The 57,010-nt window shown below is 68.6% G+C and carries 54 protein-coding genes and 2 riboswitches (1 of these 56 cut by a window edge); of the genes, 34 read left to right on the forward strand and 20 right to left on the reverse strand.

The window, feature by feature from the left end; genetic code table 11:
- Positions 1-384: 384 nt before the first annotated feature.
- Positions 385-585, forward strand: a complete 201-nt coding sequence (locus F8566_RS50125) for a hypothetical protein (RefSeq protein WP_192809853.1) — start codon at positions 385-387, stop codon at positions 583-585.
- 76 nt (positions 586-661) lie between these two features.
- The gene (locus F8566_RS25400) at positions 662-2,308 is read left to right on the forward strand and encodes a tetratricopeptide repeat protein (protein WP_192809854.1); all 1,647 of its coding nucleotides are present in this window, start codon (positions 662-664) and stop codon (positions 2,306-2,308) included.
- A 26-nt stretch (positions 2,309-2,334) separates the two neighbouring features.
- Here the strand turns inward: F8566_RS25400 and F8566_RS25405 are convergent, their stop codons facing one another.
- From F8566_RS25405 to F8566_RS25440, 8 genes are all read right to left on the reverse strand, one after another.
- On the reverse strand, positions 2,335-3,708 hold the full coding sequence (locus tag F8566_RS25405) for an L-serine ammonia-lyase (RefSeq protein WP_151564148.1): 1,374 nt from the start codon (positions 3,706-3,708) through the stop codon (positions 2,335-2,337).
- A 58-nt stretch (positions 3,709-3,766) separates the two neighbouring features.
- Positions 3,767-5,020 carry a serine hydroxymethyltransferase gene (locus tag F8566_RS25410; RefSeq protein WP_151564150.1) on the reverse strand — a complete coding sequence of 418 codons (1,254 nt, stop codon included), beginning with the start codon at positions 5,018-5,020 and terminating at the stop codon, positions 3,767-3,769.
- A gap of 2 nt (positions 5,021-5,022) precedes the next feature.
- Positions 5,023-5,412 carry a glycine cleavage system protein GcvH gene (gene gcvH / locus F8566_RS25415; RefSeq protein WP_151564152.1) on the reverse strand — a complete coding sequence of 130 codons (390 nt, stop codon included), beginning with the start codon at positions 5,410-5,412 and terminating at the stop codon, positions 5,023-5,025.
- Between the two features lie 37 nt (positions 5,413-5,449).
- On the reverse strand, positions 5,450-6,538 hold the full coding sequence (gene gcvT, locus F8566_RS25420; protein WP_151564154.1) for a glycine cleavage system aminomethyltransferase GcvT: 1,089 nt from the start codon (positions 6,536-6,538) through the stop codon (positions 5,450-5,452).
- Positions 6,539-6,608: 70 nt separating this feature from the next.
- Positions 6,609-6,700, reverse strand: a riboswitch (glycine riboswitch).
- Position 6,701: 1 nt separating this feature from the next.
- Positions 6,702-6,798, reverse strand: a riboswitch (glycine riboswitch).
- A gap of 47 nt (positions 6,799-6,845) precedes the next feature.
- Positions 6,846-7,610, reverse strand: coding sequence for a 3-oxoacyl-ACP reductase (locus F8566_RS25425; RefSeq protein WP_225993507.1), 765 nt, complete (start codon positions 7,608-7,610; stop codon positions 6,846-6,848).
- 70 nt (positions 7,611-7,680) lie between these two features.
- Complete coding sequence (locus F8566_RS25430; RefSeq protein WP_151564159.1) at positions 7,681-9,042, reverse strand: aldehyde dehydrogenase family protein; 1,362 nt, start codon at positions 9,040-9,042, stop codon at positions 7,681-7,683.
- Between the two features lie 55 nt (positions 9,043-9,097).
- The gene (locus F8566_RS25435; RefSeq protein WP_225993508.1) at positions 9,098-10,453 is read right to left on the reverse strand and encodes a glutamine synthetase family protein; all 1,356 of its coding nucleotides are present in this window, start codon (positions 10,451-10,453) and stop codon (positions 9,098-9,100) included.
- A 32-nt stretch (positions 10,454-10,485) separates the two neighbouring features.
- Entirely contained in the window at positions 10,486-12,024 is a 1,539-nt protein-coding gene (locus F8566_RS25440; RefSeq protein ID WP_225993509.1) for an amino acid permease, read from the reverse strand.
- A 190-nt stretch (positions 12,025-12,214) separates the two neighbouring features.
- On the opposite strand from F8566_RS25440, the gene F8566_RS25445 reads away from it, so the two are divergent.
- Together F8566_RS25445 and F8566_RS25450 are read left to right on the forward strand one after the other, a co-directional pair.
- The gene (locus tag F8566_RS25445; protein WP_151564161.1) at positions 12,215-12,979 is read left to right on the forward strand and encodes a FadR/GntR family transcriptional regulator; all 765 of its coding nucleotides are present in this window, start codon (positions 12,215-12,217) and stop codon (positions 12,977-12,979) included.
- 174 nt (positions 12,980-13,153) lie between these two features.
- Positions 13,154-14,467, forward strand: coding sequence for a M50 family metallopeptidase (locus F8566_RS25450; RefSeq protein ID WP_192809855.1), 1,314 nt, complete (start codon positions 13,154-13,156; stop codon positions 14,465-14,467).
- Here the strand turns inward: F8566_RS25450 and F8566_RS25455 are convergent.
- A complete protein-coding gene (locus F8566_RS25455) occupies positions 14,464-15,576 on the reverse strand; it encodes an L-cysteine desulfhydrase Cds1 (RefSeq protein ID WP_192809856.1) in 1,113 nt (370 codons plus the stop codon). The two genes, F8566_RS25450 and F8566_RS25455, sit on opposite strands and share 4 nt — an antisense overlap.
- 99 nt (positions 15,577-15,675) lie before the next feature.
- Between F8566_RS25455 and F8566_RS25460 the strand changes: the two genes are divergently transcribed.
- Complete coding sequence (locus F8566_RS25460) at positions 15,676-16,527, forward strand: hypothetical protein (RefSeq protein WP_225993510.1); 852 nt, start codon at positions 15,676-15,678, stop codon at positions 16,525-16,527.
- 22 nt (positions 16,528-16,549) lie between these two features.
- Here F8566_RS25460 and F8566_RS25465 read toward each other — a convergent pair whose 3' ends face one another.
- On the reverse strand, positions 16,550-18,121 hold the full coding sequence (locus tag F8566_RS25465; protein WP_151564163.1) for an ATP-dependent DNA ligase: 1,572 nt from the start codon (positions 18,119-18,121) through the stop codon (positions 16,550-16,552).
- A gap of 168 nt (positions 18,122-18,289) precedes the next feature.
- Positions 18,290-18,670: a hypothetical protein gene (locus F8566_RS25470; protein ID WP_151564165.1), complete on the reverse strand. Its 381-nt coding sequence runs from the start codon at positions 18,668-18,670 to the stop codon at positions 18,290-18,292.
- 37 nt (positions 18,671-18,707) lie between these two features.
- Here F8566_RS25470 and F8566_RS25475 point away from each other — a divergent pair, with 37 nt between their 5' ends.
- Positions 18,708-19,049 carry a hypothetical protein gene (locus tag F8566_RS25475; protein WP_151564167.1) on the forward strand — a complete coding sequence of 114 codons (342 nt, stop codon included), beginning with the start codon at positions 18,708-18,710 and terminating at the stop codon, positions 19,047-19,049.
- A gap of 441 nt (positions 19,050-19,490) precedes the next feature.
- Complete coding sequence (locus tag F8566_RS25480; RefSeq protein ID WP_225993511.1) at positions 19,491-20,183, forward strand: 4'-phosphopantetheinyl transferase family protein; 693 nt, start codon at positions 19,491-19,493, stop codon at positions 20,181-20,183.
- On the opposite strand, the gene F8566_RS25485 is transcribed toward F8566_RS25480, so the two are convergent.
- Together F8566_RS25485 and F8566_RS25490 are read right to left on the reverse strand one after the other, a co-directional pair.
- The gene (locus F8566_RS25485; protein WP_151564171.1) at positions 20,180-21,043 is read right to left on the reverse strand and encodes an SDR family NAD(P)-dependent oxidoreductase; all 864 of its coding nucleotides are present in this window, start codon (positions 21,041-21,043) and stop codon (positions 20,180-20,182) included. The two genes, F8566_RS25480 and F8566_RS25485, sit on opposite strands and share 4 nt — an antisense overlap.
- Before the next feature lie 54 nt (positions 21,044-21,097).
- Positions 21,098-22,204: a ferritin-like domain-containing protein gene (locus F8566_RS25490; RefSeq protein WP_151564173.1), complete on the reverse strand. Its 1,107-nt coding sequence runs from the start codon at positions 22,202-22,204 to the stop codon at positions 21,098-21,100.
- Positions 22,205-22,313: 109 nt separating this feature from the next.
- Here F8566_RS25490 and F8566_RS25495 point away from each other — a divergent pair, with 109 nt between their 5' ends.
- Positions 22,314-23,030, forward strand: coding sequence for a TetR/AcrR family transcriptional regulator (locus F8566_RS25495; protein WP_151564176.1), 717 nt, complete (start codon positions 22,314-22,316; stop codon positions 23,028-23,030).
- Here the strand turns inward: F8566_RS25495 and F8566_RS25500 are convergent.
- Positions 23,011-23,619 (reverse strand): TetR/AcrR family transcriptional regulator, encoded by a 609-nt coding sequence (locus F8566_RS25500; RefSeq protein ID WP_225993512.1) that lies wholly within the window; start codon positions 23,617-23,619, stop codon positions 23,011-23,013. The two genes, F8566_RS25495 and F8566_RS25500, sit on opposite strands and share 20 nt — an antisense overlap.
- 84 nt (positions 23,620-23,703) lie before the next feature.
- Between F8566_RS25500 and F8566_RS25505 the strand changes: the two genes are divergently transcribed.
- The gene (locus F8566_RS25505; protein WP_151564178.1) at positions 23,704-25,164 is read left to right on the forward strand and encodes a flavin-containing monooxygenase; all 1,461 of its coding nucleotides are present in this window, start codon (positions 23,704-23,706) and stop codon (positions 25,162-25,164) included.
- Positions 25,165-25,210: 46 nt separating this feature from the next.
- Here F8566_RS25505 and F8566_RS50130 read toward each other — a convergent pair whose 3' ends face one another.
- From F8566_RS50130 to F8566_RS25520, 3 genes are all read right to left on the reverse strand, one after another.
- Complete coding sequence (locus tag F8566_RS50130) at positions 25,211-26,038, reverse strand: hypothetical protein (RefSeq protein WP_192809857.1); 828 nt, start codon at positions 26,036-26,038, stop codon at positions 25,211-25,213.
- 616 nt (positions 26,039-26,654) lie between these two features.
- A complete protein-coding gene (locus tag F8566_RS25515; protein ID WP_151564180.1) occupies positions 26,655-27,902 on the reverse strand; it encodes a helix-turn-helix domain-containing protein in 1,248 nt (415 codons plus the stop codon).
- A 347-nt stretch (positions 27,903-28,249) separates the two neighbouring features.
- Positions 28,250-29,491 carry a PucR family transcriptional regulator gene (locus tag F8566_RS25520; protein WP_151564182.1) on the reverse strand — a complete coding sequence of 414 codons (1,242 nt, stop codon included), beginning with the start codon at positions 29,489-29,491 and terminating at the stop codon, positions 28,250-28,252.
- 451 nt (positions 29,492-29,942) lie between these two features.
- On the opposite strand from F8566_RS25520, the gene F8566_RS25525 reads away from it, so the two are divergent.
- From F8566_RS25525 to F8566_RS25610, 18 genes are all read left to right on the forward strand, one after another.
- Positions 29,943-30,896, forward strand: a complete 954-nt coding sequence (locus tag F8566_RS25525; RefSeq protein WP_151564185.1) for a hypothetical protein — start codon at positions 29,943-29,945, stop codon at positions 30,894-30,896.
- 468 nt (positions 30,897-31,364) lie between these two features.
- A complete protein-coding gene (locus F8566_RS25530; RefSeq protein WP_151564187.1) occupies positions 31,365-32,042 on the forward strand; it encodes a hypothetical protein in 678 nt (225 codons plus the stop codon).
- 92 nt (positions 32,043-32,134) lie between these two features.
- Entirely contained in the window at positions 32,135-34,108 is a 1,974-nt protein-coding gene (locus tag F8566_RS25535; RefSeq protein WP_151564189.1) for a hypothetical protein, read from the forward strand.
- A 78-nt stretch (positions 34,109-34,186) separates the two neighbouring features.
- A complete protein-coding gene (locus F8566_RS25540) occupies positions 34,187-34,816 on the forward strand; it encodes a hypothetical protein (RefSeq protein ID WP_151564191.1) in 630 nt (209 codons plus the stop codon).
- Between the two features lie 14 nt (positions 34,817-34,830).
- Positions 34,831-35,838 carry an ABC transporter ATP-binding protein gene (locus tag F8566_RS25545; RefSeq protein WP_151564193.1) on the forward strand — a complete coding sequence of 336 codons (1,008 nt, stop codon included), beginning with the start codon at positions 34,831-34,833 and terminating at the stop codon, positions 35,836-35,838.
- A 75-nt stretch (positions 35,839-35,913) separates the two neighbouring features.
- Positions 35,914-36,777, forward strand: a complete 864-nt coding sequence (locus tag F8566_RS25550) for an MlaE family ABC transporter permease (protein WP_449692454.1) — start codon at positions 35,914-35,916, stop codon at positions 36,775-36,777.
- Positions 36,778-36,780: 3 nt separating this feature from the next.
- Complete coding sequence (locus tag F8566_RS25555) at positions 36,781-37,623, forward strand: MlaE family ABC transporter permease (RefSeq protein ID WP_225993513.1); 843 nt, start codon at positions 36,781-36,783, stop codon at positions 37,621-37,623.
- Positions 37,623-38,939, forward strand: a complete 1,317-nt coding sequence (locus F8566_RS25560) for an MCE family protein (RefSeq protein ID WP_151564195.1) — start codon at positions 37,623-37,625, stop codon at positions 38,937-38,939. The genes F8566_RS25555 and F8566_RS25560 overlap by 1 nt, the downstream gene beginning before the upstream one ends.
- Entirely contained in the window at positions 38,936-39,997 is a 1,062-nt protein-coding gene (locus F8566_RS25565; protein WP_225993514.1) for an MCE family protein, read from the forward strand. The genes F8566_RS25560 and F8566_RS25565 overlap by 4 nt, the downstream gene beginning before the upstream one ends.
- Before the next feature lie 3 nt (positions 39,998-40,000).
- On the forward strand, positions 40,001-41,104 hold the full coding sequence (locus F8566_RS25570) for an MCE family protein (RefSeq protein ID WP_151564197.1): 1,104 nt from the start codon (positions 40,001-40,003) through the stop codon (positions 41,102-41,104).
- Positions 41,104-42,321 carry an MCE family protein gene (locus F8566_RS25575; protein ID WP_151564199.1) on the forward strand — a complete coding sequence of 406 codons (1,218 nt, stop codon included), beginning with the start codon at positions 41,104-41,106 and terminating at the stop codon, positions 42,319-42,321. The genes F8566_RS25570 and F8566_RS25575 overlap by 1 nt, the downstream gene beginning before the upstream one ends.
- Positions 42,322-42,362: 41 nt before the next feature.
- Positions 42,363-43,586, forward strand: coding sequence for an MCE family protein (locus tag F8566_RS25580; RefSeq protein WP_192809858.1), 1,224 nt, complete (start codon positions 42,363-42,365; stop codon positions 43,584-43,586).
- Between the two features lie 3 nt (positions 43,587-43,589).
- A complete protein-coding gene (locus F8566_RS25585) occupies positions 43,590-44,873 on the forward strand; it encodes an MCE family protein (RefSeq protein WP_151564202.1) in 1,284 nt (427 codons plus the stop codon).
- On the forward strand, positions 44,870-45,886 hold the full coding sequence (locus F8566_RS25590) for a hypothetical protein (protein ID WP_151564204.1): 1,017 nt from the start codon (positions 44,870-44,872) through the stop codon (positions 45,884-45,886). The genes F8566_RS25585 and F8566_RS25590 overlap by 4 nt, the downstream gene beginning before the upstream one ends.
- A 35-nt stretch (positions 45,887-45,921) precedes the next feature.
- A complete protein-coding gene (locus tag F8566_RS51510; RefSeq protein ID WP_225993515.1) occupies positions 45,922-46,761 on the forward strand; it encodes a hypothetical protein in 840 nt (279 codons plus the stop codon).
- Between the two features lie 128 nt (positions 46,762-46,889).
- Positions 46,890-47,423 carry a hypothetical protein gene (locus F8566_RS25600; RefSeq protein WP_151564206.1) on the forward strand — a complete coding sequence of 178 codons (534 nt, stop codon included), beginning with the start codon at positions 46,890-46,892 and terminating at the stop codon, positions 47,421-47,423.
- 172 nt (positions 47,424-47,595) lie between these two features.
- Positions 47,596-48,396, forward strand: coding sequence for a hypothetical protein (locus tag F8566_RS25605; RefSeq protein ID WP_151564208.1), 801 nt, complete (start codon positions 47,596-47,598; stop codon positions 48,394-48,396).
- 380 nt (positions 48,397-48,776) lie between these two features.
- Entirely contained in the window at positions 48,777-49,169 is a 393-nt protein-coding gene (locus tag F8566_RS25610; RefSeq protein ID WP_192809859.1) for an SSI family serine proteinase inhibitor, read from the forward strand.
- A 96-nt stretch (positions 49,170-49,265) separates the two neighbouring features.
- Here F8566_RS25610 and F8566_RS25615 read toward each other — a convergent pair whose 3' ends face one another.
- Positions 49,266-49,715, reverse strand: coding sequence for a nuclear transport factor 2 family protein (locus F8566_RS25615; RefSeq protein WP_151564212.1), 450 nt, complete (start codon positions 49,713-49,715; stop codon positions 49,266-49,268).
- An 89-nt stretch (positions 49,716-49,804) separates the two neighbouring features.
- Between F8566_RS25615 and F8566_RS25620 the strand changes: the two genes are divergently transcribed.
- From F8566_RS25620 to F8566_RS25630, 3 genes are read left to right on the forward strand one after another with little or no spacing between them, the layout of a single operon-like run.
- Positions 49,805-50,290, forward strand: a complete 486-nt coding sequence (locus F8566_RS25620; RefSeq protein WP_151564215.1) for a MarR family winged helix-turn-helix transcriptional regulator — start codon at positions 49,805-49,807, stop codon at positions 50,288-50,290.
- 9 nt (positions 50,291-50,299) lie between these two features.
- Complete coding sequence (locus F8566_RS25625) at positions 50,300-50,980, forward strand: Clp protease N-terminal domain-containing protein (protein WP_151564217.1); 681 nt, start codon at positions 50,300-50,302, stop codon at positions 50,978-50,980.
- Complete coding sequence (locus F8566_RS25630) at positions 50,977-51,441, forward strand: phosphatase domain-containing protein (RefSeq protein ID WP_151564219.1); 465 nt, start codon at positions 50,977-50,979, stop codon at positions 51,439-51,441. The genes F8566_RS25625 and F8566_RS25630 overlap by 4 nt, the downstream gene beginning before the upstream one ends.
- Here the strand turns inward: F8566_RS25630 and F8566_RS25635 are convergent.
- The gene (locus F8566_RS25635; protein ID WP_151564221.1) at positions 51,438-51,893 is read right to left on the reverse strand and encodes an SRPBCC family protein; all 456 of its coding nucleotides are present in this window, start codon (positions 51,891-51,893) and stop codon (positions 51,438-51,440) included. The two genes, F8566_RS25630 and F8566_RS25635, sit on opposite strands and share 4 nt — an antisense overlap.
- Before the next feature lie 47 nt (positions 51,894-51,940).
- On the reverse strand, positions 51,941-53,086 hold the full coding sequence (locus tag F8566_RS25640) for an epoxide hydrolase family protein (RefSeq protein ID WP_151564223.1): 1,146 nt from the start codon (positions 53,084-53,086) through the stop codon (positions 51,941-51,943).
- A gap of 61 nt (positions 53,087-53,147) precedes the next feature.
- Between F8566_RS25640 and F8566_RS25645 the strand changes: the two genes are divergently transcribed.
- From F8566_RS25645 to F8566_RS25660, 4 genes are all read left to right on the forward strand, one after another.
- Positions 53,148-54,170: a helix-turn-helix transcriptional regulator gene (locus F8566_RS25645; RefSeq protein ID WP_151564225.1), complete on the forward strand. Its 1,023-nt coding sequence runs from the start codon at positions 53,148-53,150 to the stop codon at positions 54,168-54,170.
- A 50-nt stretch (positions 54,171-54,220) separates the two neighbouring features.
- On the forward strand, positions 54,221-54,835 hold the full coding sequence (locus tag F8566_RS25650; protein ID WP_151564227.1) for an RNA polymerase sigma factor: 615 nt from the start codon (positions 54,221-54,223) through the stop codon (positions 54,833-54,835).
- Positions 54,832-55,845 (forward strand): CU044_5270 family protein, encoded by a 1,014-nt coding sequence (locus F8566_RS25655; RefSeq protein ID WP_151564230.1) that lies wholly within the window; start codon positions 54,832-54,834, stop codon positions 55,843-55,845. The genes F8566_RS25650 and F8566_RS25655 overlap by 4 nt, the downstream gene beginning before the upstream one ends.
- Positions 55,846-56,021: 176 nt before the next feature.
- A protein-coding gene (locus F8566_RS25660) for a hypothetical protein (protein ID WP_151564232.1) crosses the window boundary here: on the forward strand, positions 56,022-57,010 show its 5' portion. Its footprint extends 376 nt past the window's final position; 989 of the gene's 1,365 nt are visible here — the first part of the coding sequence; its start codon is at positions 56,022-56,024; its stop codon lies beyond the right edge, outside the window.

The raw sequence follows: 57,010 nt of genomic DNA on the forward strand, positions 1-57,010 counted from the left end.
CTTGTCGCTGCCGCTTTTGGTCTTTGCCCCCGCCCTGCCGGCTGCCGGGCGGGATGCTGAGCCAATGGGGTGACCGTTGCCGCAACCGCGAAGTGGCACCGCGGCAAGTTACAAATGCACAAACTCACAGGCAGGTACGAACCCAAATCCCGAACGCGCCTAGGAGAAGCAGTGAAAACAATCGCATAGTGGCCGGGTGGGCTGCCGTCCCCCGGTTAGGGTGAGGGCGGGCCATCGCCTGGGGTTGCGCCACATCCTGTGCTCTGCGCGGCACAGGTCCAACATCAGCCACCAGCAAACTGGCGTGTGTTCGTTGTCGTTGAGGGCCGGTCCCAGGCTGAGGCCGCTACCTGACCGTGCACGGCCTGGTCACTCCGCAGCACAATGAACGGCCCCGCGCCTCCCACATCCGCTTCCGAGCCGAGCTGCCCGGCAGGCGACTCCACCAACGGTGGCACTGACACCGAGATGCTCACCTGGCTGGACGACCAGTCCCGCTATGGCGTCGCCGCGCACGCCCGCGTCACCGGCCAGATCGTCTGTGAGGCCGCCAGTTCGTGCTGCGGTGAGCACACAGCGATGTGAGTGGGAACCGGTGATCGTCCTTTGGCGTCGGTCTCTACGATCGATCGGCCGACGTGACACGACGAGGAGTGCTCCCATGAGCGATGCCGGACAGCCGGATGAGGCAACCGTCCTGCATGAACAGGGGCTCCGGGCACGGCGCGAGGGCGACCAGGCGGAGGCGGAACGGTGCCTCCGGGAGGCGTTCGAGAAGGGGCGACCGGCCGCCGCCCACGATCTGGCCGGGCTGCTGCTGAAGCGGGGCGACAAGGCCGAGGCCGTGGAGTGGTATCGGCGCGCGGCGGAACAAGGCGTGCCAGAGAGCGCCTTCGAGGTCGGCTATGCGGAGGAAGGGCGCGGCGACCTGGAGGAGGCCGAGCGCTGGTACCGGCAGGCCGCCGAGGGGGGCTACGCGGGCAGCTACGTCAACCTTGGAGTGATCCTGCGGGATCGAGGGGCCGTGGAGGAGGCGAAACAGTGCTACCTGCGTGCCTGGGAACTGGAATCCGACCCCAAGGCGGCCTCCAACCTCGCGGCGATCTACGACGATGACGGGAAGGGCGATCTCGTCGCCGCCGCCGAATGGTACGGCCGGGCGGCCGACCTCGGTAACGCCATCGCCGCGTACAACCTGGGGTTCGTCTGGCAGGACCGGGGCGAACCCGGCAAGCGCTTGGAGGCATGGCGACGCGCCGCGGACCTCAAGCACCCCAACGCCGCTTTCGCGATCGCAGACGTTCACCTATCGCAGCAGAACGTGGACGAGGGCGTCACCTGGTTGCGCAGGGCGGTCCTAGAGGTCGGCAACGCCAAGGCCGCGCGCAGGCTCAGGGACATCTACGCGAACGCGGGACGGCACCGGATGGCCCGGTTCTGGGGCGAGTTCCTGGAGGGGCCGACGTTCTACAGCCCGGAGTTCCAGGCGTTCGCGAGTGAGATCGCCGCCGTCAGGATCCACCAGCAGGACGTGTTCAACAACGCCTTCACACAGGACTACATCGAATGGGACCCGGAGGAGGCGACCGTGACACTGGACGGCCGCACCCTGCGGGGGCTCACCGTCCTGGGCAGCTTCTCCAACCTTTCCCAGACCTGGCTGTGGGCGTGGGACAACCCCACCTGGGACCAAGACCTGCCCGCCTTGGCAGGGCTGCGCACCCTTCGGGAATTCGGCGAACGCCACCAGATCCCCGAACTGCTCAAGGGCCACCTCGACTTCTCCCGGTTCAACCATCCTGCCGAGGGCGCGTTCACGATGGCCCTTGCGGCCGCCCCGATCATCGGCGCCAAGGGTGTCAGCTTCGTCACCGTCAACGAAGGGAAGGGCCGCCTTGTCCTGGCCATCGACGATCCGAGCGTGCCCGCGGCGCAGTTCGATCGCCTGGCCGTGCCCCGCCTCCTCACGCATGCCGCCGAGGTCTGGCCGTACGAGCAGCGCCGTGTGGTCCGCGGCTTCATGGAAAGCCACGGGTTCGAGATCAGCGAATCACCAGCCGTCATCGTCGTCGAATCCGCCGACGGACACCGCGTCACCGTCCAATGTCCTCTTGAGAAGGCCAAGGAACACCCCGAGGTCAAGGCCATCCTCGGCCGCGACAACGCCATGATCGTGGAGAACACGCCCGCCCGCATCCAGGGTCAGCGCCCAGGCGGCGAAAGTCCCTACCGCCTGGTCGTGCTCTTCGACCTGGACGACCGCATCACCACCATCAGCAGCGGAGCGGAAGCCGCGTCCGGTGAGTGAGATCCGGCACCCCGGCCATGCGGCGTTCAGCACTCGATGACGTTTACGGCTAGGCCGCCTCTTGAAGTTTCTTTGTATTTGTCGAGCATGTCGCGGCCGGTGTCGCGCATGGTCTTGATGGCCTTGTCCAGGGAGACGAAGTGGCGGCCGTCGCCGCGGAGGGCTATGCGGGTGGCGCTGATGGCCTTGGTGGCGCCCACCGCGTTGCGTTCGATGCAGGGGATCTGGACCAGACCGCCGATGGGGTCGCAGGTCAGGCCCAGGTTGTGCTCGATGCCGATCTCGGCGGCGTTCTCCACCTGGGCGGGGGTGCCGCCCATGACCTCGGTCAGGCCGGCGGCGGCCATGGAGCAGGCGGAGCCTACTTCGCCTTGGCAGCCGACTTCGGCGCCGGAGATGCTGGCGTTCTGTTTGAAGAGGACGCCGATGGCGCCGGCTGTCAGGAGGAAGCGGACGGCGCCTTCGTCGGACGCGCCGGGGACGAATTTCGCGTAGTAGTGCAGGACCGCGGGGATGATCCCGGCGGCGCCGTTGGTGGGAGCCGTGACGATGCGGCCGCCGGCGGCGTTCTCCTCGTTCACGGCCAGGGCGAAGAGGGTGACCCAGTCCATGGCGTGCAGGGGGTCAGAAGGGGTCTCGGAGGTCAGCTGGCGGTGCAGTTGGGGCGCGCGGCGGCGGACCTTGAGGCCGCCGGGCAGGAGGCCCTCCTGGGCGCAGCCACGGGTGACGCACTGCTGCATGACGCGCCAGAGGGTGATGAGGTCTTGTTTGATCTCCTGCTCGGTGCGGCCGAAGGCCTTCTCGTTCTCCATCATCAGGGCGGAGATGGAGAGGCCTGTTTCGTTGCAGCGGTCCAGGAGCTCGGCGGCGGTGTCGAACGGGTGGGGGAGGACCGTGTCGTCGGGCTTGATGCGGTCGGCGCCGGTGGCGTTCTCGTCCACGATGAAGCCGCCGCCGACCGAGTAGAAGACCTTGCTGCGGAGCTCGTGGCCGTCCTGGGAGTACGCGGTGAAGCGCATGCCGTTGGGGTGGCCGGGGAGCGATTCCCTGCGTTCGAAGATCAGGTGCTCGTTGACCACGAAGGGGATCTCGTGGTGCCCGAACAGGGTCAGGGTGCCGCTTTCGCGGATCACCTTCAGGCGGGCGTCCACCGAGTCGACGTCCACGAGTTCGGGTTTGTCGCCCTCCAGGCCGAGGATGACGGCCTTGTCGCTGCCGTGGCCCTTGCCGGTGAGGCCCAGCGAGCCGTAGAGGGTGACGTGGACGGTCGCCGTCTTCTCCAGGATGCCGTCGCGGTCCAGGCCGCGGGCGAAGCGGTGGGCGGCGGCCATCGGGCCGCCGGTGTGCGAGGAGGACGGGCCGATCCCGATTTTGAAGAGGTCGAAAACGCTGATCGCCATGGGTGCTACCTCGTCGTAGCCGCTCCCCGCCGGGGGATCCCGGCGGGGAGTTCGTGCACTACAGGTTGGGATACAGAGGGTGCTTGCCGGCCAGTGCCTTGACGCGGGCGCTCAGGGCCTCGGAGTCGAAGGACGGCCGGAGCGCCAGGGCGATGACGTCCGCCACCTCGCGGAAGTCGTCGTCCTGGAAGCCTCGGGTGGCCAGCGCAGGGGTGCCGATGCGGAGGCCGGAGGTCACCATCGGCGGGCGCGGGTCGTTCGGCACCGCGTTGCGGTTGACGGTGATGCCGATGGAGTGCAGCCGGTCCTCGGCGTCGCGGCCGGTCAGCTCGGAGTCCACCAGGTCGACCAGGACCAGGTGCACGTCGGTGCCGCCGGTGAGGACCTTCACCCCGGACTCGGCCTCGGCGAGGAGGCGGTCGGCCAGGATCTTGGCGCCGTCGATGGTCTGCTGCTGACGGGCCTTGAACTCCGGCGACGCGGCGATCTTGAGGGCCACGGCCTTGGCGGCGATCACATGTTCCAGCGGGCCGCCCTGCATGCCGGGGAAGACCGCGGAGTTGACCTTCTTGCCGTACTCCTCGCGAGCGAGGATCAGGCCGCCGCGCGGGCCACCGAGGGTCTTGTGCGTGGTGGTCGTCACGACGTCGGCGTACGGGACGGGCGACGGGTGCAGCCCGGCGGCGACGAGGCCGGCGAAGTGCGCCATGTCGACCATCAGCAGGGCGCCCACGGAGTCGGCGACCTTCCGGAACGCCGGGAAGTCGAGCTGGCGGGGGTAGGCCGACCAGCCTGCGACGATCATCTTGGGGCGGTGCTCGGCCGCGAGGGACGCGACCTCGGCCATGTCGACCAGGCCGTCCTCGGAACGCACGTGGTAGGGCACCACGTTCAGGGTCTTGCCCGAGTAGTTGAGCCGCATGCCGTGGGTGAGGTGGCCGCCGTGGGCGAGGTCCAGGCCCAGGATCGTGTCGCCGTGCTGCAACAGCGCGAAGTAGACCGCGGTGTTGGCCTGCGCCCCGCTGTGCGGCTGGACGTTGGCGTGCTCGGCGCCGAACAGCTCCTTGGCCCGGTCGATGGCCAGCTGCTCGGTGACGTCGACGTACTCGCAACCGCCGTAGTAGCGCTTGCCGGGGTATCCCTCGGCGTACTTGTTGGTGAGAACGGAACCCTGGGCCTCAAGGACGGAGACCGGGGCGAAGTTCTCCGAGGCGATCATCTCGAGCGTCGACTGCTGCCGGTTCAGCTCCTGGGCGACCGCCGCGGCGACCTCAGGGTCGACCGCTGCCAGCGGATCGTTCAGGATCGTCATGCTCAGCTCTCCTCGATCAGCTTGGTGTAGGCCGCGGCGTCGAGCAGGTCGCCCGGCTCGTCGCTCACGCGGACCTTGAAGATCCAGCCCTCACCGTACGGGTCGTCGTTGATGACCTTGGGCTCGTCGATCACGGCGGAGTTGATCGCGGTGATCTCGCCGCTGACGGGGGAGTACAGGTCGCTGACCGACTTGGTCGACTCGACCTCGCCGCAGGCCTCGCCTGCCTCCACGGTGTCGCCCTCGCCGGAGCTCAGCTCCAGGTAGACGATCTCGCCGAGGGCGTCGGCGGCGTGCTGGGTGATGCCGACCGTGACGATGCCGCCCTCACTCTCAAGGCCGGACACCCACTCGTGCTCTTCGCTGTAACGGAGCTGCTCCGGAACGCTCACGATTGTTCTCTCTCCCAGGTTCAGATTTCTGCAGGTGTCAGGAACGCTTGTAGAACGGCAGGTCGACCACGTCGACAGGTTCCTGCCGGCCGCGGACGTCCACCGCGAGTTCGGTCTCCGTGACGCCGCTGTCGACGTACGCCATGGCGATCGGCTTGCCCAGTGTCGGCGACGGAGCCCCGCTGGTCACGACCCCGCACGGCGTGCCGTCGGACGTGACGACCTGGTAGCCCTTCCTGGGGGCCCGCCGGCCGCGCGCGACCAGTCCTACCAGCGTACGACCCGGAGGTGTCTGGGCCTGCGCCGCCAGGGCCGCCTTGCCGACGAAGTCGCCCGGCTTGTCCAGCTTGACGACGCGGCCGAGGCCCGCTTCGTACGGCGAGGTCTCGGTGGTCAGCTCGTTGCCGTACAGCGGCATGCCCGCCTCGAGCCGCAGCGTGTCACGTGAGGAGAGCCCGCAGGGAACGACCCCTTCGACCTCGGCCAGCGCCTGCCAGAGCGCGACGGCGTCCCCGGCGTCGACGAACAGCTCGAAGCCGTCCTCGCCCGTGTAGCCCGTCCGCGCGAGCAGCGCGTCGATCCCCGCCACCTTGGCCGCGAAGATCGCGTAGTACCTGAGCTCCGGCAGCGGCGCGTCGGTGAACCCGGCGAGGATCTCCTGCGCCCTGGGTCCCTGGAGGGCGATGAGGGCGTACGCGTCGGAACGGTCGTCGACCCGCGTCTCGAAGCCGGCCGCACGTTCGACCAGCGCGTCCCGCACCACCGCGACGTTGGCCGCGTTGGCCACGACCATCCAGGTCTCGTCCGCCAGCCGGTAGACGATCAGGTCGTCGAGCACGCCGCCGTCCGGCGCGCAGATCATCGTGTAGCGCGCCTTGCCCACCGCCATCGGCGACAGGTTGCCGACGAGCGCGTGGTCGAGGGCGGCCCCGGCCTGGGGCCCGCTGAGGAAGATCTCGCCCATGTGGGAGAGGTCGAAGAGCCCGGCGCCGGTGCGCACCGCGGCGTGCTCGGACGTCTCGCTCGCGTACCGCAGCGGCATCAGGTAGCCGGCGAAGTCGACGAGGTTCGCCCCGAGGCCGGAATGGACGTCGTAGAGCGGCGTCTTCTTGGGGTTGGCGGACATGGGTCGGCTCCTTGTTCGACGCGGGCGCGCGTGATCTCCATGGTCCCACTCGCGCACCGGGCTCGGCGGTGCCTCCCCCTCTGTCATCGGCGCCTGAGAGCTTCACCCCGAGGGGCTTTCACCTTCGGCGGGGGACGCGTGGTCCCCGCTTTCCAGAGGTCGCCTCGTCCGTGCGGTCCGTGGGCCTGAGAGGTTCCGGGGAGGATTTGCTCCTTCGGCGTCCCTGGCCGGCTGCCAGGGCACTCTCCCGCACGGGATCATCGGCTGCGCCCCAGGCTAGCAGCGCCTCCACCCCCCGGACCAGCGGTCAGACGGGGGTCACATAGGCGCCCGAGATGCCGCCGTCCACCAGGAACTCGGAGGCGGTGATGAACGAGGCGTCGTCGGAGGCCAGGAAGGCCACGGCGGCGGCGATCTCGGTGGCTTCGGCGAAGCGTCCGGTGGGGATGTGGACCAGGCGGCGCGCGGCGCGTTCGGGGTCCTTGGCGAAGAGCTCCTGGAGGAGGGGAGTGTTGACCGGCCCCGGGCAGAGGGCGTTCACGCGGATGCCCTCGCGGGCGAACTGGACGCCCAGCTCGCGGGACATGGCCAGCACACCGCCCTTGGAGGCGGTGTAGGAGATCTGCGACGTGGCCGCGCCCATGACCGCCACGAACGAGGCGGTGTTGATGATGGAGCCCTTGCCCTGCTCGCGCATGTACGGGATCACGTGCTTGCAGCACAGGTAGACGCTCGTGAGGTTGACGTCCTGGACGCGCTTCCAGGCGTCCAGGCCGGTCTCCAGGATCGAGTCGTCGTCGGGCGGGGAGATGCCCGCGTTGTTGAACGCGACGTCGATGCGCCCGAAGGCGTCGTGGGCCGCCTTGTAGAGGGCCTCGACCTCCGCCTCGGACGTGACGTCCACCTTGACGAAGAGGCCGTCGATCTCGGTCGCGGCGGCCTTCCCCGCGGCCTCGTCGAGGTCGGCGATCACGACCTTGGCGCCCTCCTCGGCGAAGCGCCGGGCGGTCGCCAGGCCGATGCCGCTGGCCCCGCCGGTCACGACGGCCACGCGGCCCTGCAAGCGCTGCATCTCTCTCCTCAGTCTGTGGCGGTTCGGTCTGTGGGTGGTTTGGTCTGTGGCGATTCAGTGGGCTGGCGATTCAGTCGGTGGCGATGAAGACGTTCTTGGTCTCGGTGAAGGCGTCCAGGGCGTCCGGGCCGAGCTCGCGGCCGAGGCCGGACTGCTTGAACCCGCCGAACGGGGTCCAGTAGCGGACGGACGAGTGGGAGTTGACCGAGAGGTTCCCGGCCTCGACGCCGCGGGCCATGCGGATGCCGCGGCCCAGGTCGCGCGTCCAGATCGAGCCGGCCAGGCCGTACGGGGTGTCGTTGGCGATCCGGACGGCGTCGGCCTCGTCGTCGAACGGGACGACCGTCACGACCGGGCCGAAGACCTCGTCGTGCCAGGCCGGGAGGGTGTCGTAGGCGGGCGTGGCCAGGACGGTGGGCGGGTACCAGAAGCCGGGGCCGTCGGGCGCCGTCCCCCGGAAGGCCACGGCGTCCTCGGGGACGTACGAGGCGACCTTGGTGCGGTGGGCGGCGCTGATGAGCGGGCCGACCTCGGTCTCCGGGTCGCCCGGGTCGCCGACGACGACGTTCTGGACGGCTGGTTCGAGGAGTTCCATGAACCGGTCGTAGGCGGTGCGTTCGACGAGGATGCGGGAACGCGCGCAGCAGTCCTGCCCCGCGTTGTCGAAGACGGCGTAGGGCGCCGTGGCCGCGGCCTTCTCGAGGTCGGCGTCGGCGAAGACGATGTTGGCGTTCTTGCCGCCGAGCTCCAGCGTCACCCGCTTCACCTGGCGGCCGGCGGCCGCCATGATCTGCGTGCCGACGCGGGTGGAGCCGGTGAAGACGATCTTCTGGACGTCCGGGTGCTCGACCAGCCGCGCCCCGGCGACCGGACCGGCGCCGGGCAGGACCTGGAGCACGCCCTCGGGGATGCCCGCCTCCAGGGCCAGCTCGCCGATCCGCCGGGCGGTCAGCGGGGTCAGCTCGGCGGGCTTGACGATGACGGCGTTGCCCGCCGCGAGGGCGGGGGCCATGCCCCAGGCGAGGATCGGCATCGGGAAGTTCCACGGCACGATCACGCCGACGACGCCGAGCGGCTCGGCGAACGTCACGTCCAGGCCGCCCGGCACCGGGATCTGCCGCCCGAACTGCCGTTCCGGCGCCGCCGCGTAGTACGTGAGGACGTCGCGGACGTTGCCTGCCTCCCATCGGGCCTGGCCGATCGGATGTCCCGCGTTGGCGACCTCCAGCGCGGCGAGCTCGTCCACATGGGCGTCCACGGTGGCGGCGAAGGCGCGAAGGAGCCGGGCCCGGTCGTCCGGCGCCACGGACCGCCATACCTGGAATGCCCGTTTGGCGCGTTCCACGGCCGCGTCGGTCTCCGCGGCCGACGCCAGGCGGACGGTCTCGACGACCTTCTCGGTCGCCGGGTTGATCACATCGAAGTCGGTCATGGTCCCTCGGTCGCTCTTCCGATCGGTTGCTCTCGGGATCGGCTGCTCTTCCCGGTCACAGGCGTTCGAAGCCGCGGTGCAGCTCCCAGTCGGTGATCGCCCGGTCGTAGGCGTCCAGCTCGACCCGGGCGTAGTTGGCGTAGTGGTCGACGACCTCCTTGCCGAAGGCCTCCTGGGCCAGGGTGCTGCGATTCCAGTCGTCGGCCGCGTGGCGCAGCGTCCCGACGACGGTCTCCGCCTCGCTGGCGTAGGCGTTTCCGGTGTACGCCTCCTCAAGCGGCAGCTCGTTGTCGATGCCGTGCAACCCGGCGGCGATCAGCCCCGCGACCGCGAGGTAGGGGTTGACGTCGCCGCCGGGGACACGGTTCTCGACGCGGAGGGACGGGCCGTGGCCGACGAGCCGGAGCGCGCAGGTGCGGTTGTCCACCCCCCACTTGATCGCCGTAGGCGCGAAGGAACCCGGCTGGTAGCGCTTGTAGGAGTTGATGTTCGGCGCGTACAGCAGGGTGAAGTCGCGCATGGCCGCCTGCTGGCCGGCGATGAAGTGCTCGCCGATCTTGGACAGCCCGTACGGACCGTCGCCCGCCATCACCAGCGACCCGTCCCGGCCCCTGATCGAGATGTGGATGTGGCAGGAGTTGCCCTCACGCTCGTCAGGCTTGGCCATGAACGTGATCGACATCCCCTCCTGGGCGGCGATCTCCTTCGCACCGGTCTTGTAGAGCACATGGTTGTCGCACGTGGCCAGTGCGTCTGTGAAGCGGAAGGCGATCTCGTGCTGCCCGAGGTTGCATTCGCCTTTGGCCGACTCCACGTACATCCCGGCGCCCGCCATGCCGTTACGGATCCGGCGTAGCAGAGGCTCGACCCGCGCGCCGCCGAGCAGCGAGTAGTCGACGTTGTACTGGTTGGCCGGAGTGAGGCCCTTGTACGACTTGTTCCAGGCCTCCTCGTAGGAGTCCTGGTAGACGATGAACTCCAGCTCCGTGCCGACGTACGCGCCCCATCCCCGTTCGGCCAGCCGGTCGAGCTGGCGCCGCAGGATCTGCCTCGGCGAGGCGAGCACCGGGGCGCCGTCCTCCCAGACCAGGTCGGCGAAGACCAGCGCCGCGCCCTCCTGCCAGGGGATGCGGCGCAACGTGCTCATGTCGGGCCGCATGACGAAGTCGCCGTAACCCCGGTCCCAGGACGACATGTCGTAGCCGTCCACGGTGTTCATGTCGACGTCCACGGCCAGCAGGTAGTTGCACCCCTCCGAACCGTGCCCGGCGACCTCCTCCAGGAAATAGCGCGCCGACAGGCGCTTGCCCTGGAGCCGGCCCTGCATGTCGGTGATCGCGATGATGACGGTGTCGATCTGGCCTGCTTCGGCCTCGACCCACAGTTGTTCCAGGCTGAGCGATGGGTGCACGGAGCCACCTTCCGGTTGGCCGGCCGGCCGACTTAGCCGACGGACTTCAAGTCTTCCTCGATGGCGGCCAGTTCCGCCGCACTGCCCTGCACCTTCGGTCCCGTGAACCAGCGGCGCGCCGACACCAGCCACCACAGGCCTGCCCCGCCCAGCACCACCAGGACGGCGACCGGCGCGTAGTTGAAGGTGTCCTTGGTGATCGGGTTGACGGGCGGCAGCATGAACAACACCGAGATGAACACCACCCAGACCACCGCCACGATCCCTACTGGCCGTCCCCACTTGCCGAGGTGCCAGGGACCGCGCTGGAACCGGTCGCCTTGCCGCAGCCGCAGGAACGTCGGGATCACGTAGGCGATGTACAGGCCGATCACCGCCACGGACGTGACGGCCAGGTAGGCGGTCTTGTTCCAGATGGCCGGCAGTGCCAGCACCCACGCGCCGCCCGCCGCCAGCCAGATCGCGTTGGTGGGGGTACGGGTGCGCTTGTTGATGGCGTGCCAGATCCTCGAGAACGGCAGCGCGCCGTCCCGCGAGAACGCGTAGATCATCCGGGAGTTGGCGGTGACCGAGGCCATGCCGCAGAAGAACTGCGCCACGAACGAGATGAGGATCAGCAGCTTGCCGGTGGTCTCCCCGGCCGCCGCGACGAAGATCTCCGCCGGGCCGCCGGTCAGCGACTTGTCGTAGTCCTGGATCGCGAACGTCACGCCGAGCAGCAGGATCCAGCCGGCGATCACCGACACCAGCACCGAGTTGACGATGCCCTTGGGGCCGCTGCGCGCGGCGTCCCGGGTCTCCTCGGTCATGTGCGCGGACGCGTCGTATCCGGTCATCGTGTACTGGGCGAGCAGGAGGCCGATCAACGCCGCGTACCCGCCGTACTGCCAGCCGGTGCCGTTGACGAACTCGGTGAACACGAACTCCGCCGACTGGTGCTTCGCCGGTTTGACCACCAGCACCCCGACGACGACCGCGACCCCGACGACGTGCCACCACACGCTGACGGTGCCGAGCAGCGCCACCAGCTTCACGCCGAACTGGTTGACCAGCGCGTGCGCCGCCAGGATCACCGTGAACAGGATGAACGTGTGCCCGAGCGACACCGAGTACCCGAACTGCAGGTCGAGCAGCGGGTTCAGGAACGCCGCCGAGCCATAGACGATCGCCGCCGTCACCGCGACCTGGCCGATGAAGTTGAACCAGCCGGTGAACCACGACCACGCCGCGCTGTTGGACGGCGCCAGCTTGGCCGCCCAGTAATAGAGGCCGCCCGCCGTGGGATAGCTGGAGCACACCTCGGCCATGGCGAGCGCCACCAGGAGCGTCATGGCGCCGACGAACAGCCAGCCCCAGGTGATCACCACCGGTCCGCCGCCGGACAGGCCGATCGTGTAGGAGGTCAGGCAGCCGCTGAGCACCGAGATGATGGTGAACGAGACCGCGAAGTTGGAGAAGCCGGACATCGAACGGCTGAGCTCCTGGGCGTAGCCCAGCTCGTGCAGCCGCTTTTCGTCGTCGGATAGGGAATCGGGCGAGGGCGAGGACGCCTTGTGCTCGTCGATGCTCACGAGCGCCTCCTAGCAGTCCGTACGGGTCCGTACGAGTCCGTACCGGGGTTGGACCTGCGGGATTAGCACGTCATAAACGGGCTAATGTCAGACCATTAGTGGTGACGAGCACGTTCGCGTCAAGACCCGTGGCCACGCGAAACAGACATGTAACGTGGCTCCCGACGTTGGGGGGCGGTGAAAGGCGGCGATGCTGGGCGACACCGGGGAGTCCTCACCCCCACCGGGCGCCGAACCGGGCACCGCGGGGATCAGCGCCGTGTTCCGTCCCGTCCGGGCCGGGAACGCCTTCGAGGAAACCGTCGAGCGGCTGCTCCAGGTCATCAAGCTGGGTGTCGTCGGCCACGGCGAGCGGCTGCCCCCTGAACGCGAGCTCGCGCCGCGGCTCGGCGTGAGCCGGGTGACGTTGCGGGAGGCGATCCGGGCACTCCAGCAGGAGGGGTACGTGGAGTCCCGGCGCGGCCGCGCCGGCGGCACGTTCGTGACCTACCGGCCGCCCCGCCCCCGCCGCGGTGATCTCGCCAGGGTCGCGGCCGGGCACGGAGAGCAGCTCACCGACGCGCTCACGTTCCGGATGGCGGTCGAGACCGGGGCCGCCATACATCTGGCCTCCACCGGCCTGGAGCCGGCCCAGGCGGCCCGCCTGCGCGCCGCCCTGGAGGCCGTCAACACGGCGAACGAGGCGGACTACCGGCGGCTGGACACGATCTTCCACCTCACGGTCGCCGAGCTGACCGGCTCGGAGCTGCTGTCGGCCGCCTGCACCGACGCGCGGATGCGGGTCACCGACCTCCTCAACGCCATCCCGGTCCTGCAGCGCAACATCGAGCACGCCGCCGTCCAGCACGCCGCGATCGTCGACGCCGTCCTGGCCGGCGATCCCGAAGCCGCACGCCGTGCCGTTGCCGAACATCTGGAGGGCACCGCGGCCTTGCTGCGCGGCTTCCTCGCCTAGCCCAGCGCGTGTCGTGCCGCTGCTCCGACGGGGGGTGCGCTCCGCGGCTTCTTGCCCAAGTTTGTGGGCCGTGAAGTGAACTCGTACGCGGTTGCCGTGCGTTTCCCATAACGTACGCTGAACGGGTCGTTGGAGATCACGAGTCGCCGGTATTCACGAGGGGGACGCGCACGCATGGAGTTGCTGCTCTGGGTGGCAGGTGTGCTCGGGTTCTTCCTGTGCCTCATGGGTTCCATCGCGCTGCACGAGCTGGGGCACTTCTCGTTCGCCAAGAAGTTCGGCGTGCGAACCACCCAGTTCATGGTCGGTTTCGGGCCGACGATGTGGTCCCGGACCAAGGGCGAGACCGAGTACGGGATCAAGTGGATCCCGCTGGGCGGCTACATCCGCATGATCGGGATGCTCCCGCCGCGCAAGGGCGACGCCCCCGGCCAGGTGCGCCAGGTCAGCACCGGGCCGTGGCAGGGGCTGATCGAGTCCGCCCGCGGCGCGGCGCTGGAGGAGGTCCGTCCCGGCGACGAGAACCGGGTCTTCTACGCCAAGAAGTGGTGGCAGAAGCTCACCATCATGTTCGGCGGCCCGGCCATGAACCTGCTGCTCGCGGTGCTCTTCTTCGCGATCCTGATCATGGGCATCGGCCAGGAGAACCGCGTCGCCCGGCCGGTCGTCAGCGCGGTCAGCGAGTGCGTCGTCCCGGCCGCCCAGGCGACCGCGAAGTGCCCGGCGGGCGCCACGCCCACCCCGGCCGCCAAGGTCGGCATCAAGCCCAATGACCGCTTCGTCTCGTTCGCGGGCCAGAAGATCGAGAACTACCCGCAGCTGCAGACCCTGATCCGCGACTCGGCCGGCAAGACCGTGCCGGTGGTGGTCGACCGCGGCGGGCAGCAGGTCTCCCTGCAGGTCCCGATCATCAAGAACCAGATGCCCGACCTCAAGGACGAGACCAAGACCGTCACGGTCGGGTTCCTCGGCATCACGCCGCTGCAGGAGTACACCTACGAGCGGCAGGGGCCGGTCGCGGTGGCCGAGCAGTTCGGCTCGATGACGGCGCACACGGCCGGGGCGCTGGTGCGCATGCCGCAGAAGATGGTCGGCGTCTGGCACGCCGCGTTCGGCGACGAGAAGCGCGACCCCAACGGGCCGGTCGGCGTCGTCGGGGTCAGCAGGCTGGGCGGCGAGGTCGTCGCCGCCGAATGGCCCACCAAGCGCAAGATCGCGATCTTCATCGGCCTGCTCGGCTCGATCAACCTCGCGATCGGGATGTTCAACCTGGTGCCGCTGCTGCCGCTGGACGGCGGCCACATGGCCGGGGCGCTGCTGGAGGGGTTGAAGAAGTTCTTCGCCAGGCTCTTCGGCCGTCCCGACCCCGGCTACGTCGACGTCGCCAAGGCGCTGCCGCTGACCTACGTGATGGCCGCCATCATGATCGTCATGGGTGGGCTGCTGATCTACGCCGACCTGGTCAATCCCATCAGGCTCTCGGGCTAGCCCGGCCCTCCCCAGGCTTCGAGGGGCATCTCGCCGGTCTTGTGGAAGGCCCGCAGGCTCTCCAGGTACGGCCCGACGACCAGGCCCTTCTCCGCCAGCCAGGCGTCCGAGCCGTAGGTGTGGGCATAACGCTCGGCGCCGTCGCAGATCAGCGTGACCACGCTGCCGCGTTCGCCGCGCGCCAGCATCTCGGCGATGAGCCCGGCCACGCCCCACATGTTGGTACCGGTCGAGCCGCCCACGCTGCGCCCGGTGACCTCGCTCGTCCAGCGCATCGCCGCGATGGACGCCGCGTCCGGCACCTGGATCATCCGGTCGATCACGGTCGGCAGGAACGACGGCTCCACCCGCGGCCGCCCGATGCCCTCGATGCGCGAACCCGGGGCCGTCCGGAACCGGTCGTCGTCGGCGAACCCGCCGAAGAACGCCGAGCCCTCCGGGTCGACCACGGCGACCCTGGTCTGGAAGCGCCGGTACCGCGCGTACCGCCCGATCGTGGCCGAGGTGCCGCCGGTGCCCGCGCCGACCACGATCCAGGACGGCTCCGGAAACCGTTCCAGCGACAGCTGCTCGAAGATCGACTCGGCGATGTTGTTGTTGCCGCGCCAGTCGGTGGCCCGCTCGGCGTAGGTGAACTGGTCCATGAAGTGCCCGTCGCACTCCTGCGCCAGCCGCCGCGACTCGTCGTAGATCGACGACGGGTCGTCCACCAGATGGCAGCGGCCGCCGTAGAACTCGATCAGCTCGATCTTCTCCGGGCTGGTCGTCGCCGGCATCACCGCGATGAACGGCAGCCCGATCAGCCGGGCGAAGTACGCCTCGCTGACCGCCGTCGATCCGCTGGACGCCTCGATGATGGTGGTCCCAGCGTGGATCCAGCCGTTCGCCAGCCCGTACAGGAACAACGACCGCGCCAGCCGGTGCTTCAACGATCCGGTCGGGTGGACGGACTCGTCCTTGAGGTAGAGGTCGATGCCCCACTCGGGCGGCAGCGGGAACACGTGCAGGTGGGTGTCGGCGCTGCGGTTGGCGTCGGCCTCGACCTTGCGGATCGCCTCGGAGATCCACGCGCGGCCCCCGGGATCGCAGCGGTCCACAATGCGGCTCATCCCCGCCACCTCCCTCGTTGCCCTCAGGTAACCCCTGATCGGCGTGCTCTTAACGATATCTGTGCATGTCGCAGGGCATGATTGGGGGACGGGGGTCTCATGTTCGAGTTGTTCACGCACCGGATCGTGGAGACGGGCAGGTTGCCGCTCTTCTCGTTCTTCACCGCGTTCATCGTGATGTTCGTCGTGACCAGGGTGAACGTCCGGCTGATCCGGGCCGAGATGCGCTGGTGGTTCAAGAACGTCAAGGCCGGCGATCTCCATATCCACCATGTCGTCTTCGGCGTGGTCCTGATGCTCGTCGGCGGCGTCGCGAGCATGGCGATCCCCGACGAATACGGCGGCTTCGACGTCGCCGCCGCGATCATCTTCGGCATGGGCTCCGCGCTCGTGCTGGACGAGTTCGCGCTGATCCTGCATCTCAGCGACGTCTACTGGACCGAGAAGGGCCGGGCGTCGGTGGACGCGGTCTTCGTCGCGATCGCGGTGACCGGGCTGCTCCTGCTCGGCATCCGGCCCCTCGGATTCGAGGGGATCCAGCCCGACCCGGAGGGCGGGATCAGCCATACCGGTCTGATCGTCATCTACTTCGTCACGCTGGCCGCCAACCTGGCCCTCGCCGTGGTCACGCTCCTCAAAGGGAAGATCTGGACCGGGCTGCTCGGGCTCTTCGTCCCGCTGATCCTCATCATCGGCGCGATCCGCCTGGCCCGCCCCGGCTCGCCCTGGGCCCGCTGGCGGTATGTGCCGGGTTCGCGCAAGGCGCGCCGTGCCCAGTGGCACGAGGAACGGTTCCGGCGTCCCCTCATCAGGGGGAAGATCTGGGTCCAGGAGTTCATCGCGGGACGCCATGATCTCGACCTCCGCAGTCTCCGCAAAGGGGTGACGGAGGCGCGCGGCGCCCGGTCACAACCAGGTGACCAGGTCCGCCAACCACATGACGGCACCTGACGGAGGAGCCCGCGACCGGTGGTCAGTCGATGACCGGCGCGATGGCCTTCACCGTGTCGATGGTGTCGGCCTCGGCGGCGGACTTGTCGGGACGGTAACGGAGCACGCGGGCGAAGCGGAGGGCGATGCCGCCGGGGTAACGCGGGCTGTGCTGGACGCCGTCGAAGGCGATCTCGACGACCAGCTCCGGGCGGACGTGGACGGTCCAGGAGTCTTCGCGGACGGCCAGCTCACGCAGCTTTTCGGTCTGCCAGGCGAGGAGCTTGTCGGTGAGGCCCTTGAACGTCTTGCCGAGCATCACGAACCCGCCCGTCTCGGGATCGCGGGCGCCCAGATGGAGGTTGGACAGCAGCCCCTGCCGGCGGCCGTGGCCCCACTCGACCGCCAGCACGACGAGGTCGAGGGTGTGCCGGGGCTTGACCTTGATCCACCCGGCGCCGCGGCGGCCGGCGGTGTAGGGGGTGTCGAGCGACTTGACCACGACGCCCTCGTGGCCCAGCGCGACGGACTCCGTGAAGAACTCGGTGGCCCTGTCAGGAGATGACGTGACGACCCGGGGCATGCGGAGATCTTCGGGGGCGACCCGGGCCAGCGCGGCGTGGCGCTCGGCGGACGGGGCGTCCAGCAGGTCGTCGCCGTCGAGGTGGAGGACGTCGAACAGGAAGATCGAGAGCGGCACGGAGCCGGCGCTGTGCGTGCGGGTCGCGGTCCGGGCCGAGGTGATCTGGAACGGATGAGGGCGTCCGTCGGGCCGGAGCGCGATGAGCTCGCCGTCGAAGACGGCGGTCTGGACGGGGAGCGCGCGCATGGCCTCGACCACCTCGGGGAGGCGGTCGGTGATCTCGTCGAGGGTGCGGGTGAAGACACGGACCCCGCCGCCGTCCGAGGCGGGGGTGACGTGGATCTGGGCGCGGATGCCGTCCATCTTCCACTCGACCGCGACCTCGCCCTTGGGCTTCTCGCCGGCACCGGGCTTCTCGCCGGCACTGAGCTTCTCGAGGGCCTCCTCCATCGTGGGAGCGGCGGCGGCCAGCATCGGCTTGATGGGGCGGCCCACCTCCAGGCCGAACGTGCGGAGGGCGTCGACACCGTCGGCGAGTGCGGCGGCGGCGACGGGGCCCAGGGCGCCGCGCAGCATCACCGCGCGCCGTACCTCGGTGGCCGGGACCTCCGCCGCGGCCGCGATCGCCTCGGCCATCACGCCGTCGAGGGCGCCCTGGCGCAGCTCGCCGGCGAGGAGCCGGATCAGGAAGTCCTGCTCGGCGTGGGTGGCGCGGGCGAGGAGGGCGGCGAGCAGCTCGCGGCGGCGGGCGACCGAGCCCTTGCCCGCCACGGCGCCGATCTCGGTGAACGCGGCGTCGATCTCGGAGACGCCCAGGGACGGGACGGCCGCGGGCTCGGGTATCTCGCGCAGCGAGGCGTAGCCGACGCCGATCTGGCGCTGGGGAAGGTCTCCGGACAGGTAGGCCACCACGATGGCGGCCTCGCCGGGATCGGCGGCGCGCAGGCACTCGGCGAGCAACCCCACCTTGGTCTTGCGGCCCGACGTGCCGGCCACCGCGTCCGACGTACGAGCGATCTCCGCGAGCAGCACATCTTCCATTGTGTCCGTAAGGTCTGACAGTTGCCGCTACCGGGGCCTCTGGTCAGGGGCACGTTCGCCCGATTACCTTTTCGGGCATAGGGGCTGTCCGGGGAGTTGTCGGGTGAGTAGGGAGCGGGGAGTGGGGCGTCCACGTCCGCCTGAGCCTTTCCAACGCGTCTACTCGGCGCCGGACCCGCCGGCGCGGGCGCGCCGCCCGCGGGTCGCCGCCGTGGTGACCGCGGTGGTGTCCTTCGCGATCGCCGCCGCCGTGGTGTTCGTGGTCGTGCCGGGCGGTGACGAACGGGAGAAGGCCGGGCAGTCTCCGGCTCCCGCACCCACGGGCGGAGGCGGAACGGAGACCTCCGGGCCGCCCACCCCCTCGGACACGCCCTCGGAGAAGCCGGCGTCGCCGTCGCCGAGCCCCAGCGTCGCGGGAGCGCCGCCGATCACCGCGTTGCCCGCGTCCTGCAGCACGGTCGCCCAGGGCACGGTCCGCCGTCTCATCCCGGGCGCGCGCCGCCAGGAGCAGAGCCGCAACACCACGCTGACGACCTGCACGTACGCCTCGACCGGAGCGGACTCACGCTGGCTGCGGGTGGAGGCCCACCTCTACCCGCCGGACAAGTCGACGTCGCCGGTGGACGACGCGAAGGGCTACTACAACGCCCAGTGGACCCAGGCGCAGAAGCCCACGCTCGAGCAGACGGTGAGCCTCAGCCGGCACCGCGGGCTCGGCGACGAGGCGTTCCGCTGGTTCAAGGTGGACAAGGGGCAGCCGACGGTCGTCGGACAGGTGACCGTACGACTTCGCAATACGGTGATAGCCGTCAGTTACAGCGAATATGCCGAGAGTAAAAATGAAACGGATTCGCGTGAGCAAACGTGTCTCACCAAAGCCACGGACGTCGCGCGAGAAGTGCTGGCCGGTATCAGTTGAATCATTTCTGACCGAATTCGGCCGAACGCGGGATAAGGGCTGTCATTCGCTCCTAAGGTGTTTCGGTATAGGGGAGGGCGGTACCGGCCCGCCCGGTGGGAGGGCGATGCCCGGTACGGTCGGCCCGTGGGGAGGAGGAGGTCGACGGCGTGTACGCGCGATTGACAGGAGTGTCCTGGGTGTAGCCGTCCCCGGGGGCAAACCGGAGATCCTCAGAAGACGGGCCGCAGGGTGGACCATCACCCCGCGGCCCGTATCGGTCTTTTAGGCGTACCAATTGAATTGCGGTGGCCGCTTCCGTGAGGCCATCACCTAATGTGAAATCGGACGGCCGAGCGTAGCTTGTCCGTTGAAAGGGTGGTTGGGTGGGGGCTGTGAGAAGGCGTTTGATGGGAGTTGACGGTGGAACCGGTTGCAGTTTGGTGGGCGACCCTGGGAGATGTGCGTCCGGCCCACATCGAGCTGCTCGACCCGGTCGAACGCGAGCGCCGGGAACGGTATCTGCGTGACGCCGACCGGAATCGGTTCACCCTCGGCGTCGCCATCACCCGGCTCGCCGTGGGGAGGGCGCGCGGCCTCGCTCCAGAACACGTTCCCGTTGACCGGGCGTGCGACGACTGCGGCAAGCCGCACGGACGCCCGGTGATCGAAGGCGGCCCGCATGTCTCGGTCTCCCACTCCGGTGACCGGGTCGCGGTGGCGATCTCGCCGTACGGCCCGCTCGGCGTGGACGTCGAGGAGACCGGGCGCGCGACGGAGAGCATCGCCGGGCACCTGCTGGCGCCCGCTGAGAAGGCCGACGCCGAGACCGGCACCGGGGCCGCCGGGATGAGCCCCGAGGCGCTCGTCGCGTACTGGACGCGCAAGGAGGCCGCCCTCAAGGCGACCGGCGACGGCCTGCGGGTCGCCCTCACGCACCTGCACATGTCGCCGCCCGCCGATCCGCCTCGGCTGGTGGCCTGGGAAGGCAGGCCGGACCTGCCCGGCCGCATGGCCATGCGGACCCTCGACCCCGGTCCCGGCTACGCCGCCTGCCTCGCGCTCATCGACCATCCCGCGGACGTGCCGCTGGCCGAGCGCCCTGCCGGGGAGGTGCTCGGCCCGCTCCGCCCGCCTTCAGACTGGGCACGCTAACGGAGCGGCGCGGGTATACGGGCGAGCAGGCGCAGCGAGGCGGGGGAGACGCGGGAGAGCGCGTGCAGCAGGTGGCTCTCGAAGTTGACGGGCACGAGGGGCTTGTTCTTCGCGATCGCGTCCATGATCCGCTCCGCCACCTTCTCCGGCGGGTAGCGGCGCATCTGGAGCGCCCGCTGGCCGCGTTCGCGCAGGCGCTCCTGCTCGGCCTCGCTCACGCCGACGTACGTGGCGTTGCGGGCGATGTTGGTGTTGGCGAAGCCGGGGCACACGGCGGTGACGCCGATGCGCGACCCGGCGAGCTCGGCCCGCAGGCATTCGCTCAGCATCACCACGGCGGCCTTGGTCGTGCAGTACGCGGGCAGCTCGCGCGACGGGGTGTACCCGGCGGCCGAGGCGATGTTGACGATGTGCCCGCCCTTGTTGGGCTTGTCCGGCTTGTTGGGCAGGTTGTTGACGCGCTCCACCATCTGCCTGCCGAACAGCCGCGAGCCGTGGATCACGCCCCAGAGGTTGACGCCGACGATCCGCTCCCAGTCCTTCAGGCCGGTGTCCAGGAACGGGCCGGCCACGGCGATCCCGGCGTTGTTGACCACGATGTCGGGGACCCGGTGGGTGGACCGCACCTCGTCGGCGAACGACTCCATCGCCCCGGCGTCCGCGACGTCGACCTGGTAGGGGGTGCCGTCCGCGCCCAGTGCCTTGGCCAGGACGATCGTGCGTTCCGCCGACTCCAGGTCGATGTCGGCCGCGATGACCTTCGCGCCGCGTTCGGCCAGGGCCAGCGTGGTGGCGCGGCCGAAGCCGCTGCCGGCCCCGGTCACGACGGCGAGCGCTCCGTCGAACTGCGCGATGGGCATGGGTACCTCCCGGGGGACGGATCTCAGCAAGAAGCGGATCTCACCAAAAGGTACTCAGGATGCCGCCTCCGCCGCGATCACGGCGTCCACCTCGGCCTTGCGATCGGCCTCCTCGGCGGCGAACCGTTCGGCGTCGAGCTTCTCGGCGATCTCCTCGTCCTGGCCCATCAGCGCCTCGAGATCGCCCTTGGACATGTCGAGAACGCCCATGTCGTCGTAGGCCCGCCGGATGCGCTCGCTCCACAGCCCGATGTCCTTGACGCACGGCACGATGCGGCTGAACAGCAGGCTCTGGAACATCCGCATGTACGGGGAGTTCTCGACCATGTGGTCGACCTCCTTCGGATCGATCCCGAAGTTGGTCCAGATCTCCCGGCCGCGGATGCGGTCGCGCATGAGGTAGCAGCCCTCGATGACGAACTCCTCGCGCTCCTTGAGCTCGGCGGGGGACAGCTGCTTGTAGTAGTCGCGCAGCGCCAGCCGCCCGAACGCGACGTGCCGCGCCTCGTCCTGCATCACGTACGCCAGGATCTGCTTGGGCAGCGGCTGTGTGGTGATGTCGCGGATGACGCCGAACGCGGCCAGCGCGAGCCCCTCGATCAGCACCTGCATGCCGAGGTAGGGCATGTCCCAGCGCGAGTCGGTGAGCGTCTCGTTCAGCAGATCCTGGAGCTTGGTGTTGATCGGGTAGACCATCCCGATCTTCTCCTGGAGGAAGCGCGAGAAGATCTCGACGTGCCGCGCCTCGTCCATCGTCTGGGTCGCCGAGTAGAACTTGGAGTCCAGGTCGGGCACCGACTCCACGATCCGCGCGGCGGTGATCATCGCGCCCTGCTCGCCGTGCACGAACTGGGAGAACTGCCATGAGACCGAGTGCCGCCGCAGCTCACCGATCTCCCTGGGGCTGAGCATGTCCCAGTACTTGGTGCCGTAGATGGCGAGCGACTGGTCGGGCACGCCGAGCGCGTTGTGCGGGTCGACCTCCAGGTCCCAGTCGATCCGCTTCTCCGAATCCCACTGCTTGTCCTTGCCCTTCTGGTAGAGGGCGAGCAGGCGGTCCCGGCCGTCGTCGTACTCCCAGGTGAACCGGGCATCGCCGGTCATCGGGACCTGCCAGGTGGACTTGTCGACGGGCTCGGTGTAGAGGTCATGAGTCGACATGGGCGCCCTCCGCATTGAGGTGCTGACGTACGTTGTACGTCAGACGTACGGTGTACGTACCGTGTCACGAGCCACTTACAGGCGTCAACGGTGGGAAAGGGGCGGGCCGATGGTCAGCAGAGTGAGCTCCGTCACCCCTGAGGAGGCCGCGCCCGGAGCGGCCCGGCCGGCCCTGACGCGTGAGCGCATCGTGCGCGCCGCCGTCGAGCTGATCGAGCGCGACGGCGCCGACGCGCTCTCCATGCGCGGGGTGGCCGCCGAGCTCGGCGTCGCGGTGATGTCCCTCTACAACCACGTGCCCAACAAGGCGGCCCTCTTCGAGGGCGTCGCCGAGCACGTGGTGGCCGGCATCGACCTCGCCGACGATCCGGACGAGCCGTTCACCGAACGCGCCCGCGCGCTCGTGCGGGCCTTCCGCAAGGTCGCACACGACTACCCGCGCAGCATGACGGTCGTGTTCACCCACAAGATCGACACTCCGGTGGGCCTGCGCCCCGCCGAACGCGCGCTCGCCCTGGCCAGTGCCGCGGGCTTCGACGGAGAGACCTCCGTCCGCATCATGCGCGCGCTGATGGCCTACGCGCTCGGTGCGCAGATGCGCGAGATCGGCCAGGCCAAGGCGCTCGACTACCAGCCCGCGGTGGCCGAGTCGCTGGCGCGCCTCGATCCGGATGAGTTCCCGCACGTCATCGCGTTCGCCCCGGACCTGGCGCGGCACGACCCGGAGACCGACTTCGAGTTCGGCCTCGACATGCTCATCCACGCGCTGGACGCCCTGCACAAGGGACTCATGGAACGTACGGAGCTCATGGAACGTACGGACTGAGTCCCTGCCAGCAGAAGTCGGTCATGTAGCCCGCGGCCTCCTCGACGCTGATCTGGTCCGGATGGCGGGCCCGCCACAGCGACAGCCGCTCGCAGCCGCCGATGATGATCTCGGTGAAGGCGTGCAGGGCCGCGTCCGGCGCGTCAGGGACGAACGACTTCAGCACGCCGGCGATGAGGGCGCTCTGCTGCTGCCGCGTCTCCTCGACGAGGTCGGCGCTCTCCGGCGGCACGGTCAGCGGCGCGGAGAGCAACATCGTGAACGAGTCGCTGTGCGAGTCGACGAACTCGAAGTAGGCGAGCATCCCGCGCCGCAGGATGTCCTGCGGTGTGGTCGCGCCCGCCATCGCCTTCTGCGTGACCTCGTAGAGCTCTGCCTTCGAACGGGCCAGCGCCGCGTGGAACAGCCCGTCCTTGGAGCCGAAGTACTCGTACAACATCGGCTTGGAGACGCCGCAGCGCTCGGCGATCTCGTCCATGGATGCGGCCCGGTAGCCGTGCTCGGTGAAGACCTGTTCGGCCACATCCAGCATCTGCCGCTCTCGCTCGGCACGTGACATCCGGCGGCGGCGCGGTGTGGCTGCATTCACAACGAAATCTTATCTGTTGGACCTACCGTCAGTAACCTACTCCCGGTAACTTACCGAGAGTAGGTCAGTGTGGGAGGGAAGCGCATGAGCGAACGGGCGGCGATCGTCATCATCGGCTCCGGATTTGCGGGGCTCGGCATGGCCATCCAGCTGAAGAGGCACGGCTTCCATGACTTCGTGGTCCTGGAGAAGAGCGAGGCCCTCGGCGGCACCTGGCACGACAACACCTATCCCGGTTGTGCCTGCGACGTCCCGTCCCACATGTACTCGTTCTCCTTCGAGCTCAACCCGGGCTGGTCGCGGATGTTCGCGCCACAGCCGGAGATCCGCTCGTACATGGAAAGGACCGCGGACAAGTACCGCGTCCGCGAGCACATCCGCTTCAACAGCACCGTCGACGCCCTCGAATACGACGACAAGGCCAAGCACTGGAACGTGACGCTCGCCGACGGCACCGTCTTCACGCCCAAGGCCGTCATCTCCGGGATCGGCGCGCTGCACGTTCCGTCGTACCCCGACCTGCCCGGCATGGAGACGTTCAAGGGCAAGGCCTTCCACTCCGCCGACTGGGACCACTCCTACGACCTCCGGGGCAAGCGCGTCGCCGTCATCGGCACCGGCGCGTCGGCGATCCAGTTCGTGCCGCAGATCGCCAAGCAGGTCGACGAGCTCGTCCTCTTCCAGCGCACCCCGCCATGGATCCAGCCCAAGCCGGACCGCACGTTCCCCCGGCCGGTCCGCAGGGCGTTCGAGAAGGTGCCGGGTGCGGCGCGCGCGTTCCGCAGCGGCATCTACTGGACGCTGGAGGCCCGCGCCATCGGCTTCACCATCGATCCGCGGCTGTCGGGGCCGATGGAGAGGCTCGCCCGCTGGCACATCCAGCGGCAGATCTCCGACCCGGAGCTGCGTGCCAAGGTCACCCCTGACTACACCATCGGCTGCAAGCGGGTGCTGCTGTCCAACGACTACTATCCGGCGCTCGCCCGCCCCAACGTCGAGGTGGAGACCGCCGGCGTCGCCGAGGTGCGCGAGCACTCGATCGTCACCGGGGACGGCCGGGAGCACGAGGTGGACGCCATCATCTACGGCACCGGCTTCAAGGTGACCGACGTGCTCAACGACCAGACCATCGTCGGCCGGAACGGGCTGAAGATCCAGGAGCTCTGGGCGAACGGCATCGAGGCTTACCGGGGCACCAGCTATCCCGGGTTCCCCAACTTCTTCACGCTGCTTGGCCCCAACACCGGCCTGGGCCACAACTCGGTCGTCTTCATGATCGAGGTGCAGATCCAGCACGTGCTCAGTTGCCTCAAGCTGCTCCAGGACACCGGCGGCGACGCCATCGAGCCCAAGCCCGCCGCGCTGCGCTCGTTCAACGACCGCATGCACAAGCGGCTGCGCAAGGCGGTCTGGAGCGAGGGCGGCTGCCAGAGCTGGTACCTCGACGAGAACGGCGTCAACCGCACGCTCTGGCCAGGGCACACCTTCGAGTTCTGGGCGGGCTCGCGCAAGGCCAAGCCCGAGGACTACCTGATCACCAGATAGTCCCCGGGCTGTCATGAGGCCGGACGGCGGACGGCCTCAAAGACGCTCAAGGACGAGCGATCCGCGGAGCCCGGATCGGCACCCACACCACCCGTACGGCGCGTTCACGCTTGGCGGGGCGCGTGGACTGTGGTGCGGGTTGCGGCGGGAGAGCGCGCAAGCGGGCGGCGGTGAGCTTCTTGCCCTTCGGCAGCTTGACGCCGTCTGGGAGCTTCACGCCGTCCGGCAGCTTGGTCTTGTACGGCAGGAAGAGGACGCGGCGAGCCTGCCGAGCAGAGGCCCGGCGCCGGTGGAGCACCTGCATCCTGGCGAGGAGCAACGCCACAGAGGTCACCAACCCCGCGAGCCATCCCGCTTGCAGGGCGGCCAAGTCCTTCGCGTCGAAGGTCGGCTCGGCACCCGCCCGCAGCGCGGCCATGGAGAGGATCGGCTGGGCGTCCGGGGCGATCTGCGGTGACGCGACCGGCGGCAGCGCGACCTGGCTGGGCGGCAGGCTGAACGGGCTGTAGCCGCCGCCGGACGGAGCCGAGCCGCCGGGGGATCCGGGCGAGCCGGGGCCGAGGCCGGGCGGCGGCGTGATGTTCTCCTTGGCGGTGACGACGACTGTGGCGGACGCGGACTTGCTCGCCGCCTTGTTCGCCGTCACGGTGGCCACGATCGTGATGACGCCGTGCTTGGCGTTGGCCGGAATCTTCACGGTGGCCAGCGCGCCCATGCCGGACGCGGTCACCGTGCCGATGCTCTGCGACGCGGGGCTGATCGAGACACCGGCGCCGGAAAGACTCACCCTGGCGCCGCTGGCGTTCGCCTTCGTAGCCGACACCCGGACCATGGCCGTCACCGTGCCGCCGGGAGCCACGACCGGGTAACTCATCGTCAGCCCGGCCGACAGTTGCGGAGCGGGCGACGACGGGTCGGGCTTGCCAGGTCCAGGCTTGTCCGGCTTGTCTTTCGGAGGTTTGTCGCCCGGGGGCTTATCCCCCGGAGGTTTGTCGCCTGGAGGTTTGTCGCCCGGCGGATCCGAGGGCGGGTCCGATGGCGGATCTGACGGCGGGTCCGAAGGCGGGTCGCTCGGGGGATCAGACGGCGGATCCGAGGGAGGGTCGGACGGCGGATCGGATGGAGGGTCCGAAGGTGGGTCGGACGGTGGATCCGAGGGCGGGTCCGACGGCGGGTCGGACGGCGGATCGCTGGGCGGCGGATCCGAGACCGTTCCCGACGGGCTGGGCGTCGGGTCGGCGGCCACCGGGGCCGCCGAGCCCGCGGCCAGAATCGCTGCTGCGCCGAGCCCTGCCAGGACCGCGCCGCGTGCCGTGCGCAGGGGCACTTCCTCCACACCTCCGGACCAGGCGAGAAATATCAAATAAAAGAAGCCTCTGATTTGATATCAACATGGACCGGAGGCGTTTATCAACCCTTGCATGCAGAGTTCGTGTCGGAGGCGAAATCGCCGTTCTCGATGATCGATAAATTGTCATCGAGTGAGTGTTTCAGTGATCCTCCGGCGGGTCGTGGGGCTCGGTCCGGACACTGTTGCGCAACCACATCGCACGCAGCACGATCTCGATGGCGAAGCGCGCGTCGGGGTCGGTCAGGCGGCCGCCCAGCTCCTTTTCGAGGCGCTTGATGCGGTGCCGGACGGTCTGCGGGTGAACATGCAGTTCATCGGCCATTTCCGCGGCCGTTCCGCGGGTCGTGAGCCAGGTGTGCAGCGTCGCCACGAGCCGTTCGCGCTGCCCGGGTTCGAGGTCGTTCATGCCGCCGAGATGCCGCCGCGCGAGCTGGTCGACCAGGGCGCAGTCGGAGAGCAGCCACAGCGTGACCAGATGGTCTTCGCACGAGGTCACCGGCCCGTCGTCCAGCACTCCGGCCTCGATCAGCGTGAGCGCTTGCCGGGCCCACCGGAGCGAGTCCGCGGCGTGCTCCAACGGCACGGTGAGTCCCGCCGCGACGCAGCCGTCGGGGAACGCCTCGGCGAGCATCTTCCGGCGTTCGGGGGACAGCGGTTCGGGCTGCCCACCGGGCGCGCGACCCGGGACGAGGAGCCGCGGCTCGTCGGCTGCGAGGTCGAGCAGCACGTCGTCGTGGAGGGCGTCGCGGACGCAGCGCGCGTCCGGCGGGACGGCGACCAGCGTCACCTCGTCAGGCACGTTCCACTCGGTGAGCTCGGCGAGTTCCGCGATGGCGCGGTCGGAGCCCGGACGCCTGGAGACGATCAACTGCAGGAGCCGCCGGCGCTGGTCCTCCATCTCGGTCGGGCGCGCGTCCATGTACCCGCTGAGGGAGAGCGACGCCAACTCGTTCATGTATCCGAACAGCGCGTCGGCGAGCTGCGCCATCACCGACGACGAGAGATCGTGCCGCGCGGCGACGGCCATCAGCCGACGCCAGGCCACCTGCGCGCCGATCCGGTAGGCGGCCTGAAGGCTGTCGAGGGAGCGGCCCTCGTGTGCCTCGAAGCGGCCTAGACGGCGGTAGGTGTCGGCATGGCGGCCGGGATCGGGAGCGGCGTCCGCCACCCGCGCGACGAATTGGTCGAGAGCTCGTTCGACGCCGATCTGCAGGGCCGTCACGTACGGGCCCTGCATCGGCCGGTCGTATTCGGGGAGCGCTCGGGGGATCTCTTCGATGATCTCCTCGGCCAGGCTGGGCAGCTCCGGCCGCAGGATGGTGAGGAGCCGCCGCGGGAGCGGCGGCGGCGCTGATTCCAGCGTCCCCGTCTCGAGCGTTCGGGGCATCGGTGGGCACCTCCAGGTAAACACCGTCGGCACGGCCGGACCGAGACCTGGCGGGGTCGCCCGGTCTCGTGCGGCCGTGTGTCAGTACGGCATCTGGTCCCGGAAGGGACGCGCCGAGCGGGGGACCCCTGCGCGTCCCCCGAGCGCTGGTTGTGAGTTGGAGCACACTGACATTAAGTGGGATACCGCCGCCGGAAGTTAAAGCGAACGTAAAATCGTCGCTCGTGATCATGGTGTGGCGGTCCGTAACGAGTGATCGGTCCCGGTCGGTACTCACCTTCGACAATCGCGAGTTGATAATCCACTAAGTCTACCCAAGCGCTTGTTCGCCACACGGTTCTCTGAGGTCACTCGCCGCGGTTCCCTGGGGTGCCGCGTCGTCCCAGGTGACGCCGCCGGTGCAGGCTCGCGGCCCGCAATGTGACGTCCAAAGAGAAGCGTGTGTCCGGGTCGGCGAGGCTCTCTCCGAGGTAGCTCTCGAGTTGGCGGAGGCGGTAGCGGACGGTCTGTGCGTGGACGTTCATCCGTTCGGCCAGCTCCACCGCGTTGCCGCGTGTGGTGACCCACTCGGCGAGAGTCTCGGTGAGCTTCCGGCGATGCCCGTCCGACATGTCGTCGAACGGGGCCAGGTGCCGGCGGGTGAGCTCCTCGATCAGCGTGACGTCGGAGAGCAGCCACATCGTCATCAGATGTTGCTCGCAGGGGATCAGAGAGCCGTCCCGGATGATGCCCTCTTCGGCGAGCTCCAGCACTCGCCGTGCCCAGCGCAGCGAATGCGTCGCCTTGTCGAGCGGCATCGTCAGACCCAGCACCGAGCTGGCCTCAGACAGCGCCGCTTCCAGCATGTTCTTCCTGTTGCGGTCCAGCGGCCCGGGGACGAGCAGGCACGGCGCCGCGGCATCAAGGTCGATCAGCACGTCGGCGTCCAGCGCGGAGAGCGTGCACGGGGCGTCCGGATGGATCGCCACCATCGTGACCTCTTCCGGCAAGGGCCACGACGCGGTCCGGGCCAGATCCTCAATGGCCTCGGGCACGACCGCCGGCTGCTGCAGGATCAGATGCAGCAGCTGCCGCCGGTGCTCCCGGCGGCGCAGGTCGGCGTGCTCCATCGCCTGCCGGTGGCCGTGCCGGGTCTGGGTGATGGCCTCGTCCATGTACGTGAGCATCGACTCGACCATCGTGGTGACGATGACCGACGGAATCTTCTCCCGTTCGGCCACGGCCGCCGTCCGCCGCCAGGCGATGTGGAACGCGATCCGGTAGGCGGCCTGCATGTGGTCGAGGCCGCGACCCTCGACGGCCTCGAAATGCCCGAGCGCGCGGCAGGTCTCATCACGTTCCGTCGTCGGGACCGTAGGGTCGGCGATGCGCTCGATGTACGCCCTGAGCAGCTTCTCGGCGCCCAGCCGCAGGATCTGGTCGTACGCGGAGTTCTCGGGGCGGTCGTACTCGGGAATGGCGCGCCGGATCTCCTGCACGACCTCGTTGATGACGTCATCGAGCTCCGCCCACATCAGCTGGGCGAACTGCGGCGGGACCTGCACGGGGTCGGGCTCCGCCGGGCCGGGGAGCTCGAGCGCCTGCGTCATGAAACACACCTCTCCGCGTCGGGGCCGCTGAACGCGTACGTCCGGTCACCAGGCCCTCGGCGGCGACCGGGCAGCAACGACGGTTGGGAGCGCGCCATGCGGGGGGAGCTCACCCCGAAACCGTGCACTGGAGCACGTGAAACATAGGTCTACCCGCAAGTTCTGACAAGGGTTTAGACCGACATTACCTGCGAGTACTCGGACCCGGATAACGCAAATGTTTGGCGGCGCTTAGTTGGTGATAACGGCTCGCCGTGAGGGCCTCTGAGCTGCAATTACTCGGCGGTACTCATAGGTGACGAGTTCGGAAAAGATCGAACGCTCAGCATTCGACAACGAGGAACAGCAGGTCAGAGCCTCTTGGCGAGAATCCTGCGGATTCCTATTGAGTGTTGTTGGTCTTGGTCGTAATGTCCTCGCGTACAGCCGGGTCGAGCAGGAAGGGAGTCACGTGCTCAGAACAACCGGCACGCGGACCCTTCTGGCCGTCCTTGCTGCGACGACATCACTACTGCTCGGGTTCCCCGCATTCGCCGGCGAACCCGAGCCGACGCCGAGCGGCGAGCCCGAAGGCAAGCTGTCCATCAGCGTGTCGGCCACCGAAGCCAGCGCCAAAGCGGGCACACCGGTCGCCATCACCGCGACCCTCAATGCCACCGGCGGAACTGTCACCAAGGCCCGCATCACCGGAGCCCGAGTGACCGGAGGCTCCGTCTCGGGCCAGTGCCGTACGGGCTGCACCCTCGGCAACCTCACCGACCCGCAGACAGTCGCCTTCGTGGTCTCGGTCCCTTCGGACGTCCGCAAGTCCCGCGTCGTCACTCTCAGAGTGAGCGCCGCCTCGGCGACCGGCACGGTGACCGACTCCGCCTCGGTCAGCTTCGTCCCGAAGATCGTGAAGCTCCCCGGCAAGCCCGGCGAACGGAAGTCATATCCGACCCCGCCGAAACCGCCGGTCAAGCTGCCATCGCCCAAGGCGCCCAAGGCTCCACCCCCGAACCCCAATCCGCAGGCGCTCCCGTTCCAGCGCCTTCCCGGCAACAAGGTGCAGCTACCGCAGGTAGCGCCCGGCCAAAACCCGCAGGTCGCGCAGCAGATGAGCCTGGGCCCGACCGCCCACCTCACCGCCGCCTCGGACGACCCCGTAGACGTGCTCGGCGTCCTCGCCAGCGTCCAGGGCGCCTGGCTGGCAGTCCTCCTGGGCACGGTCATCGCTGTCTTCCTTCGCGCCCGCCGCACCCTGAAGCTCGCGACCGTCCCGGCCCCACGCCGCCGGCCGAAGTCCGCAAAGCAGGCGTCGTCGCCCCGTGCTCCGAAGCCTCAGCTCCCGCGCCTCCCCAAGCGCCGCCGTGAGCCTCGCTCCGGACCGCGCTCCTTCTTGGGCTTCTCCATCCGTCTTCGCTGATCACAGTGCTCTCGGCATAGAGCCTTACGGACGCCCTAAAAGGGTGCAGGCGACCCTATCCACACGTGACTACCCTCTGGTGTTTACCAGTTCGTTATCTGTGTTACTCGCCAGTACTCGTTCTCGTACGTTTTCGCGCCGATCGAACACTTAACTTGTGACAAAGCGCGAGAACATCGGCTGGTTTTCCCTTTGGTTTCTGTCGAATAGGTATTGCTGAGGGGGGCTACTCGGCCGTAACGTACGAGCCGTACCACCGCATCCGTGGGTGCTCACCTGGACAAGGGTGGTCCCAGGTGAGAAGGCACCCCATGCCTCCGGCACGGCGGCCCGAGAAAGCCGCCACCGGAGTGGAGGAAACAGTTCTCGCAGTAAGGAGAAGCCGCATCGCGCAACACCGCCCCACTGTTCCCTACTCCGCGTCCGTCATTTAGAACAAGCGCGTTCCACCCCGAGAAGGGAAATCCCTTGCGTAAGCTCCTCCGTACCTCTGTACTCGCCACCGCCGCCACCGCCACCGTCCTCTCCCTGGCCGTCGTACCTTCGGCCAGCGCCGAGGACGCGACCTGGACCAGCACCCCCGGCGGCAACATCACCGGTACCAACGTCGGCAACATCATCGGCCGCAACGTGACGCGCGGCGCGATCGTGACCTGCTCCCAGGCAGAGGCCACCGGCAGCGTCAAGTCCGGCTCCGGTCTTGACGGCACGGGCATCGCGAGCGTCGACACGCTGCAATTGGGCGGCTACACCGGTGACCCCACGATTTGTGAGGGACCCTCTGGCCTGGCCGTCCAGATCGTCGTGAACGACCTTCCGCTTGAACTCGACGCGGTGTCCTACAACCCGACCACCGGTGTCACGACCGGTGCGCTCACCAACGCCGACGCCGGCGGTATCACCGGCAAGCTGATCGGCCTCGACGACGGCTGCGAAGCCGACTTCGTCGGAGCGAACGGCCAGCCCGGTGCGATTCCCGGCACGTTCACCAACAGCACCGACAGGTTGACCGCGACGAGTGGCGGCAACCTCGTGGCCACCAACGTCAATGCCAACTGCCCGTCGAACTTCATCCGGAACGGTGACGTGGTGGCGCTGGAAGGCACCTTCGTCCTGGACTCGGATCAGACCCTCACCAGTCCGTGACCTGACACGGCCCAGCGATACCCAGGCCGCGCCCCACCTGCGATCGAGGTGGGGCGCGGTTCGCCCCGAACGAACAGAGAGCGCCGTCCCCGATGCGGAAACTGACCAGCCGGCTCGCGGTACGACTCGTCATCCCCTCGACCGCCGCCGCGTTCGCCGGACTGCTGGTCGTCCCACCGGCCAGCGCACAGCAGCGCGTCGACAAGGAGTTCGTGCTCTCGTGCACCAAGCTGGGCGGTGTCCCGGGCGAGCATCGGATCACCGCCCGGCTGGCCGGTGGCACGCCGTCGCGGGGCAGGGTCAAGCAGCCGATCGTGCTGGGTGCTTTCACGCTGAAGGTCGCTCTGGGGGGCGAGGCCGCGCAGTCGATCGTGGGTCCGGAGCCGGTGAGCGTCACCGGTACCGCGCAGGTGGCGATCTCCGCTCGGCAGTCCGGCCGTGGCGTCGACGCGACGTGGCCGGACTTCTCGGTCTCCGGCGGTCAGAGCGAGGAAGGCGGCGTGAAGCTGGCCTCGGGGCCAGCCGCGGTACCGGGCATCCTGCCCGTGGCAGGCGGAGACGTCGAACTGAGGCTTGCGCGGCTCGTCCTGCGCCTGGACGCGCGAGAACCGGCCGCCGCTCAGACGACGCTGGACTGTGAGCCGAAGGGAGACCGCTCCCTGCTGCGCGTCGAGATACCCGGCCCGGCCCCGTCCTCGACCTCCAGGCCAGCACCGTCCCAGCGTGCGGCCCCGCCGGAATCCAGGTGCCAGAAGCCACCGGGAGACCAGGACGACTTCCTCGAGGACAAGTGGCCGGACCACGATCTCGACATTGACAATCGCGAGCCGAGCGACACCGTCAAGTGCGGGACGATGGTCGGCTACAACAACATCGAGAAGCTCGGCGGCGCCGCCGCGGTCGGCGGGCGCCTGAACGTCGTCGCCGGCCGTGGCCACATCGCCAACTACAAGCCGGGACGGAACTGGCAGGCGTTGTTCCACTACGCCCTGCCGGAAGTCGAGACGTCCACGGCCACCATGCTGGGCTTCGGATTCATGCCGACGACGGCGGTGACCAAGATCGAATCGGTCGGCAACGCCAACGTGGCGATGTTCAATCCCGTTGACGCCACGCAGGAATCGGCCGTGCCACGCCCGTCCTGGCCGCCGTCGCGCTGGAATCCCGACAATCCCAGACTGGCCACGTGGAGCTTCGTGCGCGGCAAGATCCGGGCGACGGTCGCGAACGCCTACGTCAACGGACTGCCGATCAAGCTCGGTGACACCTGTGCCTCTGCCGGAGAGATCGTCGTGCCCGTGGTCGCGGTCCTGCCGAACGGCACCACGATCACCGCCGGCGGTGACTACCGGACCGCCGAGAACGAACTGATCACCATCCCGCGGTTCGCCGGCTGTGGTTCTGGAGGAGAGGACCTGAGCCCGCTTCTCACGGCCACGGTGTCCGGCTCCGGCAACCGGGCCACCGTGTTCCAGTCGCAGCAGTGCAATCCCACTGACGACCCGGAGGACTGCAGCGACCGTCCGTTCCGCTGGCACATCTCGCCGCTCAATCACCGGTACACGTTCGCGACGGGCCAGCAGATCACGATCAGGGACAACACCACGGGCAACTCGATCACGTGCTCCCCCAGGTGGACCTGGCAGACGCCGGCGGCCGAAGTGGGTGCGGGCCTCGGACGGCCGACTTGGGCACCGTCGACATCGTGCACCGCCAGTCCGGGCCTCACCACTCCCAGAATGGACGTCGGCCTCACTCTCGGGCTCCTCGGTCACTCCTACGACTCACCAACGCAGGTGGCCCGCGCCGTCAGCCAGGAGGTCGGTATCCAGTTCTCCTACGCCATCCCCGGCCAGACCGCGCGGTGCCGGATCGATGCCAGGGCGCGATGGGACGGGTACTTCGACAACAAGAGCGACGTCTTCGAGTTCCGGCACCGGCCCGGAACCATCCAGAGCCCGAGCGGCGGCCTGTGCCCCACCAAGTTCACCCCCGGCTCTCCTTTCACCGTGACCGTCAGCAAACTCACCATTCCCGACCTGGTCATCACGGCGAAACCGGCATGACATTTGATCTCCATGTCCGCGAAACCAGGAGGACAGATGCGGCTTAGCAGATCGATGACCTCAGGTTCACTCCTGGGAGTGCTGGTCGCTGTCGCGGCGTCGGCGTCGGTGGCGGTCGCCAGTTCCCTCACTTGGACGTTCTCGCCGGGCGGGCAGATCGTCGCCACCAATGTGGGAAACATCGTCCCGCGGAACCTGACCCGAGGATCGCTTATCTCCTGTTCGGAGGCCGAGGTGAAGGCCACGGCCAAAACAGGTTCGGGTTTGTCCGGCATCGGCCTGGTCTCGGTCGATGAAGTTCGCCTCGGCGGCTACACCGGTGACCCGGAGATCTGCGAAGGGCCTTCCAATCTGGCCATGCAGATCGTCATCAATGACCTGCCACTTGAATTCAACGCAGACTCATACGACGCCTCCACGGGGACGACGCGCGGCAAGTTGGTCAATGATGACGCCGGCGGAGTGACCGCCAAGGTGATCGGACTCGATGACGGTTGCGAAGCGGACTGGACCGGCTCGGCGGGGACGCCTGGCAATATCGACATCTCCTACAGCAATCGCACAGGTGAGGTGACGATTGAAGGCACTAACCTGGAGGCGGTCAATGTGAATGCCAACTGTCCAGCCGCTTTTATCCGGAACGGCGACAAGCTTGGTGTCACAGGCATATTCAAGGCGAACCCGGTTCAGACGGTGACTGCTCAGTGATGGGAGTTTGCTGAATGGGGATCGAGGTCACGGTCGAGGGGCTGACGATGTCGTTCGGGAGTCAGACCATTTGGCGGGATGTGTCGCTCACGCTGCCGGCGGGGGAGGTGAGCGTGATGCTGGGGCCTTCGGGGACGGGGAAGACCGTTTTCTTGAAGTCGCTGATCGGGTTGTTGAAGCCTGAGAAGGGGCGCGTCCTCGTCGACGGGGTCGACATGGTGGGGGATTCGGACCGGAAGGTTTTTGCGGCGCGCAAGAAGTTCGGGTTGATGTTCCAGGACGGCGCGATGTTCGGGTCGATGAACCTCTACGACAACATCGCGTTCCCGCTGCGGGAGCACACGCGGAAGTCGGAGAAAGAGATCCGGCGGATCGTGCTTGAGCGGATGGACATGGTCGGGCTCGGGGGCGAGGAACGCAAGCTGCCGGGGCAGATCTCGGGCGGCATGCGCAAGCGGGCCGGGCTCGCGCGGGCGCTGGTGTTGGACCCGCAAATCATTTTGTGCGACGAGCCGGACTCGGGCCTTGATCCGGTGCGCACGGCTTATCTGTCGCAGCTGTTGATCGACGTTAATACGCGCACCGATTGCACCATGTTGATCGTCACGCACAACATCGAGATCGCGTCGACCGTGCCGGACAACATGGGGATGCTCTTCCGGCGCGATCTGGTGACGTTCGGTCCTCGGGAAGTGCTGCTGACGTCGCGGGATCCGGTGGTCGCTCAATTTTTGCGAGGCAACCGGCATGGGCCCATTGGGATGAGCGAAGAGAAGGACGCGGCCACGTTGGCGGCGGAGGCCGAGCGGTTCGGGTCTTTGAAGGTGCGTGAGATGGAGATCCCGCCCCAGCTTGAGCCTTCCCCTGGCCTGCCCGAACGTATGGGCGCCGTTCGTCGGAGCCAGCGGGTGATGGCAAACCTGCATCTGCTTCCGGCGGAGGCCCAGGAAGCCATTCAAAACGCGCACAGGAGGCGATCCATGGGAGGACCGCCGCCGCCCGTTCCATGGGCCTCGGCCTAGCAACCTCACCTACCCCTTTTTTTCGAGGCAGCAGATGTTGAAGAAGACAATGGTCGGCCACCTGGCAGGTGGGGCGTGACTGCCCCGCCGCAGGGGCCGCCGCCACCGCCTGCGGCGCCCGAGCCGATGCGGCCGCGGGTGCAGCCGGTCAAGGTGAATCCGTCCGACTACATGCCGCTCGCCGGGGGGCTGCGGCAGACCGGGCAGATGTTCGCCCTGGCCGCGAGTGTGCTGCGGATGACGTTCAAGCGGCCGTTCCAGGTGCGGGAGTTGATCCAGCAGTTCTGGTTCATCGCGTCGGTGACGATCCTGCCTACTGCTTTGGTGTCGATTCCGTTTGGCGCTGTCATTGCGCTGCAGGTTGGGTCGCTGGCCAAGCAGCTGGGTGCGCAGTCGTTGACGGGTGGCGCTTCGGTGCTGGCCGTTGTGCAGCAGGCGTCGCCGCTGATCGTGGCGCTGCTCATCGCGGGTGCGGCCGGGTCGGCGATCTGCGCCGATCTCGGGTCGCGGACGATCCGCGAGGAGATGGACGCCATGGAGGTCATGGGCGTCTCGCCGATCCAGCGCCTGATCGTGCCGCGAGTGATCGCTTGTATGGCGGTGGCGTTCTGCCTGAACGGGCTTGTGTCCGTTGTGGGTGTGGCGGGCGGTTACTTCTTCAACGTTGCTCTACAGGACGGGACGCCTGGGGCTTATCTGGCTTCGTTCTCGGCCTTGGCGCAGTTGCCCGACCTGTATGTGGGCCAGACGAAGGCAGTGATCTTCGGGTTCATCGCGGGCGTTGTCGCGGCTTATCGGGGGCTTCACCCGGGGGCCGGGCCCAAGGGGGTCGGGGACGCGGTCAACCAGTCGGTGGTCATCGCGTTCCTGCTGCTGTTCATGGTCAACCTGGCGATCACGGCGATCTACATCCAGGTCGTCCCGCCGAAGGGGGCGTGAGCGGTGGCGTCGACGACCTTCCGCGACTACGCGCGTCATCCGTCGAGATTGTTCCGGTGGCTGGACCAGCCGGGTGACCAGCTCGGCTTCTACATCAAGGCGCTGCTGTGGACCCCGCGCGCGATTCACCGCTACCTGAAAGAGGCGCTGCGGCTGCTGAGCGAGGTGGCGTTCGGGTCGGGTGCGCTCGGCGTCATCGGCGGCACGATCGGCGTGATGATCGGCATGACGCTGGCGACCGGCACCGTGGTGGGCCTGCAGGGGTACGCGGCGCTCGATCAGATCGGGTCGTCAGCGTTCACCGGCTTCGTCTCCGCTTACTTCAACACGCGCGAGATCGCTCCACTTGTGGCTGGTCTCGCGCTGTCGGCGACGGTCGGCGCGGGGTTCACCGCCCAGTTGGGCGCGATGCGGATCAACGAGGAGATCGACGCCCTGGAGGGCATGGGCATCCCCTCGCTGCCGTACCTGGTGACGACGCGGATCATCGCGGGTGTGGTGGCGATCATCCCGCTGTACGGGATCGGGCTGCTGTCCTCGTATTTCGCGTCCAGACAGGTGACGGTGCTGCTGAACGGGCAGTCAGCCGGCACCTATGACCACTACTTCAACATCTTCCTCGCGCCCGAGGACGTGGTGCTGTCGTTCGTCAAGGTGCTGATCTTCAGCGTCATGGTGATCCTGGCGCACTGCTACTACGGCTACCGCGCGGTCGGCGGACCGGCTGGGGTAGGCGTCGCCGTCGGCCGCGCGGTCCGCACCGCGATCGTCGTGATCTCGGTGACGGACTTCTTCGTCTCCCTGGCGATCTGGGGCGCCACGACCACGGTGAAGGTGACCGGCTGATGGCCAGGGTGAAGCCGTTCGAGACGCTCCGGCGCCGGCTGCTGGGCGTCGTGTTCCTGCTCGTCCCGGTGCTGCTGGTGACGTTGTCGGTCGCGATCTACCAGAAGCGGTTCACCGAGGCCACGTTCGTGACGCTGCGGACGTCCACGGCCGGGTTCGAGATGCACCGGGGTGCGGACGTCAAGCTGCACGGCGTGGTGATCGGGGAGGTCCGGTCGATCACGGCGGACGGCTCGGGCGCTCGGCTGCGGCTGGCGCTGCGGCCGGATCAGGCGAAGCGGGTCCCGCAGGACGTGGCGGCGCAGTTGCTGCCGACGACGGTGTTCGGTGCCCGTTACGTCGCACTCGTCCCGCCTGGGGGAAGAGGGATGAACCCGACGGCGAACGTGGTCGCCGCGTCGCTGAAAGACGGATCGGTGATCTCCGAGGACAACACCCGCAACGCGATCGAGTTGCGGGAGCTGCTGAAGAGCACCATGCGCCTGCTGAACGCGCTGAAGCCCGCAGAGCTCTCCGCCACCCTCACGGCCATGGCGCAGGCCCTCGAAGGCAGAGGCGACCGGCTCGGCCGGAACCTCGTCACCCTGGAGGCGTACCTGAGGGAGCTCAACCCGCACCTGCCCGCCCTCAACCAGAACCTGGTCGAGGTCGCGCAGTTCGCCGACAACTACAGCCAGGTGACGCCCGACATCCTGGACGGGCTGAGCGACTTCGTCACCACCTCGCGCACCATCGCCGACCAGCGCGCCAACCTGGCTGAGTCGCATGAGTCAGTGACCCGGGCGGCGCGGGACATGACGAACTTCCTGCGCCGCAACGAGAACAATCTGATCCAGCTGCCCCGGGTCTCGCGGGACTCGCTGGAGACGCTCGCGAAGTATTCGCCGGAATTTCCCTGCACGTTCGCGTCGATCGCCAAGTTCGTCCCGCTGATGGACAAGGCCCTCGGCAAGGGCACGAAGAAGCCCGGCGTGCACGTCAACATCAACACCGTCCAGCACAAGGGCCGCTACCTGCCGGGTGTGGACCGTCCGCGCTACACAGCCGACACCGGCCCGCACTGCTACGGCGTGCCCTATGACCCGGGTGGCGGCTCGACGCCGAAACTCACCAAGCCGGGCATCCTCCCGGTGGGCACGCTCGCCGGATCCCCCGGCGAGACCCGGCTGATCAACGAGCTGACCGCGCCCGCGCTCCGCGAGGTGCCCGAGGAGCTGCCGGACTGGTCCGGGGCGCTGCTCGGCCCGATCTACCGGGGCACCCGCGTCACCTTCCCGGGCATGGACACCGCCGGCGGGAAGGAGGCGGGCCAGTGAGCATTCTCGGCAACCTCCGGGGCAAGTCCCGCGGCACGATCTCGCCGCTGATCAAATCTCTGCTCTTCATCGTCACGACGCTGGCGGCCACCGCCATGCTCGCGGCCTCGATCATGAACACCACGCGCGGCGACCGGGTCACCTACAAGGCCCGGTTCACCGACGTCGCCGGGCTCTACCCGGCGCACTCGGTGCGGATCGCCGGCGTGCAGGTCGGGCAGGTCAAGAAGATCGAGATCACGAACCGCCGGCTGGCCCTGGTGACGTTCACCGTTGACCGGAACCGGCGGCTGCCCAATTCGGTGACCGCCTCGGTGAAGTACCTGAACCTGGTCGGCGGCCGCTACATCGACCTCGACCCCGGTGCCCCCGGCGCAGCGCCGGGTGCCTACCTCCCGGTAGGCGCCACGATCCCCGAGCAGCGAACGCAGGGGCCGCTCAACCTGACCCAGCTGTTCAAGGGGTTCCAACCGCTGATGCAGGCGCTGTCGCCCGGCGACGTCAACAAGCTGAGCGAGTCGATCATCAAGGTCCTGCAGGGGGAGGGCGGCACCCTCGAATCCCTGATGCGGACCGTCGGCTCCCTCACCTCGACGCTCGCCGACAAGGACCAGGTCATCGGCGACCTGATCAACAACCTCAACGAGGTGACCGTCACGATCAACAACCGGGACCGCCAGGTCGTCGACCTGATCCGTACGCTTCGGGCCCTGGTGTCGGGCCTGTCCTCGGACCGGCAGCCGATCGGCGAGGCGATCGCCTCGCTGGACGAGCTGACCAACTCCACCGCCGACCTGCTGCAGGTGAACCGGGACCCGCTCAAGCGCTCCATCGCCCAGCTCGGCCGGCTGACCGGCAACCTCGAGGCCGACCAGCCGCTGCTCGAACGGTTCCTCCAGCGGACCCCGACCAAGCTCGAAGTCCTCGGCCGGGCCGCGTCGTACGGCTCGTGGGTGAACTTCTACCGGTGCGAGGTGAGGCTCACCGGCGTCCGCTACAACGACGGCAGCCCCGCGCCCACCGGCATCCCTCTCACCGACGACCGGTGCAAAGGCTGATCCATGACCCAACCCCACCCCAACGCCACCGACCAGCTGCCCCGGCTCCTGCCGGCGAAGCGGAGGCTGTGGCCGCACATCAAACCGGCCCGGGACCGCAACCCGATCGGGGTCGCGATCATCGGGCTGCTGCTGATCGCGTTGCTGCTGGGCGCCGCGTACCGCGCCGACGACCTGCCGGTGATCGGCGGCGGTACCGCCTACACCGCGTACTTCACCGAGGCGGCCGGGCTGAAGTCCGGCCAGGAGGTACGCGTCGCCGGGGTCAAGGTCGGCAAGGTCACCTCGGTGAAGCTTGCGCCGCGCGAGGCGAAGGTGAAGGTCGAGTTCCGCGTCAAGGACGCCTGGATCGGCAACGCGACCACCGCCACCATCATGATCAAGACGTTGCTGGGCTCGAAGTACCTCGCCCTCGACCCGCTCGGCTACCGCGCGCAGAATCCCCGGGAGCCGATCGGCGTCGATCGCACCATCGCCCCGTACGACGTCACGCAGGCGTTCGACGATCTCGGCGCCACGATCGAGCAGATCGACTCGCAGCAGGTCGGCGAATCGCTCACCGTCGTCTCGCAGGCGTTCTCCGGCACTCCGCAGCACTTCCGGACCGCGATCGATGGGCTCTCCGCGCTGTCCCGGACCATCTCCAAGCGGGACGCGCAGCTCGCCGAACTCCTGAACGGCACGCGGCGGTTGTCGGGCACCATCGCCTCACAGAATGACCAGTTCCGCGCGCTGCTCAAGGACGGCAACCTGCTCCTGGCCGAGTTGCAGCGCCGCCGTGAGGCGATCAGCTCACTGCTGATCGGCATCATCCGCATGTCGCGGGAGCTGGAAGGCCTGGTCGACGACAACGACCGGCAGTTCGGTCCCGTGCTCGACTCGCTGGACGCCGTCACCGAAGTGCTCAAGAACAACCAGCGCAACCTCGACAAGGCGCTCTCTCTCGCCGGTCCCTACATCCGGCTGATCGCCAACGCGTCCGGCAACGGCAGATGGGTCGACGGCTACCTGTGCGGCGCGGTGCCCAAGGAGTACGTGAGCGATCCCAAACCGCCCAACTACACGCCGCCCGACAAGTGCACCCCCACCCGCAAGGGAGGCCGCTGATGGCATCCGGACCCCCCTCGCCCAGGACGGTGCAGCCCAGGACGGTGCAGCCGCGAACGGTGCGCTGGATCATCGCCGCCGGGCTCTCGCTGATGATCGTGGCGGGCGTCCTGGCGACGATGCCGGACGGCGGTGGCCGTACGATCACCGCGCACTTCGCCAACTCGCAGGGCATCTATCCCGGCTCCGACGTACGGGTGCTGGGCGTGAAGATCGGCACCATCACCTCGATCAAGCCGGCCGGCCAGAGCGTCACCGTGCAGATGGAGATCACCGACGAGGACGCACGGATCCCCGCCGAGGTGACGGCGGTCGTGATCGCGCCCAACCTCGTGTCGGACCGGTACGTGCAGCTGTCACCGGCGTACACCGGCGGGCCGACGCTCGCCTCCGGCGGCCAGATCCCCGTCGCCCGCACCGCGACGCCGATGGAGCTCGACCAGCTGTACGGGGCGCTGCGCAAGTTCTCCGCCGACCTAGGCCCGCAGGGCGTCAACAAGAACGGGGCGTTGTCGGAGTTCCTCAAGGCCAACGCCGCCAACCTGAAGGGCAACGGCACCAAGCTCAACCAGATGATCGAGGACCTCGGCAAGGCCTCGGCGACGCTCAACCACTCGGCCGACGACTTCTTCGGCACCATGGCGAACTTCAACAAGTTCACCGGGATGTTGCGCGAGAACGACACCGAGGTCAGGCAGTTCCAGCGCCGGCTGGCCGACGTCTCGGCGTTCCTCGCGGCCGACCGGGGCAACCTGCAGCGGGCACTGAACGATCTCGGCTTCGCGCTGATCAAGCTCAAGGACTTCATCAAGAAGTACCGCAAGAGGCTCAAGGGCAACGTCGACAAGCTGGCCGACATCACCAAGGTCCTGGTCGACCGGCGCAAGGAGCTCGCCGAGCTGTTCGACGTCGCGCCGCTGGCCGCGCGCAACGCGCTCAACTCCTACGACCCGAACAGCCGGACGATGATGTCGCGCGGCAACCTCCTGGAGATCACCGCCGCGTACGGCAAGGGCGCCGGAAAGGGGCAGGCCGCAGTGTCCGTCCCGGTGTGCACGGCCGGTCCGCGCTCGAAGGCACTGAAGAAGGCGTGTGAGGCCGGTCCCGGCGGCCTGAACCCGTCCGAGCGGCCGCCGGCCGACTCCCCACCGCTGCCGTTCCCCGCGGCCGGACCGGTCTTCACCGGCGCAAGCAGCCTGGGCGGAGGATCGCGATGAAGCGTCTCGAGATGAGGCGTCATGAGACGAAGCGTCACGGGATGAGGCGCAACCGTCTCGTCGCCGCGCTGATCGCCGGATCGGTGCTGGCCGCCGGTTGCTCCGGCCAGCAGGGGCTGTCCGTGCAGGACGTCCCGCTGCCGGGTGGCGCCGACCTCGGCTCGCACCCGTACACCCTCACCATCGAGCTCAACGACGTGTTGTCGCTCGTGCCGCAGGCGTCGGTGAAGGTCAACGACGTCCCGGTCGGCCGGGTCACCGACATCCGGCTCCCCGAGGGCAAGTGGACCGCCGAGGTGACGGTCAAGGTGAACGGGAAGGTGCGGCTGCCCGCCAACGCCACGGCGAACATCGAGCAGTCGAGCCTCCTCGGTGAGAAGTACATCCAGCTCGCCGCGCCGACCGCGACGCAAGGTGCGCCCAGCGGGACGCTGGCCAACGGCTCGCGCATCCCGATCGAACGCACCGGCCGCGACCCGGAGACCGAGGAGGTGTTCGGCGCGCTGTCGATGTTGCTGAACGGCGGCGGGCTCCCTCAGCTGCGCACCATCACCCGCGAGCTCAACTCGGCCCTCAACGGCCGGGAGACGCAGGTCAGGAACGCGCTGCGGCGGCTCAACGACTTCACCTCCTCCCTCGACGGCAACCGGACGAACATCGTCCGCGCGCTGGAGTCCCTGAACCGGCTCTCGGCCACGATCGCGTCCCGGAAGGGGCAGGTGGACACGATCCTGACCGACCTTGCCCCCGGTCTGAAGGTGCTGGAGGAGCAGCGCGCCGACTTCGTCCGGATGCTGGAACAGCTCGACGAGCTCTCCGAGGTGGCCACCCGGATCTCGAACGCGTCGCGCGACGACATCGCCGCCAGCCTGCGGGCACTGGAACCGTCGCTGCGCAAGCTCGCCGATGCCGGTCGCGATCTGCCGAAGTCGCTGGAAGTCCTGATGACGTTCCCCTTCACCGACCAGGTGATGGCCGGTGCACGCGGCGACTACCTCAACGTCTACGCCACAGTCGTCGCCAAGCCCGGCAGCAACTGCGTCAACGCACCGGTCAAGCCCGAGACGACCGTTCGCCTGAAAGCGCAGGACCCCGCCCCGCAGGGTCCGGTGGATGCCTGCCCGCCCGCGGGCTCCGGTGGGCAGACAGGTTCGGCTCAGACCGGGGCACCGCCGTTGCCGCTTCCGGCGGTCACCATTCCGCCGGGCCTCGACGCCCGATCCGGCGGAGGCGGCGTCCTCCCCGACATCGACGGGGGGAACTGAACGATGCTGACCACGTTCACCCGGATCAAGATCGTCGCATTTGTGATCATCTCGTTCGTCACGGTCTCGTACATCGGGATGACCTATGCCGACCTGGGACGGCACATCGGCCTGCGCGACTACTACACGGTCAAGCTCCAGCTGCCCGAGACCGGGGGACTGTTCAAGGGATCGGCGGTGTCCTATCGCGGCGTCACCGTCGGGCGGGTCGACGCCCTCGACCTGGCCGACGGCGACGGGCAGAACGGCACGCGGGTCGTCGCCGACCTGCGTATCACCTCCGACGCGAAGATCCCGGCCAACACGAACGCCGTCGTCGCCAACCGTTCCGCCGTGGGCGAGCAGTACGTGGACCTGCGGCCGGCCACCGCCGGCGGCCCGTACCTGAGCGCGGGATCGACGATCACCCGCACCGCGGCGACCACTCCGCCGCCGGTCAGCGAGACGCTCAAAGCGATCAACGATTTCAACGCGTCCATCCCGACCGACTCGCTGCAGATCACGCTGGAGGAGCTGGGCAAGGCGTTCACCGGTCAGGGACCGCACCTGCAGAGGCTGCTGGACGCCTCGGACCAGTTCATCAACACCTCCTACGAGAACCTCGACACCACCGTGACGTTCCTGGAGAACGGGAACGCCGTCCTGCGCACCCAGAACCAGGAAGCCGCATCGCTGCGGGAGTTCGCCCGGGAGGGCCGCAAGTTCGCCGAGGCGCTCAAGGGCTCGGACGCCGACATCCGGCGCCTGATCGCGGCGGCCCCGCCCTTCTCCGCAGAACTGTCGGGCCTCCTGCGCGACCTGGACCCGGGGCTGCCAAGGCTGCTGGCGAACCTGCTCACGGTCTCCCGGGTCACCGACACCCGCATCCCGGGAATGCGGCAGTTCTTCTCCGACCTGCCGGCCGTAGCCGCGATGGGCAACACCATCGTGCGCGGAGGAACGCTGGAGATGGGCCTCATCAACACCTTCTTCAACCCGCTGCCGTGCGTCTCGGGATACGGCGGCACCTTCTATCGGAACGGCCAGGATGTCCAGGGCGGCAGCCGGCCGTTCAACACCGGAGCCCGATGCACGCTCAGCCCCTCGACCGGCGTGAACGTGCGCGGCGCCGCCAACGCTCCGCGCGGCGGCGTTCCGGAGCCCGCCAAGCCCGGAGTGGCCAGCGGCGCCGCCGATGTCCTGGAGGCCGTGGGCCTGCCCGGTGTCTGGCCGTCGACCACGGGCACCGTCGGCCAGGGCGCCACCGCGTACAGCGACCTCGAACGACTGCTGGGACTGCGGAAATGACGGCCGACAGCAAGGTCCGGAACGCGGCCGTGGCGCGGGCGAAGGCCCGGAGCGCCACGGAGAGCGCCGGATCGGGTGGCGGCGGAAAGCGGCCGAAGCGACGCAAGCTCGTCGTCGCGGCCGCGGTCGTCGTCGCGGCCGCGTCGGCCTGGGGAGGGTGGCAGCTCGTCCCGAGCGACGACGAAGGTTTCCGGCCGCTGACCGAACGCGAGAAGGTCGCCGCCGCTGCGACCCGGCAGCTGGCCGCGCTGAGCTCGATGGATCCGGCCCGCGTCGATGAACGGCTCGGCTGGTGGGAGCAGGCCTCGACCGGCACCTTGCGCGCGGAGCTCGCCCGAGACCGGGCCGCCAATCGCAAACGATTCGCCGCCATCAGCGCCGCCGCCACCGGCACGGTCGGCTCGCTGGCCGTGACCGCGCTGAACGGCGACTCGGCCACGGTCATCGCCTCCGTCCGCGTCAAGTTCGTCGGCACGGCGGACTGGCGCACCGAGCAGAGCCGCCGTTATCAGGCCGGGCTGACCAGAACGCCGCAAGGCTGGCGGACCAGTTCGCTCTTCCTGCTGCCCGTGCCGGCGAGCACCGCGAAGAAGCCGACCGGAGCCCAGCAGACCGGACGTGCTCCGGCGCCGCCCGCACCGGCGGCCGAGGACGCGCCGATCCTGACCGACGTGACGAAAGCGGCCGAGGCGGTCTTCAGCTACCGGTACGAAAACCCCGCTGCCACCCAGCAGGCGGCACGTGACGCGCTGGTCGGAACCGCCGCCGGGCAGTACCAGAAGCTGTTCGGCATCGTCGCCGACCAGGCGCCCAAACAGCGGCTCACCGTCACGAGCAAGGTCCTCCGGATCGGCGTGATCGAACGCTCTGGGAACTCCGCCACGGTGCTGATCTTCCTCGACCAGACGTCCACGCGGCAGGGCGGCCGCCCGTCGTTCGCCGCGACCGCGTTGAAGGCCACCGCCCGGGTGGAGAACGGGCGGTGGCGCATCAGCGACCTGCGTTCGACGTGACCCGCGTTCCACCGATGACGAGCAAGGAAGCCCAGATGGCAGATATCAAGCTCGCGGCCGGCGCACCGGAGCAGTCCAGCGAGACGGCGGAGCCGAACGAGCCGACCGGACAGGCGGAGGAGCCCGAGCTGCCGGAGGAGCCCGAGGCGACCGAGAAACCGGACGACGAGAAGCCGGACGAAGAGCCGGATGAGACGCCGGTCAAGAAGACGTCCAAGGCACCGGCCAAGAAATCGGCCAAGGCTTCGACCAAGGAGCCGGCAGAGAAGCCCGCCAAGAAGCCGGCAGGGAAGCCTGCCAAGGAGTCGGCCAAGACACCGGCTGAGGCGCAGGAAGAACGGGCCGTGCGGATCCGGATTCCGGTGATCGTCATCACGGATCCGCTGAAGGCGGCGCTGACCCTGCTGGCGCTGGTCGCGGTCGTGACGGCGGGCTGGTTCGTGTACGACTGGAACGCGGCCAAGGACGACCCGGCCCGCGCCGTGGCGGCGGCCCGCGACCAGGCGCTCGCGCAGGGACGCCAGGCGATGGTGAACCTCAACACCCTCGACTACCGCGCCGCCGAACGCGATCTGAAGGTCTGGCAGGACTCCTCGACGGGCGAGCTCTACAACCAGATCGCCGCGGGGCGCGAGGGCCTGATCGCCGATGTCACCAGGAACAAGACCGCCACCTCGGCCAAGATCCTCGAAGCTGCCATCACCGAGCTCGACGCGGCCGCCGGAAAGGCCACGATCATCGCGGCCCTCCGCGTCACCGTCACCCCTTCCACCGGGGCGGCCACCACAAGGATCAGCCGGCAGACCGGGCAGCTCACCCGGACCGCCGAGGGCTGGAAGCTGGCGTCTCTCGGCCAGGCCCCCAGCGGCGGCTGAGACGCGTCACGACGATAGAGCAGGGGTGTGCCATGAAGAATTCCGAAAAGGCGACGCGCGGTGACGAGAAGAATGCGGAGTCGAATTCCGTCCGTACCTCGTCCGGTCGTGGACGGTTCAGTTTCAGCGTGATGGTGCTGGCCGCTCTCGTCATCGCCGGCGGTGGTACGACGGCATGGGCGGCGAAGGCGAAGAACGACCTGTCCGCCACGACGGCGTCGCAGAACCTGGCGTTGACCGATACCGCGCGTACCAGTGATGTGAAGGGCCAGGTGGCCAGCGCGGTGTCGACGGTGTTCTCGTACAGCTACGCCGATACCGCCAAGACGGAACGGGCGGCACAGAAGCTCCTCACGGGCAAGGCGGTGCAGCAGTACAACCAGATGTTCGCCCGGGTCCGCCAGCAGGCACCGCAGATGAAGCAGGTCCTGACCACCACCGTCACCGATGCGGCCGTCGTCACGCTCAGGGCGGACTCGGGGCGTCTGCTGGTGTTCGCGGACCAGCGCAACACGACCGTCGGCGACACCGCGAAAAAGGACGCCAAGAGCAAGACCGAAGGGGGTGGCAAGACCGCTGCCTCGGCCGCCGTGTTCGCGGTCGAGGTCGTCCGGGACGACGGAATGTGGAAGATAACCGGCATCGATACTTTCGGCGCCTGACAATCTGTCGACAAATCAGTCTTGATAAGTTCCCGCACGCACTTTGTCACTTCGAGGGAATTGCTGTCCACCTTCGGCCAGCAATCCTAATTGGGGGCCTTGTGGCAATTTGTTGTGCCGGGTTTCAATGAAATACCCGCAGGTAACACGAGAAAATCGGAGGACCGCCCCCATGAAACTCCGGACGAAGAGAACCGCCACTGTTCTGTTCGCCGCCGGCGCCGCGGCCGCCTTGACCGCCGGCCTGGCACCCGCCGCCTCGGCGGCCCCCGCGGCCCCGGTCCGGGCCGCCGACGACCCGATCCCGACGTTCGACTTCTCGGACTGCCCGAAGCTGCCTGACGGCGCCAAGAAGGAGGCGTCGTACTGCATCAACGTCGTCGTCACCAGCGGGAAGCTCATCACGGGCAACATCGCCAACGACGTCACCGAGCCGATCAAGATCACCTATTCGAGCGTCGTCATGGCCGACAACACCTACAAGACGGTCTTCGGCGCCATGCGGACCAAGGAATCGAAGATGAAGGACGGGATCTTCAAGGACCCGTTCACCGAGGTCTGGGGGAAGGCCGAGTACGTCGGCGGGTTCACGGTCCAGCGGTTCAACATCACCATGGACATCAAGATGAACCTCACCCGGCCGTTCCTCCTCGTCGGCGGATGCTCGATCGGCAGCAACACCAACCCGATCAAGCTCAAGCTGATCACCGGCACGACCAACCCGCCGCCGCCGAACACGCCGATCACCGGGAAGCGGTACACGGTCCTGTCGACCAACCCGCATGTGGCCAGCCTGACCCACGTCGACAACTCGTTCGAGGTGCCCGGGGCCACTGGCTGCTGGCTCGACACACCGCTGCGCCTGGTCAGCGGCCTGGTCAACAGCCAGGCCGGCCTCCCGTCGGTCCCCGGCAAGAACACCGTGATCTTCAACGAGTACCTGAGCCAGCGGAGCTACGCCGAGCTCAGCTGATCCCGACCCCGGCCGCATGGCGGCCGGTCCGGCCCTGAACCAGCGCGCACGCACACCCCCGTGCCTGCCAGGGCCGGCTGGCCGGGCGGCGGAGGAGTAGGGCAGATGACGGGGCCCCCGTCCGTTCATCCGCGATCCTCTCCTCCGCCGCCCGGCTTCCGTCATGCCGTGTTCTCCGTCATGCCGTCATGCCGTGTTCTCGGTCATGGGCACCCCTGGACGGGCCGCGCCTTCGTCTGACCACCCCGAAGGCGCGGCCCTTGCTGTGCCGGTTCAGGTCGCCGGTTCAGGCCATGGCCGATACAGGCCCGGGAAGCGGCCCTGTCGGGTGTTTGACTCACATGCTGATGGATCGTCATTCCCAACGTAAGGAGAACGGAATGCGGCATGTGAAAGCCGTCGCGGCGCTCGCCGTGGTCGGCGCGGTCGCCCTGGCCACTCCGGCCAGTGCGTCCACCGCGCTGGCGAGCCGGTTGACCCTCAGCATCACGCCCGAGTCATCGACCGGTGGCCCCGGCAGAAGCGTGACCCTCATCTGCGAGCCGACGGGTGGTACCCATCCCGACGCCGCGGCCGCCTGCGCAGACCTGATCAAGGCGAACGGCGACATCAAGCGGATCCCCCCGGCGAAGGGCCACTGCTTGCCGGTCGAGATCCGGGTCACCGCCAAGGCCTTCGGTACCTGGCAGGGCAGGCAGGTCTCGTACAGCCAGTCCTTCACCAACGACTGCTACGCCAACCAGGCCACCGGCGGGCACGTCTTCCACTTCTGATCGCCACTTCTGATCGGCATTTCTGATCGCACCATGGCGGCCCGAGCCCGCACTCGGGCCGCGAACCGGAGAGCGGCTTTCCAGGCGTCACGGTTTCTAGGCGTCACTGTCCGGTGTGGCGACGGGAGGTTCGCCGGTCCTCCAGACGGGTGTCACCGTGACGCTGGAGAACCGCCACCCGGCCGGTGTGCGGACCGCGCCGAAGCGGTAGCGCTCGCCCACGGCCAGGTCCGGCTCGGGGGAGGTGGCGTCGCGGACGAAGGTGGCGACCAGGTTCGCGCGCACCGAGGCCTCATCGCCGTCCAGGTCGATGAGGACGTTGGAGATCACATGCTGCGTCCGCTCGAACTGGCTGTGGACACGGCGTGCCCGGGCGGCGAGCGCCTGGAGTCCCTGTGACCGCCCGCTCTGCGTCTCGACCGTCGCGTCCGGGGTGAAGATCGTGTCGGCGTCGTCGAAGCGCTGCTCGTCCAGCCACAGGCCCTGCCGGGTGAGCAGGTCGGTGAGCTCGGCGCGGTCGGTGAGGTCCTGCACGTTCGTGGTCATGGCCACCTCGCTAGTCGTTAGTCGCCTAAACGTTCGTGCCACTAACGTAAATCGTTAGTCTGACTAACGCAAGGGGTAGGATCGTCGCCATGAGTGCCGCACATGAGGTGCCCGCGCGGTTGCGCGGCCTGCCGAGCAGGCTCCTGACGCAGGCGGCGATGCACGCCGATCGGCTGACGGCAGAGGGGCTCTCCCGCCAGGGCGCGCACAAATGGCACTACGCCGTGCTCGCCTCGCTCCAGGAGTTCGGGCCGGCGAGCCAGGCGAGCCTGAGTCGCCGCACCGGCATCTACCGGAGCGACCTGGTGGCTGTCATCAACGAGCTTGCCGAGCGTGGCCTGGTCGAACGCGCTCCGGACCCAGAGGATCGTCGCCGCAACGTCATCACGATGACCGGCGAGGGGCGCGCGCACCTCCGCAAGCTCGACGTGCTGATCGCGTCCCTCCAGGACGAGTTGCTCGCGCCGTTCAGTGAGGCGGAGCGCGAGCAGCTGATCCAGCTTTTGGAGCGCCTCAACGACCACCACGCCAGGGAGCGTCAACCACAGGTTGACGATCTGAGGGCGTCAACCTAAGGTTGACGCATGGCGAATCAGGTACGTCTCGACGAGCTGATCGAGGCGATCAAGAGCGGGCGTTCTCGGGACGCCCTGGAACAGCTGTCCGACGCGGTGCTCCTCGCAGAGCACCTCGGCGAGGTCGCCGACCATCTCATCGGCCACTTCGTGGACCAGGCGCGCCGTTCCGGCGCCTCCTGGACCGACATCGGCAAGAGCATGGGCGTCACCAAGCAGGCCGCACAGAAACGGTTCGTGGCCAAGACCACCGATGTCGAACAAGGTCTCAACCGCTTCACCCTCCGCGCCAAGAGCTGCGTGAAGGCCGCGCACCGGGAGGCCGCCGAAGCGCGGAACGCCGAAGTGCTGCCGGAGCACCTCCTCCTCGGCCTGCTGAGCCAGCCGGAGGCGCTCGCGGCCAAGGCGATCGTCGCGCAGGGAGTGTCGCTTGATGCCGTACGGGAGGCCGCGGTGCTCCCCGATCCGGGCGACGAGGCGCCCGAGCCCATCCCCTACAGCCCGCAGGCGACCAAGGCGCTGGAGTTGACGCTGCGCGAGGCGCTCCGCCTCGGCCACAACTACATAGGGACCGAGCACATGCTGCTCGCGCTTCTCGAACTGGAGGACGGCACAGGTCCGCTCTCCGGCCTCGGCATCGACAAGGCGGCCGCCGAATCCTTCGTCGCCGCCGCTCTCGCGAACCTGTGAGCGGGGCACCGCTCCCCGGTGCGATCCAGTTGCCCGACGGCACCTGGATACGCGGCCGGGGGCTGCGAAACCCGCGCCCCGACGGCCCGGCGCCCGACCTCGGCCTCTACCTGGGGTCGGACCGCCTTCGCCGCCGCCACGAGGCGGCACTGTCCTGGTCTCACACGTGGATCGACTGGCCCGACTTCCTCCTGCCGCGCGACCGCGAGCAGGCGATCAAGGACATCCGGGCGCTGTACGAGCGGGCACGGGCGGGCGCGGCGGCCGAGGTCGCGTGCGGCGGCGGGGTCGGCCGGACCGGCACCGTCATCGCCTGCCTGGCCGTCCTCGCCGGAACGGACCCGGCGGAGGCCGTCGCCTGGACCCGTGCCACCTACAACCACCGGGCCGTCGAGACCCCGTGGCAACGCAGATGGGTGGCCCGCTTCCCGTCGTCCCAGGGCACGCGCGAAGGCGCCTAGGACGATTCCAGATGCTGCTTGGCGAGCCGCACCTCCTCCTGTACGTCCGCGTTCAGGCGGTGGCGGAGGAGCGGCTCGGCCAACCAGCCCAGCCAGGGTTTGAAGCGGTAGTTCAGCGTCCGGATCAGCCTGGTCCCGCCCTCGACGGGGGTGCAGACGAAACTGGCGTCGAAGTCCGTCGTCAACCGGGACAGCCGGTTGGCCGGCGGCGGCGCGAGCCGGATGTCGATGCGCTCCCCGGGCGTCCGCCGCATCTGCGAGACCGTGGGCGGCCCCGGGAGCCCCGCGACGCTCGGCCGGAAGCCGAACTCGGTGAGGTCGCCGTCGCGGCGCACGCACCGGATCGGTCTGATCTTCTTGTCGATCTGGGCGTATCTCTCGACGTCCATCACGAACTCCAGGAGCTCGTCGGGCGTGCACGAGATCGTCTCAGTGACCGTCACCGTGAGCATGTCTTCAGCCTAGGAAGGCCTCAAAGCCCACGGTTTGGGCCCCCGGGTCAGGACCGCAGGCTGCGGAAGAACGTGCGGATGTCGGAGACGAGCAGGTCCGGCGCCTGCAGCGAGGCGAAGTGCCCGCCGGTGTCGTACTCCGACCAGTGCGTGATCGTGTTGGAGATCTCGGCGAGCCCGCGGATCGCAAGGTCGCCCTTGAAGCTGGCGATGCCGGTCGGGACGGGCGAGGGCGCGGGCCGTTCACCCCAGCCCTCCTCGCCCGCCTCCAGGTAGAGGCGCGCGGCCGAGCCGGCGGTACCGGTGAGCCAGAGGATGGTGACGTCGGTCAGGATGACGTCGCGGTCGATCGGGGTCTGGTCGGTCTTGCCCGGATCGTGGGCGACGTACCATTCGATGTTCCAGGCGAGCTGCCCGGCAGGGGAGTCGTTGAGCGCGTACGCCAGCGTCTGCGGCCGGGTGGCCATCTGCGTGGCGTAGCCCGAGAAGCCCTGCCACTCCGCCGCGGCCTCCTGCGCGAGCTTGCGTTCGGCCTCGGAGAGCCGATCCAGATCGCCCGGCACGGTCGGCACCGAGGCGTTGGCCAGCGCGTTCACATGCACGCCGATGACGCGTTCCGGGGCGAGGCGGCCGATCTCGGGGGAGATGATGCTGCCGAAGTCGCCGCCCTGCGTGCCGTACCGCTCGTACCCGAGCCCTTGCATGAGCTCGTCGAGGGCGCGGCCGATCCGGCGGGAGCCCCAGCCCGTCTCGCGTGTCGGCCCGGAGAACGCGAAGCCTGGCAGGGAGGGCACGACGACATGGAACGCGTCGGCGGGGTCCCCGCCGTGCGCTCGCGGGTCGGCCAGCGGCCCGATGACATCCAGGAACTCGTACACCGTGCTCGGCCACCCGTGCGTGATGAGCAGCGGGATCGCGCCGGGCTCCGGCGACCGCACGTGCAGGAAGTGGATCCGCTGCCCGTCGATCGTCGTGGTGAACTGCGGCACCTCGTTGAGCCGCGCCTCGTGCCCGCGCCAGTCGTAGCCGGTGCGCCAATGGTCGACGAGTTCGGTGAGATAGCCGCGTTCGACGCCGTACGACCAGCCGACACCGGGCAGCTGGTCGGGCCATCGCGTACGCGCCAGCCGTTCGTCCAGCTCATCGAGGTCGGCCTGAGCGATGTCGATTCGGAAGGGCTGTGGTTTGTCCATGCACCCACTCTCCGGCGGTGCTAGGACAGGCGCGTTCCTACATTGATGGGAATCTTGAGAGATGTTGGAAACCTCGGCTCGTCTCCTGCGGCTGCTGTCCCTGCTCCAGATGCACCGCGACTGGTCCGGCACAGAACTCGCGGAACGCCTTGGAGTCACGACCCGTACCGTGCGGCGGGACGTCGACCGGCTTCGCGAACTGGGTTACCCGGTGCACGCCGCGATGGGGTCGCTGGGCGGCTACCGGCTCGGTGCCGGGGCCGCGCTGCCGCCGCTGCTCCTGGACGACGACGAGGCCGTGGCGGTCGCGGTCGGCCTGCGGACCGGCGCGTCGGGAGGCGTCTCCGGCATCGAGGAGCCCTCACTCCGCGCCCTCAACAAGGTCGAGCAGGTCCTTCCCACCCGCCTGCGCCACCGGCTCTCCGCGCTGGAGAAGACGATGGTGGCGATCCCGCCCCGCAACGCGCCCACGGTCGACGCCGCCGTGCTCACCGCGATCTCGGCCGCGATCCGCGCGGCCGAGACGCTCCGCTTCGACTATGTCCGCCACGACGGCGCCGAGACCCGCCGGGACGTCGAGCCCCACCGCCTCGTCAACTGGGGCCGCCGCTGGTATCTGGTCGGCTGGGACACCGAACGAGCCGGCTGGCGCACGTTCCGGGCTGACCGCATGGCCCTCCGTACGCCCAACGGCCCGCGTTTCACCCACCGCGAGCCGCCCGACGGTGACGTCACCGCCTACATGCAGCGGACGATGGGCCGCGACATGTGGCCTTACCACTGCCGCGTCATCCTGCACGCACCCGCCGAACGGTTCGCCGGTCAGATCGAGGGCACCGTGACCCCGATCGACGAGCACCGGTGCCGCGTGGAGATGGCCACCGACTCGTTCGACCTCGTCGTCTTCGTCATCGGCATGCTCGACGTCGGCTTCGAGGTGGAGTCGCCACCCGGACTGAAGGCCCACCTCCGCAAGCTCTCCACCCGCTTCGCCGCGGCGGCGGACGATATGGAGATCCGCGAAAGCAGGAATCGCGAAAGCAGGAACCGCGAAAGTGGGAACCGCGACGCCGCGTCCGGCTGAGAACGGGGTGAACCCACACGGAGAGGACCCCTTATGACTGGACGTGGTTCATGTTGACCGCGCCTCTCGATACCCCCGCCGCCTCTCCGGAGGACGCGAGTGACGCCGCGCTGCTGCGGCAGTCGTTGTCGCAACCGGAGAGGTTCGCGGCGCTGTTCGACCGCCACAGCGATGAGATCTACCGGTACGTCGCCCGGCGGCTCGGACCGGAGACGGCCGAGGACGTCGTCGCCGAGACGTTCCTGACGGCGTTCCGCAAGCGCGGCCGCTACGACCTGGCCCGGCCGGACTCCCGCCCCTGGCTGTACGGGATCGCGACCAACCTCGTCCGCGCGCATCGCCGCACTGAGGTGCGCCGCAACCGTGCGCTGGCCCGCAGCACGGAACGGGAAGCGGCCGAGTCGTTCGACGAGCGCAGCGCCGCGCGGGTCACGGCCGAGCAGCTCCAGCCCCGGCTCGCCGCCGTGCTCGCCCAGTTGTCGGCGGCCGACCGCGACCTGCTGCTGCTCATCGCCTGGGCGGACCTGACCTACGAGGAGGCGGCGCAGGCGCTCGGGGTGCCGATGGGCACCGTCCGTTCGCGGCTGCACCGCGTCCGCAAGAAGCTGCGCCGCGCGCTGGGCGGCGGCAACCCGATGGCGACGAACGAGGAGTCCCTGGCATGAATGACGACGAGATCACTGTCTTCCGGAAGGCACGTCCCGATGTGCCGCCCTATGACGACGCTGCCAAAGCCCGCGCCCGTGCCCGGCTGCTGGATGCCCGGACGAGCCGATCCGGCCGCTCGATCCGCCTTCCGCGATTGACCTCCGCCCAGGGCCTGCTCGCCGCGGGCGCCGCCACGGCCGTTCTGATCGCCGGGCCGACCCTGCTCGTCAAGAACTTCGACCGGGACGGCGGGCCAGGCGCCACCGGCAAGTCGAACGCCCTGGGGCCCGGCGCCGCCGCCCCGGACGACCGCCCCCGCCCCGGCCAGTGGTCGTACATCAAGATCCTGAGCGCCTCGTCCTCCAAGGGCGACGGCGGATCGCTCCTCGGCCCGCCCGACCTTCGCGTCACCAGAGAGGAGTGGCGCAGCGTCGACGGCAAGCAGACGGCGTTCATGGACAAGGGCAAGCTGCGGACCGACCCTGCAGCAGGGGCGGGGGTGCAGAGGCGGAGCGGGAGCAAGCAGATGGCGATGTCGGAGACGTCGCCGCGTACGGACTACCCGTACCTGCTGTCTCTGCCGACCGAACCCGCCGCGCTGCTCGCCGAGATCGGCCGGACCATCGACAAGGAGAACGGTCCGCACAAGGCGACCGCCGAGCAACGGGCGTCCCGGACGTTCCAGATCATGGAGATCTGGATGCGGGACGTGGCGCTGCCGGCCAAGCTGCGGTCCGCGATGTACCGCGCGCTCGGGCAGATCCCCGGCGTCAAGTACGAGGGGAGGGCCGCGGACATCGCGGGTCGTTCCGGTGTGACCTTCTACCGCATCGAGGAGGGCTACCTGCGGATGGAGATCATGGTCGACCCGGCCACCCACCAGTTCCTGTGCTTTCGCGCCATCGCCATCCGCAACCATCTCAGTAAGGCGGACGACAGGAACACCTTCCGCAAGAAGGGAGACATCCTCGGCTGGGGCGGTCCGGTCAAGGTGGGCTTCGTCGACAAGCCCGGTCAGCGCCTCTGATCGCCGCTTCCGGCCACGTCCCGCTCCTCGCCCCGAATGGCAGGCGGCCATAGATTGTCATTCATGAGAATGGAGCAGCCGACTCGATTCGGGTGGCTGCTCCATTTCCCTTGAAGTGAGTATTCAAGGGCGCGGATGGCGAACTTCATCGTCATCGGTTGAGCCGAGGTGGTCGCATGACACAGGACGTGCCGGCACCGGACGTGGGGCGCTTGGTGATGATCGGCGCCGTGCTGCTCTGCTCGATCGGCACGCTCGGCGTGGTGTCGAACGCCTCCGCTCCCCTGGACAAGGGCGGCCGCGCACCGGGCATCGCCGACCTCTTCCGGATCAACGCGGGGCGGATCTCCGTGGCGGCCGCGGTCGCGATGGCGCTGGCGGCGGTCCTCGGCCTCCTCGCCCTGCGCTGGTCGGTGCGGCGGAGCTGGCCGTGGCTGCTGCTCGCCGGAGTCGCCCTGACGCTGCCGAATGAGTACGCCCATCTGATCGCGCCGTACGACCTGCCGCCCGGCGGCGCCCTCTACCGGACCGTCTCGGCGCTGACGACCGGTGCCGCACAGCTGGTGCTCATCGGCACGCTGGGCGCGGGCATACGCCTCTGCCATATCGGCGAACGCGGCGTCGGAGCGGCTCTGATCGGCGCTGGATTCGGCGCGCAGATATTCGGTGCGAGCACGGACGTGTGGTTCGCGCGCATTTTGATACTCGGGCCTGGTGGCAATTTTCCGAGTGCGGGGGAGGCCCTCAAACAGCTCGTGCACGACGGGATGATCCTCGCGGCGATCGGCGGGGCGTTCCTTCTGGCGATGCTGCACCGCAACTATGGCGACCGGCCCGAACTGGCCGGCCCCGACAGGGATCCTGGCCTTCGCGTGACGCTCGCCGGATCGGTGGCCATGGTGTCCCTGATACCGGCCGCCCTGCTGGCCGATTACCGCACCTACACCATCACCGGCTCGCTGGTGTTGCTCGTGACGGCCATCGTCTGCGCGGCTGCCGCAGGCGTGCGCGCCACCATCGGCACCGCCGTGGCCACGGCGGCGCTCGTCGGCATGTCGAGCCCGGCAGCGAAACTCATCAACGTCGAGAGTCTCCACCCTGTCCGGCTGTGGTTCTGGGTCGCGCTCGGCGTGGTGACCGGCGGGGTCGCCGCCTACTTCTCACG

This window comes from Actinomadura rudentiformis, from assembly GCF_008923185.1.
GTDB classification, from domain to species: Bacteria; Actinomycetota; Actinomycetes; order Streptosporangiales; family Streptosporangiaceae; genus Spirillospora; species Spirillospora rudentiformis.

Excerpts from the sequence above, each read along its gene's own strand:
- F8566_RS50125 (WP_192809853.1), top strand. The coding sequence starts at position 385 with ATGAACGGCCCCGCGCCTCCCACATCCGCTTCCGAGCCGAGCTGCCCG.
- F8566_RS25400 (WP_192809854.1), top strand. The coding sequence starts at position 662 with ATGAGCGATGCCGGACAGCCGGATGAGGCAACCGTCCTGCATGAACAG.
- F8566_RS25405 (WP_151564148.1), bottom strand. The coding sequence starts at position 3,708 with ATGGCGATCAGCGTTTTCGACCTCTTCAAAATCGGGATCGGCCCGTCC.
- F8566_RS25410 (WP_151564150.1), bottom strand. The coding sequence starts at position 5,020 with ATGACGATCCTGAACGATCCGCTGGCAGCGGTCGACCCTGAGGTCGCC.
- gcvT (WP_151564154.1), bottom strand. The coding sequence starts at position 6,538 with ATGTCCGCCAACCCCAAGAAGACGCCGCTCTACGACGTCCATTCCGGC.
- F8566_RS25425 (WP_225993507.1), bottom strand. The coding sequence starts at position 7,610 with ATGCAGCGCTTGCAGGGCCGCGTGGCCGTCGTGACCGGCGGGGCCAGC.
- F8566_RS25430 (WP_151564159.1), bottom strand. The coding sequence starts at position 9,042 with ATGACCGACTTCGATGTGATCAACCCGGCGACCGAGAAGGTCGTCGAG.
- F8566_RS25445 (WP_151564161.1), top strand. The coding sequence starts at position 12,215 with ATGCTGGGCGACACCGGGGAGTCCTCACCCCCACCGGGCGCCGAACCG.
- F8566_RS25450 (WP_192809855.1), top strand. The coding sequence starts at position 13,154 with ATGGAGTTGCTGCTCTGGGTGGCAGGTGTGCTCGGGTTCTTCCTGTGC.
- F8566_RS25455 (WP_192809856.1), bottom strand. The coding sequence starts at position 15,576 with ATGAGCCGCATTGTGGACCGCTGCGATCCCGGGGGCCGCGCGTGGATC.
- F8566_RS25460 (WP_225993510.1), top strand. The coding sequence starts at position 15,676 with ATGTTCGAGTTGTTCACGCACCGGATCGTGGAGACGGGCAGGTTGCCG.
- F8566_RS25485 (WP_151564171.1), bottom strand. The coding sequence starts at position 21,043 with ATGCCCATCGCGCAGTTCGACGGAGCGCTCGCCGTCGTGACCGGGGCC.
- F8566_RS25490 (WP_151564173.1), bottom strand. The coding sequence starts at position 22,204 with ATGTCGACTCATGACCTCTACACCGAGCCCGTCGACAAGTCCACCTGG.
- F8566_RS25495 (WP_151564176.1), top strand. The coding sequence starts at position 22,314 with ATGGTCAGCAGAGTGAGCTCCGTCACCCCTGAGGAGGCCGCGCCCGGA.
- F8566_RS25505 (WP_151564178.1), top strand. The coding sequence starts at position 23,704 with ATGAGCGAACGGGCGGCGATCGTCATCATCGGCTCCGGATTTGCGGGG.
- F8566_RS50130 (WP_192809857.1), bottom strand. The coding sequence starts at position 26,038 with ATGAGTTACCCGGTCGTGGCTCCCGGCGGCACGGTGACGGCCATGGTC.
- F8566_RS25515 (WP_151564180.1), bottom strand. The coding sequence starts at position 27,902 with ATGCCCCGAACGCTCGAGACGGGGACGCTGGAATCAGCGCCGCCGCCG.
- F8566_RS25520 (WP_151564182.1), bottom strand. The coding sequence starts at position 29,491 with ATGACGCAGGCGCTCGAGCTCCCCGGCCCGGCGGAGCCCGACCCCGTG.
- F8566_RS25535 (WP_151564189.1), top strand. The coding sequence starts at position 32,135 with ATGCGGAAACTGACCAGCCGGCTCGCGGTACGACTCGTCATCCCCTCG.
- F8566_RS25545 (WP_151564193.1), top strand. The coding sequence starts at position 34,831 with ATGGGGATCGAGGTCACGGTCGAGGGGCTGACGATGTCGTTCGGGAGT.
- F8566_RS25560 (WP_151564195.1), top strand. The coding sequence starts at position 37,623 with ATGGCCAGGGTGAAGCCGTTCGAGACGCTCCGGCGCCGGCTGCTGGGC.
- F8566_RS25570 (WP_151564197.1), top strand. The coding sequence starts at position 40,001 with ATGACCCAACCCCACCCCAACGCCACCGACCAGCTGCCCCGGCTCCTG.
- F8566_RS25575 (WP_151564199.1), top strand. The coding sequence starts at position 41,104 with ATGGCATCCGGACCCCCCTCGCCCAGGACGGTGCAGCCCAGGACGGTG.
- F8566_RS25580 (WP_192809858.1), top strand. The coding sequence starts at position 42,363 with ATGAGGCGCAACCGTCTCGTCGCCGCGCTGATCGCCGGATCGGTGCTG.
- F8566_RS25585 (WP_151564202.1), top strand. The coding sequence starts at position 43,590 with ATGCTGACCACGTTCACCCGGATCAAGATCGTCGCATTTGTGATCATC.
- F8566_RS25590 (WP_151564204.1), top strand. The coding sequence starts at position 44,870 with ATGACGGCCGACAGCAAGGTCCGGAACGCGGCCGTGGCGCGGGCGAAG.
- F8566_RS51510 (WP_225993515.1), top strand. The coding sequence starts at position 45,922 with ATGGCAGATATCAAGCTCGCGGCCGGCGCACCGGAGCAGTCCAGCGAG.
- F8566_RS25605 (WP_151564208.1), top strand. The coding sequence starts at position 47,596 with ATGAAACTCCGGACGAAGAGAACCGCCACTGTTCTGTTCGCCGCCGGC.
- F8566_RS25610 (WP_192809859.1), top strand. The coding sequence starts at position 48,777 with ATGCGGCATGTGAAAGCCGTCGCGGCGCTCGCCGTGGTCGGCGCGGTC.
- F8566_RS25615 (WP_151564212.1), bottom strand. The coding sequence starts at position 49,715 with ATGACCACGAACGTGCAGGACCTCACCGACCGCGCCGAGCTCACCGAC.
- F8566_RS25620 (WP_151564215.1), top strand. The coding sequence starts at position 49,805 with ATGAGTGCCGCACATGAGGTGCCCGCGCGGTTGCGCGGCCTGCCGAGC.
- F8566_RS25625 (WP_151564217.1), top strand. The coding sequence starts at position 50,300 with ATGGCGAATCAGGTACGTCTCGACGAGCTGATCGAGGCGATCAAGAGC.
- F8566_RS25635 (WP_151564221.1), bottom strand. The coding sequence starts at position 51,893 with ATGCTCACGGTGACGGTCACTGAGACGATCTCGTGCACGCCCGACGAG.
- F8566_RS25640 (WP_151564223.1), bottom strand. The coding sequence starts at position 53,086 with ATGGACAAACCACAGCCCTTCCGAATCGACATCGCTCAGGCCGACCTC.
- F8566_RS25645 (WP_151564225.1), top strand. The coding sequence starts at position 53,148 with ATGTTGGAAACCTCGGCTCGTCTCCTGCGGCTGCTGTCCCTGCTCCAG.
- F8566_RS25650 (WP_151564227.1), top strand. The coding sequence starts at position 54,221 with ATGTTGACCGCGCCTCTCGATACCCCCGCCGCCTCTCCGGAGGACGCG.
- F8566_RS25655 (WP_151564230.1), top strand. The coding sequence starts at position 54,832 with ATGAATGACGACGAGATCACTGTCTTCCGGAAGGCACGTCCCGATGTG.